Annotated in this window: 54 protein-coding genes (2 of these 54 running past the window's edge); 28 read left to right on the top strand and 26 right to left on the bottom strand. The window is 43.6% G+C overall.

All coding sequences use genetic code 11. From position 1 onward, the window contains the following. Nucleotides 1-278, bottom strand: the 5' end (the start) of a protein-coding gene (locus tag PYW33_RS06035; protein WP_004278767.1) for an ABC1 kinase family protein. Its footprint begins 1021 nt before the window's first position; only the first 278 of its 1299 coding nucleotides appear in the window; its start codon is at nucleotides 276-278; its stop codon lies off the left edge, out of view. A gap of 58 nt (nucleotides 279-336) precedes the next feature. Beyond that, entirely contained in the window at nucleotides 337-1107 is a 771-nt protein-coding gene (locus PYW33_RS06030; RefSeq protein WP_016807149.1) for a HesA/MoeB/ThiF family protein, read from the bottom strand. Between the two features lie 483 nt (nucleotides 1108-1590). Here PYW33_RS06030 and PYW33_RS06025 point away from each other — a divergent pair, with 483 nt between their 5' ends. Then, nucleotides 1591-2121: a pyridoxamine 5'-phosphate oxidase family protein gene (locus tag PYW33_RS06025; RefSeq protein WP_004645391.1), complete on the top strand. Its 531-nt coding sequence runs from the start codon at nucleotides 1591-1593 to the stop codon at nucleotides 2119-2121. 254 nt (nucleotides 2122-2375) lie between these two features. Here PYW33_RS06025 and PYW33_RS06020 read toward each other — a convergent pair whose 3' ends face one another. The 3 genes from PYW33_RS06020 to PYW33_RS06010 all read right to left on the bottom strand — a co-directional run bounded on the left by PYW33_RS06020 (nucleotide 2376) and on the right by PYW33_RS06010 (nucleotide 6362). Then, nucleotides 2376-4022 (bottom strand): AMP-binding protein, encoded by a 1647-nt coding sequence (locus PYW33_RS06020; RefSeq protein WP_004645392.1) that lies wholly within the window; start codon nucleotides 4020-4022, stop codon nucleotides 2376-2378. A 268-nt stretch (nucleotides 4023-4290) separates the two neighbouring features. Beyond that, complete coding sequence (locus PYW33_RS06015; RefSeq protein ID WP_004645393.1) at nucleotides 4291-5427, bottom strand: acyl-CoA dehydrogenase family protein; 1137 nt, start codon at nucleotides 5425-5427, stop codon at nucleotides 4291-4293. 164 nt (nucleotides 5428-5591) lie between these two features. Next, the gene (locus PYW33_RS06010) at nucleotides 5592-6362 is read right to left on the bottom strand and encodes an SDR family NAD(P)-dependent oxidoreductase (RefSeq protein WP_004645394.1); all 771 of its coding nucleotides are present in this window, start codon (nucleotides 6360-6362) and stop codon (nucleotides 5592-5594) included. Between the two features lie 138 nt (nucleotides 6363-6500). Between PYW33_RS06010 and PYW33_RS06005 the strand changes: the two genes are divergently transcribed. Then, the gene (locus PYW33_RS06005) at nucleotides 6501-7523 is read left to right on the top strand and encodes an AraC family transcriptional regulator (RefSeq protein WP_176580849.1); all 1023 of its coding nucleotides are present in this window, start codon (nucleotides 6501-6503) and stop codon (nucleotides 7521-7523) included. A 228-nt stretch (nucleotides 7524-7751) separates the two neighbouring features. Then, nucleotides 7752-8105 (top strand): hypothetical protein, encoded by a 354-nt coding sequence (locus tag PYW33_RS06000; protein WP_004645396.1) that lies wholly within the window; start codon nucleotides 7752-7754, stop codon nucleotides 8103-8105. 183 nt (nucleotides 8106-8288) lie between these two features. Here the strand turns inward: PYW33_RS06000 and prmC are convergent, their stop codons facing one another. Next, complete coding sequence (gene prmC, locus PYW33_RS05995) at nucleotides 8289-9107, bottom strand: peptide chain release factor N(5)-glutamine methyltransferase (protein WP_004645398.1); 819 nt, start codon at nucleotides 9105-9107, stop codon at nucleotides 8289-8291. Continuing rightward, nucleotides 9107-10195, bottom strand: a complete 1089-nt coding sequence (prfA, locus tag PYW33_RS05990) for a peptide chain release factor 1 (RefSeq protein WP_004645400.1) — start codon at nucleotides 10193-10195, stop codon at nucleotides 9107-9109. Before prfA ends, prmC begins: the two co-directional genes overlap by 1 nt. Nucleotides 10196-10540: 345 nt before the next feature. Here prfA and PYW33_RS05985 point away from each other — a divergent pair, with 345 nt between their 5' ends. The 4 genes from PYW33_RS05985 to PYW33_RS05970 all read left to right on the top strand — a co-directional run bounded on the left by PYW33_RS05985 (nucleotide 10541) and on the right by PYW33_RS05970 (nucleotide 13745). Further along, nucleotides 10541-10957 (top strand): glycine zipper domain-containing protein, encoded by a 417-nt coding sequence (locus PYW33_RS05985; protein ID WP_004645401.1) that lies wholly within the window; start codon nucleotides 10541-10543, stop codon nucleotides 10955-10957. Nucleotides 10958-11203: 246 nt separating this feature from the next. Next, nucleotides 11204-11659, top strand: a complete 456-nt coding sequence (locus tag PYW33_RS05980) for a hypothetical protein (RefSeq protein ID WP_004645402.1) — start codon at nucleotides 11204-11206, stop codon at nucleotides 11657-11659. A 169-nt stretch (nucleotides 11660-11828) separates the two neighbouring features. Then, the gene (locus PYW33_RS05975) at nucleotides 11829-12833 is read left to right on the top strand and encodes an LLM class flavin-dependent oxidoreductase (RefSeq protein WP_004645403.1); all 1005 of its coding nucleotides are present in this window, start codon (nucleotides 11829-11831) and stop codon (nucleotides 12831-12833) included. Between the two features lie 348 nt (nucleotides 12834-13181). Then, a complete protein-coding gene (locus PYW33_RS05970; protein WP_004645405.1) occupies nucleotides 13182-13745 on the top strand; it encodes an NAD(P)/FAD-dependent oxidoreductase in 564 nt (187 codons plus the stop codon). Nucleotides 13746-13991: 246 nt separating this feature from the next. Here the strand turns inward: PYW33_RS05970 and ppsR are convergent, their stop codons facing one another. Further along, nucleotides 13992-14828, bottom strand: a complete 837-nt coding sequence (ppsR, locus tag PYW33_RS05965; RefSeq protein WP_004278781.1) for a posphoenolpyruvate synthetase regulatory kinase/phosphorylase PpsR — start codon at nucleotides 14826-14828, stop codon at nucleotides 13992-13994. Between the two features lie 154 nt (nucleotides 14829-14982). Between ppsR and ppsA the strand changes: the two genes are divergently transcribed. The 12 genes from ppsA to alr all read left to right on the top strand — a co-directional run bounded on the left by ppsA (nucleotide 14983) and on the right by alr (nucleotide 28103). Beyond that, nucleotides 14983-17361, top strand: coding sequence for a phosphoenolpyruvate synthase (ppsA, locus tag PYW33_RS05960; RefSeq protein WP_004278782.1), 2379 nt, complete (start codon nucleotides 14983-14985; stop codon nucleotides 17359-17361). Between the two features lie 419 nt (nucleotides 17362-17780). Then, nucleotides 17781-18578 (top strand): RDD family protein, encoded by a 798-nt coding sequence (locus tag PYW33_RS05955; RefSeq protein ID WP_004645407.1) that lies wholly within the window; start codon nucleotides 17781-17783, stop codon nucleotides 18576-18578. A 298-nt stretch (nucleotides 18579-18876) separates the two neighbouring features. Beyond that, complete coding sequence (gene cyoA / locus PYW33_RS05950; RefSeq protein WP_004645408.1) at nucleotides 18877-19971, top strand: ubiquinol oxidase subunit II; 1095 nt, start codon at nucleotides 18877-18879, stop codon at nucleotides 19969-19971. A gap of 3 nt (nucleotides 19972-19974) precedes the next feature. Then, nucleotides 19975-21963 (top strand): cytochrome o ubiquinol oxidase subunit I, encoded by a 1989-nt coding sequence (gene cyoB, locus PYW33_RS05945; protein WP_004645409.1) that lies wholly within the window; start codon nucleotides 19975-19977, stop codon nucleotides 21961-21963. Between the two features lie 4 nt (nucleotides 21964-21967). Next, on the top strand, nucleotides 21968-22588 hold the full coding sequence (cyoC, locus tag PYW33_RS05940) for a cytochrome o ubiquinol oxidase subunit III (protein WP_004278786.1): 621 nt from the start codon (nucleotides 21968-21970) through the stop codon (nucleotides 22586-22588). Beyond that, nucleotides 22588-22914, top strand: coding sequence for a cytochrome o ubiquinol oxidase subunit IV (locus tag PYW33_RS05935; RefSeq protein ID WP_004645410.1), 327 nt, complete (start codon nucleotides 22588-22590; stop codon nucleotides 22912-22914). Before cyoC ends, PYW33_RS05935 begins: the two co-directional genes overlap by 1 nt. Nucleotides 22915-22924: 10 nt before the next feature. Beyond that, the gene (gene cyoE / locus PYW33_RS05930) at nucleotides 22925-23803 is read left to right on the top strand and encodes a heme o synthase (RefSeq protein ID WP_004645412.1); all 879 of its coding nucleotides are present in this window, start codon (nucleotides 22925-22927) and stop codon (nucleotides 23801-23803) included. Nucleotides 23804-24241: 438 nt separating this feature from the next. Beyond that, nucleotides 24242-24628, top strand: a complete 387-nt coding sequence (rpsF, locus tag PYW33_RS05925) for a 30S ribosomal protein S6 (protein ID WP_004278789.1) — start codon at nucleotides 24242-24244, stop codon at nucleotides 24626-24628. 12 nt (nucleotides 24629-24640) lie between these two features. After that, a complete protein-coding gene (rpsR, locus tag PYW33_RS05920) occupies nucleotides 24641-24868 on the top strand; it encodes a 30S ribosomal protein S18 (RefSeq protein WP_004278792.1) in 228 nt (75 codons plus the stop codon). A 9-nt stretch (nucleotides 24869-24877) separates the two neighbouring features. Continuing rightward, nucleotides 24878-25324 (top strand): 50S ribosomal protein L9, encoded by a 447-nt coding sequence (gene rplI, locus PYW33_RS05915; RefSeq protein WP_004645413.1) that lies wholly within the window; start codon nucleotides 24878-24880, stop codon nucleotides 25322-25324. Nucleotides 25325-25540: 216 nt separating this feature from the next. Beyond that, on the top strand, nucleotides 25541-26983 hold the full coding sequence (dnaB, locus tag PYW33_RS05910) for a replicative DNA helicase (protein ID WP_004645414.1): 1443 nt from the start codon (nucleotides 25541-25543) through the stop codon (nucleotides 26981-26983). Between the two features lie 49 nt (nucleotides 26984-27032). Beyond that, on the top strand, nucleotides 27033-28103 hold the full coding sequence (gene alr / locus PYW33_RS05905; protein ID WP_004645415.1) for an alanine racemase: 1071 nt from the start codon (nucleotides 27033-27035) through the stop codon (nucleotides 28101-28103). A 45-nt stretch (nucleotides 28104-28148) separates the two neighbouring features. Here alr and PYW33_RS05900 read toward each other — a convergent pair whose 3' ends face one another. The 5 genes from PYW33_RS05900 to PYW33_RS05880 form a co-directional block, all read right to left on the bottom strand. After that, nucleotides 28149-28580, bottom strand: coding sequence for a BLUF domain-containing protein (locus PYW33_RS05900; protein WP_004645416.1), 432 nt, complete (start codon nucleotides 28578-28580; stop codon nucleotides 28149-28151). An 80-nt stretch (nucleotides 28581-28660) separates the two neighbouring features. Next, complete coding sequence (locus PYW33_RS05895) at nucleotides 28661-29395, bottom strand: proteasome-type protease (protein ID WP_004645417.1); 735 nt, start codon at nucleotides 29393-29395, stop codon at nucleotides 28661-28663. 13 nt (nucleotides 29396-29408) lie between these two features. Beyond that, nucleotides 29409-30188, bottom strand: a complete 780-nt coding sequence (locus PYW33_RS05890) for a transglutaminase family protein (protein ID WP_004645418.1) — start codon at nucleotides 30186-30188, stop codon at nucleotides 29409-29411. After that, nucleotides 30185-30787 (bottom strand): alpha-E domain-containing protein, encoded by a 603-nt coding sequence (locus tag PYW33_RS05885; protein ID WP_004645419.1) that lies wholly within the window; start codon nucleotides 30785-30787, stop codon nucleotides 30185-30187. The genes PYW33_RS05890 and PYW33_RS05885 overlap by 4 nt, the downstream gene beginning before the upstream one ends. Before the next feature lie 23 nt (nucleotides 30788-30810). Beyond that, on the bottom strand, nucleotides 30811-32370 hold the full coding sequence (locus PYW33_RS05880; protein WP_004645420.1) for a circularly permuted type 2 ATP-grasp protein: 1560 nt from the start codon (nucleotides 32368-32370) through the stop codon (nucleotides 30811-30813). Nucleotides 32371-32610: 240 nt separating this feature from the next. Here PYW33_RS05880 and PYW33_RS05875 point away from each other — a divergent pair, with 240 nt between their 5' ends. Next, a complete protein-coding gene (locus PYW33_RS05875) occupies nucleotides 32611-33618 on the top strand; it encodes a helix-turn-helix transcriptional regulator (protein WP_004645421.1) in 1008 nt (335 codons plus the stop codon). 501 nt (nucleotides 33619-34119) lie between these two features. Then, a complete protein-coding gene (locus tag PYW33_RS05870; protein ID WP_004645422.1) occupies nucleotides 34120-35790 on the top strand; it encodes an FMN-binding glutamate synthase family protein in 1671 nt (556 codons plus the stop codon). A 61-nt stretch (nucleotides 35791-35851) separates the two neighbouring features. Here the strand turns inward: PYW33_RS05870 and PYW33_RS05865 are convergent, their stop codons facing one another. Genes PYW33_RS05865 through PYW33_RS05850 form a run of 4 tightly spaced genes read right to left on the bottom strand, consistent with a single transcriptional unit; the run spans nucleotide 35852 to nucleotide 39586 of the window. Beyond that, nucleotides 35852-36895 carry an alpha/beta hydrolase gene (locus tag PYW33_RS05865; protein WP_004278806.1) on the bottom strand — a complete coding sequence of 348 codons (1044 nt, stop codon included), beginning with the start codon at nucleotides 36893-36895 and terminating at the stop codon, nucleotides 35852-35854. Next, nucleotides 36895-38034 (bottom strand): YdcF family protein, encoded by a 1140-nt coding sequence (locus PYW33_RS05860; protein WP_004645424.1) that lies wholly within the window; start codon nucleotides 38032-38034, stop codon nucleotides 36895-36897. The genes PYW33_RS05865 and PYW33_RS05860 overlap by 1 nt, the downstream gene beginning before the upstream one ends. A 1-nt stretch (nucleotide 38035) precedes the next feature. After that, entirely contained in the window at nucleotides 38036-39076 is a 1041-nt protein-coding gene (gene murB, locus PYW33_RS05855) for a UDP-N-acetylmuramate dehydrogenase (RefSeq protein ID WP_004645425.1), read from the bottom strand. A gap of 3 nt (nucleotides 39077-39079) precedes the next feature. Then, the gene (locus PYW33_RS05850) at nucleotides 39080-39586 is read right to left on the bottom strand and encodes a low molecular weight protein-tyrosine-phosphatase (RefSeq protein WP_004645426.1); all 507 of its coding nucleotides are present in this window, start codon (nucleotides 39584-39586) and stop codon (nucleotides 39080-39082) included. Between the two features lie 120 nt (nucleotides 39587-39706). Here PYW33_RS05850 and PYW33_RS05845 point away from each other — a divergent pair, with 120 nt between their 5' ends. Together PYW33_RS05845 and PYW33_RS05840 are read left to right on the top strand one after the other, a co-directional pair. Beyond that, the gene (locus PYW33_RS05845; protein ID WP_004645427.1) at nucleotides 39707-40867 is read left to right on the top strand and encodes an iron-containing alcohol dehydrogenase; all 1161 of its coding nucleotides are present in this window, start codon (nucleotides 39707-39709) and stop codon (nucleotides 40865-40867) included. A gap of 44 nt (nucleotides 40868-40911) precedes the next feature. Next, a complete protein-coding gene (locus PYW33_RS05840) occupies nucleotides 40912-41346 on the top strand; it encodes an acyl-CoA thioesterase (RefSeq protein ID WP_004645428.1) in 435 nt (144 codons plus the stop codon). An 8-nt stretch (nucleotides 41347-41354) separates the two neighbouring features. Here PYW33_RS05840 and dnaX read toward each other — a convergent pair whose 3' ends face one another. From dnaX to PYW33_RS05815, 5 genes are all read right to left on the bottom strand, one after another. Then, complete coding sequence (gene dnaX / locus PYW33_RS05835; protein WP_004645429.1) at nucleotides 41355-43487, bottom strand: DNA polymerase III subunit gamma/tau; 2133 nt, start codon at nucleotides 43485-43487, stop codon at nucleotides 41355-41357. Between the two features lie 133 nt (nucleotides 43488-43620). Continuing rightward, complete coding sequence (locus PYW33_RS05830; protein ID WP_004278816.1) at nucleotides 43621-44064, bottom strand: copper resistance protein NlpE N-terminal domain-containing protein; 444 nt, start codon at nucleotides 44062-44064, stop codon at nucleotides 43621-43623. A gap of 78 nt (nucleotides 44065-44142) precedes the next feature. Continuing rightward, on the bottom strand, nucleotides 44143-45408 hold the full coding sequence (locus tag PYW33_RS05825) for a serine hydrolase domain-containing protein (RefSeq protein ID WP_004645430.1): 1266 nt from the start codon (nucleotides 45406-45408) through the stop codon (nucleotides 44143-44145). 59 nt (nucleotides 45409-45467) lie between these two features. Then, nucleotides 45468-46322 (bottom strand): MaoC family dehydratase, encoded by an 855-nt coding sequence (locus tag PYW33_RS05820; RefSeq protein ID WP_004645431.1) that lies wholly within the window; start codon nucleotides 46320-46322, stop codon nucleotides 45468-45470. A 157-nt stretch (nucleotides 46323-46479) separates the two neighbouring features. After that, nucleotides 46480-47871 (bottom strand): 3-oxoacyl-ACP reductase, encoded by a 1392-nt coding sequence (locus PYW33_RS05815; RefSeq protein ID WP_004645432.1) that lies wholly within the window; start codon nucleotides 47869-47871, stop codon nucleotides 46480-46482. 240 nt (nucleotides 47872-48111) lie between these two features. Between PYW33_RS05815 and PYW33_RS05810 the strand changes: the two genes are divergently transcribed. Then, complete coding sequence (locus tag PYW33_RS05810; protein WP_004645433.1) at nucleotides 48112-49629, top strand: acetyl-CoA C-acetyltransferase; 1518 nt, start codon at nucleotides 48112-48114, stop codon at nucleotides 49627-49629. Nucleotides 49630-49682: 53 nt separating this feature from the next. On the opposite strand, the gene PYW33_RS05805 is transcribed toward PYW33_RS05810, so the two are convergent. Both PYW33_RS05805 and aceI read right to left on the bottom strand, forming a co-directional pair. Beyond that, the gene (locus PYW33_RS05805; RefSeq protein ID WP_004645434.1) at nucleotides 49683-51812 is read right to left on the bottom strand and encodes a beta-propeller fold lactonase family protein; all 2130 of its coding nucleotides are present in this window, start codon (nucleotides 51810-51812) and stop codon (nucleotides 49683-49685) included. A gap of 230 nt (nucleotides 51813-52042) precedes the next feature. Then, complete coding sequence (gene aceI, locus PYW33_RS05800; RefSeq protein WP_004645435.1) at nucleotides 52043-52480, bottom strand: chlorhexidine efflux PACE transporter AceI; 438 nt, start codon at nucleotides 52478-52480, stop codon at nucleotides 52043-52045. A gap of 98 nt (nucleotides 52481-52578) precedes the next feature. Here aceI and aceR point away from each other — a divergent pair, with 98 nt between their 5' ends. The 4 genes from aceR to PYW33_RS05780 all read left to right on the top strand — a co-directional run bounded on the left by aceR (nucleotide 52579) and on the right by PYW33_RS05780 (nucleotide 56556). Continuing rightward, nucleotides 52579-53469 (top strand): HTH-type transcriptional regulator AceR, encoded by an 891-nt coding sequence (gene aceR, locus PYW33_RS05795; protein ID WP_034605838.1) that lies wholly within the window; start codon nucleotides 52579-52581, stop codon nucleotides 53467-53469. 89 nt (nucleotides 53470-53558) lie between these two features. After that, nucleotides 53559-54536, top strand: a complete 978-nt coding sequence (gene tal / locus PYW33_RS05790) for a transaldolase (protein ID WP_004645437.1) — start codon at nucleotides 53559-53561, stop codon at nucleotides 54534-54536. Between the two features lie 75 nt (nucleotides 54537-54611). Further along, nucleotides 54612-55271: a leucine efflux protein LeuE gene (gene leuE / locus PYW33_RS05785; RefSeq protein WP_004278829.1), complete on the top strand. Its 660-nt coding sequence runs from the start codon at nucleotides 54612-54614 to the stop codon at nucleotides 55269-55271. A gap of 109 nt (nucleotides 55272-55380) precedes the next feature. Then, nucleotides 55381-56556 (top strand): benzoate/H(+) symporter BenE family transporter, encoded by a 1176-nt coding sequence (locus PYW33_RS05780; RefSeq protein WP_004645438.1) that lies wholly within the window; start codon nucleotides 55381-55383, stop codon nucleotides 56554-56556. Between the two features lie 39 nt (nucleotides 56557-56595). Here the strand turns inward: PYW33_RS05780 and PYW33_RS05775 are convergent, their stop codons facing one another. Both PYW33_RS05775 and PYW33_RS05770 read right to left on the bottom strand, forming a co-directional pair. Next, a complete protein-coding gene (locus PYW33_RS05775; protein WP_004645439.1) occupies nucleotides 56596-56940 on the bottom strand; it encodes an SMR family transporter in 345 nt (114 codons plus the stop codon). A 90-nt stretch (nucleotides 56941-57030) separates the two neighbouring features. Beyond that, nucleotides 57031-57671: the 3' portion of an alpha/beta hydrolase gene (locus PYW33_RS05770; RefSeq protein WP_004645440.1), read on the bottom strand. It continues 346 nt past the right edge of the window; the window shows 641 of its 987 coding nt (coding positions 347-987); the start codon falls outside the window, past its right edge; it ends in the stop codon at nucleotides 57031-57033.

Raw genomic sequence — 57671 nt, 5'->3', positions numbered from 1 at the left:
AAAACCTGCTGGATATAGCTAAACGGCAAGCGTGGTGTCTGATCCAGACAGCCCTGAAATTCTTCAACATATTCACGTGGAAATAGTGACGGCGTACTGGCAATAAACTGACCGAGCTTGATATAAGTTGAACCTAAGGATTCAAAAGTTTCACGCATCAGTTTGGCATTGCTCGGCTTTTCAGTGGCATATTTAAAGCCCGCCTTTGCCGCAACGACTGCTGTTTCTCCCATACGGGCAACTGAACGTATTCCATCTAACCAGATATTGTTTTTCATAATGTCTTAGGAAAAATTAATTAAACGCAGTGTAGCAAAAAAAAATCACTTTGCAGGCTTATCTTACCTGACAGATTGGGCAATCTGTATCTTTTTCGAAAGCGAGAATCCGCTGCTTAAAACTCAGTCCATCCCACAACAACAGCTTTTGTCGAAGTGGCATCTGGCCCAATCCCAGATATAACAAGGCATGATGTGCCTGCAAGCTGGCCATCACATTCGGGGTGGTCGCCAGTACACCGGAGTCTGCACAGCGCAGACTTTCATCGGCCTGATTTTCTGGCGGAAACAGGCAGGCATAACAGGCGGAATCCCCTTCGACCATAAACAGCTGGCCTTGCAAGCCAATCGCAGAAGCACTCAATAAAGGCACATTCAGCTCAACACACATCTGATTGACCAGATAGCGTGTGGCAAACTGATCACAACCATCCAGTACCAGATCCTGATGCTCGATCACACTTACTGCATTGTCAGCCGTTAAGGCCTGATTGATATATTCAACCTGTACGTTCGGATTAACCTGACTCAGTCTTTTGGCGAGAGTTTCTGCCTTATAAAATCCAATATCCTGCGGTATAAATGCCAGTTGTCGCTGCAAATTACTCATCTCGATGGTATCTGGATCGATCAGGGTAATTTTCCCCACACCTGCGCGTGCCAGAAGTTCTGCCAGTGCACAGCCAATCCCGCCACAACCAATAATGCAGATATTCGAAAATTTTAAGCGTTCTTGAGCGTCAATATCCCAGCCATCCAGAAGAATCTGACGGCTATACAGATGCAGTTCAGCATCGGTGAGTTCGAATTCTGGGGATATGGCATCCATGTTAAATGTAGACAACGTCTTTCCTTGTTTCGAAAATTTTTAACAATGATCGCAAAAATTAGCTTTACTGAAGTTTTTAAGGACTGATAAATCTCTGGAATATCAATCTCACAGTCAATTCACAGCACATCAATAAATTATTCGGCAATCGTTGAGCCAAATAGCATATCAGCTAAACGCTCGGTATCAAGTTGCAGCCGCTATGGCTTGGCAAGATTTTTTGAATCACCTCAATTCAACGGTTCCGGCAAACAGCTCTTTCTCATTTATAAAAGGTGTCAGACCTGAAGTTTTTAAAATCTTTGCTATTGAATTACCCTGTAAATAGAGCAGCCCTGTTTAGCAATTCTGTAGTCTCTGCCTGTATTTGAGTATGAAAATGTATGAGTTCAGTGAGACCTAAGGCATCTGTCTCTAAATATGATTAATCTGAAAATACCAAGCAATCTTTTCAGCTTTCATAAAATCGTATGGAGAACATACATGACCGAGCATAACAATACTCAACATGATAATCGTGAAAAATTATGGGAATTGATCAAGGATGTCCGTTACACCATGATCAGCCATTTAAATGATACACATGAAATACACTCCCAGCCGATGACCATGCTGAACTCCGAACAGATGAACGAACGTCAAAACTTATATTTCATCCTGCGTAATACCAATGATCTGGTCAAAGCAGCAGAAACTGGCCGTGGTCAAATTGGCCTGTCTTTTGCAAAACCATCAGATGGTATCTATGTGTCGATCAGTGCTCATGCCCAGATCAGTACTGACCGCATTCTGATTGAACAGTTGTGGAATCCGTGGGCAGAAAACTGGTTTGAAGGCAAGGATGATCCGACCGTACGGGTATTGATTGCTAAAGCAGTCAGCGCAGAATACTGGAATGTCACAGATAACAAAGTTACCCAGCTTTTTAAAGCCTTAAAAGGCGGTGTTACCGGCGAAGCGGGCGAACCGCATGCAGAACATCAAAAAGTGAATCTACAAAGTAATATCTGGTAATGAATGAGGTTTAGCCTCTTGAAATTAAGAGGCTAAATTTTTGATATATTTCATTTTAAATATTAATGTAATTTTACTGTAATGACATAAAAATTATAATTTTAGCTTGCCTCAATCTGCTCTCTTGAAGATATAAGTTTGGGGAAATCAGCTCAATATCTGACTAAAATTTAAGTAGAAGATTTATTTCCTAAAAAAACCAAAGGCTGCCATGGCAGCCTTTGAACATTCAATCAAACAATTAATTTGAAAAATTAACTGACTCGCTTCATCTCTTGAAGTTTGGCAACTTCCTGCTGTTTGAGTAAATTGCGCTGAATCTTGCCACTCGATGTTTTAGGCAAAGACGTCACAAACTCAATCTCTTTCGGATAGGCATGTTTGGATAAGCGTGAACGTACATAACTTTGCAGTTTCAACATCAAATCTTCAGTGGCTGGATATGCTGATTTAAGTACTACAAAGGCTTTCACAATTTCAGTACGTTCTGGATCTGGCTTGCCGACGACTGCAGATTCAAGCACTTCTTCACATTCAAGCAAAGTACTTTCTACATCAAAAGGTCCAACCCGATATCCTGAGGTTGTAATGACATCATCTGCACGTCCAATAAAATCAATACCGCCATATTCATTCAGCTTCACGGTATCACCAGTGAGATAATACTGCCCGACAAATGACTTGCGGTTATGCCCTGCATAGCCTTCAAACCACATCAAAGGTGAAGCTGAACAGTCAATTGCCAAGGTTCCAATCCCGCCTTTTTCTACCTCCTGATGTTCTTTGTTCAATACAGCAAAACGATGCCCAGGAATCGCAAAACCGGCTGAACCAACTTTTTTATAATGCTCTAGGCCATGATGATTAGCGATCACCATCCCCAGTTCAGTCTGTCCATATTGATCGTAAATATTCACATTTAAATCATGATTAAACCACTGAATCACTTCAGGCGTGAGCGGCTCACCCGCACTACTTACCACGCGTAAATGCGAACTGATGCCTGCATCAAATTTTTCTTTAAAGCCAAAGAACATGCGAAATGCGGTTGGCGAACCAGTCAGGTTATTCACCTGATATTTTTGAATGATTTGTACGGCATTATCGACACTAAAGCCACGTTCATCCATGATGATGCTGTGCCCTAAACTCAACGGCCCTGCAATACCATAATACAGTCCATACGCCCAGCCCGGATCTGCCAGATTCCAGAAGGAATCTTCATCTCGCAGATCTACGGCGTGCAGCATATAGCCTTTAAAGGCCAACAACGCTTTTAAAGGTACAGGAACCGATTTTGCCAAGCCTGTCGTACCTGAAGTAAACATCATCAGGAAGACATCATTAAACTGGCAATTTACCGGTTCAAACTCCTCTGGTTGTTGCTGTAAGGCTGTCCAGAAATCCGCATCTTGATAATTATTTGTCGCTGTTTGATGCACAGTCAGAATATTAGGAACATTGAAATCATGGAGTTTCAGTCGTTGTTCTTCATCAGTAACGATCAACTGGGTATTGGCGGTACTGATACGATGTTCAATGGCTTTGCTTTCAAAGGCAGTAAATAAAGGTTGATAAATGGCACCAATCCGCCAAGTGGCTAATATAGTAATTAAGAGTGCTGGCGTTCTTGGCAGCAACCCTGCAATACAGTCACCAGCCTTTAAACCCAGAGAATGCATATAATTGGCCAGCTGTCCTGAAGCCACGGCCAGTTGTTCAAAGGTCCACTGCTCTGCGTCTCCGTTTTTGCCTTCCCAAATCAGTGCAGTTCGGTTTTGACCCAAGTAGCGACCACAGCATTCGGTATACGCATTGATGTTCTCTGCGTTTCCAACCAGATGTTCTTGAACCATATTTTCAAAATTAAAATCAGCATATGCCTGTTCTAGTGTCTTCATGACGACAACCTCTTTCCTGTTGTAGTTTTCAGGCGACCTTGCCTGAGTTTGTCCATTTGTATTTGTTGTTCCTGCTGATTCCATCAGCATACTTTCTCAAATCTGCATTCATGCCCTATGGCTAGAACATGAATAAAGCTTATTTTTCGATTATTCGCACTGTATGTCTTTAGATCATCATGTTCAGTTGAATCCTGCAATTTCCATATCCATCCATGTAAGTGCAGAATTTGAACATTAATCAAAGTCTGTTTTTTTAATTTAACAATCAGCGTTGACACACTTCACGTGCAATCACCAGTCGTTGAATATCTGATGCACCTTCATAAATCTGGCTCACTCGCACATCACGATAGATACGCTCAACCGGAAAATCAGAGACATAACCGTAGCCACCATGAATCTGGATCGCATCTGAACAGACTCGCTCTGCAATGGTCGATGCAAACAGCTTTGCCATCGATGCTTCTTTTAAACACGCCAAGCCTGCATCTTTTAACGTTGCAGCATGCAAGACAAGCTGACGTGCGGCTTCAATTTGGGTCGCCATATCTGCAAGCCTGAACGCCACAGCCTGATGCTGCACAATTTCCACACCAAAGGCTTTGCGTTCATTGGCATATTCCACTGCAGCATCTAGTGCAGCCCGCGCCATACCGACTGATTGTGCTGCAATCCCGATGCGACCCGATTCAAGATTCGACAAGGCAATTTTATAGCCTTCACCTTCCTGGCCCAGCAGGTTGGCAGCCGGAATCCGGCAGTTATCCAGAACGATGGTCGCGGTATCCGAACAATGCTGACCCATTTTCTCTTCTAGGCGTGACACGATATAACCCGGTGCATCGGTCGGCACCAGAAAGCATGAAATACCCTTTTTCCCTGCAGATTTATCAGTCACAGCAAAGACTAGTGCAATCTGTGCGTGTTTACCTGTCGTGATAAACTGCTTGGTACCATTTAGCACCCATTCATCGCCATCGCGTTCGGCTTTACACTCCAGCGAACTGGCATCCGAACCGGCCTGAGGTTCCGTCAAGCAGAAACAGCCTAGCCATTCACCTGTTGCCAGTTTAGTCAAATACTGCTGTTTTTGTGCCTCTGTGCCATAACGCTGGGTGATACCACAAGGCAAAGAATTCTGCACACTGACAATCGTCGAGATTGCACCATCACCTGCAGCGATCTCCTCTAGTGCCAAGACTAGTGAAACATAATCCAGACCTGCACCGCCCCATTCTTCAGCCACTGTCATACCCAATGCGCCAAGCTCACCGAGTTCTTTAAGTTCTTGTGCTGGGAATTGTGCCGTTTTGTCGCGTAAGGCCGCTGTCGGTTTCAGTTTCTGCTGCGAATAGTTACGCATCATGTCCTGAATCATTTTTTGTTCATCATTTAAAATCACGGGTATTTCCCTTCTTTATTTTTTTCTATCCAGCATTAGCAAGGACTTTTTAACTGCCAGAAATGTGATGCTTTCTGGATATATTCGGCAAATTCAGCATGCAACTTTCCCTGATACGTCATTGCCATTTTGATGAATCAGAGAAAATGTGTTTATTTAAAAAATTATTTTGGCGCCATACGGATTGCACCATCTAGACGAATCACTTCACCATTCAAATAACCATTTTCAAAGATATGTCCCACCAGCTGGGCAAATTCCTGTGGTTTGGCCAGACGCGATGGAAATGGCACCATTTGCCCCAAAGCATCCTGGACATTTTGCGGCATGCCTTTCAGCATCGGAGTTTCCATAATGCCCGGCGCGATGGTCATGACACGGATCGCTTCACGAGCCAGTTCACGTGCCAAAGGTAAAGTCATTGCGACGACTGCACCTTTGGATGCCGCATAGGCAGTCTGACCAATTTGACCGTCATAAGCGGCAACTGAAGCAGTATTCACAATCACGCCACGTTCTTCTTCACCAGCTTGCAGCTCATATTTTGCAATTAAAGCCGCCGCATGACGCAACATATTAAAAGTACCGTTTACATTAATATTCAGCACTTTTTGGAACATTGCCAATTCATGGATGCCGTTACGACCCAATACTTTGGCGGATGGCGCAATCCCGGCACAGTTGATCAAACCATTCAGTTGACCATACGTACTTTCAACATGAGCGAAGAAAGCTTCAACTGTCTGTTCATCGGTCACATCGAGCTGTACAAACTCAGACTGTGAACCCAGTTGCTGCTGTAATGCCTGACCCTGCTCCTGATTCATATCGACCAGAATCACTTTAGCACCGTGTTCAACCAAATGAGTCGCTGTAGCTGCACCCAAACCTGAGGCACCACCAGTGATCACAATAACTTTTCCCTGAATGTTCATGTTTATTTCCTAGCGATTTTTCTATTTCAGATACGACTTAATATGCAGAGTAAACAGAGTTTTTATTCTGTACAATTTCCAAATATTGCATCTTGCATGATGTATTTGGACAATGAAAACAAGGATGTCAGACTGAATATGCATAAGCCTGCACTGGAATATAGCAAAGGCACCATCTCGATTGACCTGGTGAACGAAGCATTGCTGGATGCCAAACGGCTGCAATTTGATATCCCTGCCATTTTGAAAAAAGCCAATATCCCAGCAGAAGTATTAAATGCTCCCAAGGCACGCGTGTCGGTCAGCCAATTTGCCCAATTATGGACTGTGCTTGCAGACAGCATGAATGACGAATTTTTTGGCATGGACAGCCATGCCATGCGTCGTGGCAGTTTTAAATTGCTTTCGAAAATGGTTATGCAGGCAGATACACTGGAAAAAGCGCTGCAACACATTCTGCAATTTCTCAACCTGGTTTTGGACGATCTGCAAAGTACGCTCATGGTTGAGGAACACTATGCCTATATCGTGATTTATGATTTAAAAGCAACCAAACGCATGTTTAGTTATGCGACTTATCTGATGCTGATTCATACCCTGATCTGCTGGTTAAGTGGACAACGGATTTTACTTAATCAGATTCAACTCAAATGTGCAGCTCCCCTGGATGATTTCGACTATAAAGTTCGGTTCTGTGAACAGATTGAATATCAGGCCAGCGAAAATTACGTGCAATTTGATGCAAGCTATCTGCAATTGCCGATTAAACAGGATGCTCAGTCCTGGTATCAGTTTATTCAGCAAACCCCACAAAATTTATTGGTGCGTTTTAAAAACCCCTATGCCTTGAGCACCCAGATTCGCCGTCAATTACTGCAAGTTTCACCGGCAGAATGGCTGGAACTGAATGAACTGGCCTTAAAAATGAATATGTCTGAAGCGACCATGCAACGGCGTTTAAAAAGTGAAGGTGTCAGCTATCAACAGTTAAAAAATGAGATACGCCGGGATACCGCCATTGAATTGCTGACCCGTACTGAACAAAGTTTACAAGAGATCAGCGATCAGCTTAATTTTCAGGAATCCAGTGCATTTCATCGTGCATTCAAAAAGTGGACTGGCGTCAGTCCAGGCGCGTATCGACAAAATAATATTAGATAATTTATATAAATTTAGACTTTAAAAATATTACCGAAAAACACTTGGATTCTAAGCATTTATTTTTATTATGATTATATATTTCAAGCCCTAAAACATATATTAGCAGGACTACACAGTCACCCGGAAAGCTTTGCAATTTACCCGAGAATAGATTATTTTTCATTCAATTTATAGCACTTTTGCTATTGGCTGTACTCTCCATTTTCCTTTCTAGTTGAAGGTATCTCCATGTTAAAGATGACTGATGTGCTTGGGCAAAATCTTGTCCAAAACTTCTCTAAAGCTTTATTTTCTTCGACTGATCTCATTACAGAACAGTTGAATCAAGGGATTTTAAATGCATCGGATGCAGAACTGAAAGATGCAATTCTGCACTTCTTTAACCAGGTAGATGCTGTGGAAGCGGCTCAGGCCCTTGAAATTCCGGCAGAACGTATCAATGAATTACAACAAGGTATTGCCTTGAAAGATGAAAGATCTCTGGCAGACACTTTGAAAGTTGTGGCACTTTGTCTGGCAATGGAAACAGGTAGCCTAGATCAGGTAGAAGTCTATGACTGTCTACAAGACTATCCAATGTAATTCTTTTTTAAGTATTCCTCGAAAGCGGTGCTCTGGCATCGCTTTTTTGTTTTTAGTTATACTGCGTTGGCGTGATGTCATTAAGAATACTTAAAGTTTCAGAGGCAGCTGGGAATTTATAAAAACTTGAATTAAAAAGCGACCATACCGGGCGCTTTTTAATAAAGAAAGATAGATTACAGATTAATGTGGCCACTGCGCCAAAGTCACACGATCATTACCGCCATAATCTTTAACCGTGCGGACTTGCTTATAACCCGCTTGTTTAAATAGATGTTGTACGGCGTCTGCCTGATCATAACCATGCTCAAGCACCACCCAACCATTGACAGTCAAATGCTTCTTGGCTTGCAGAATAATCATTTCAATATCGGCCAGACCCTTTTTATCTGCCACCAGCGCACGTTCCGGCTCAGTCGCCAGATTCTGCATATGCGCATCATTAGCGTCGATATAAGGTGGATTCGATACAATGGCGTCAAAGAATTGACGACCAAATGGTTTCAACCATGAGCCCAGAACGAATTCTACATTCTCAATATCATGTTGTTCCGCATTATACTTCGCAACCTCAAGCGTAGGCTCGTAGATATCGGAAGCCATTACTGTCCAGTTGGAACGCTCAGATGCCAGCGATAAGGCGATCGCACCAGTACCTGTACCCAAGTCCACCACACAGGCATCTTCAGGCAGGTCCAATTTCAACACGGTCTCAACCAGCACTTCAGTATCCGGACGTGGCACCAAGGTATCTTTAGTCACTTTGAGGTCCAAAGTCCAGAATGGCTGTGAACCAGTGACATAAGCCAAAGGCTCGCCAGCAGCAATACGCGCCAACCCGTCTTTATACGCCTGTTCCTGTTCCAGCGTTAACTCCTGATCCTTTTTCATTAGTAGATCAAATGAATCAATCTTGGTGATGTGTTCCAGTAACCAGGCATTTTCCTGACGTTCATAACTTTCAGCTTCACCGCGTAAAGCCAGGGCTTGTAAAATATTCATTATCCACCATTCTGCTGTGCAAGCATGGCCAACTGATCCGCCTGATATTCGCGGTGCAGGCTGTCCAGCAATTCGGTCAAATCACCTTCCATCACGGCATCCAGCTTGTATAAAGTCAGGTTAATGCGGTGATCGGTCATACGACCTTGCGGATAGTTATAAGTACGGATACGTTCCGAACGATCACCCGATCCCACCAGGTCACGACGCATTTCCGAGGTTGCTGCATCTGCTGCTGCACGTTTGGCATTTTCCAAACGTGATACCAGCAGTGCCATCGCTTTGGCCTTGTTCTTATGCTGTGAACGCTCTTCCTGACATTCCACCACTGTGCCAGTTGGAATGTGGGTAATACGTACTGCAGAATCGGTTTTGTTAACGTGCTGACCGCCTGCACCTGAAGCACGATACGTATCAATCCGCAAATCGGATGAATTGATTTCGACCGAGGTATCAACATCAATTTCAGGAAGAATCGCAACGGTACAAGCAGAAGTATGCACTCGGCCTTGTGATTCGGTCGCCGGTACACGCTGTACACGATGCGCACCACTTTCAAATTTTAGACGACCGTAAACACCGTCACCATTAATCAGGCAGATGACTTCTTTATAGCCGCCATGTTCGCCTTCATTTTCAGAAAGGATTTCAATACGCCAGCCTTGGTTTTCCGCATATTTACTATACATACGGAATAAATCGCCAGAGAAAATCGCTGCTTCATCACCACCGGTTCCGGCACGAATCTCCAGATAAGCCGAGTTAGCATCATTCGGATCTTTCGGAATCATCAAGATGTTCAGGTCTGCTTCAAGCGATTCAATTAAAGCTTTATTCTCTTTAATTTCTTCCTGCGCCATTTCCTTAAAGTCCGGATCTGACAGCATGGCCTGAGCTGTTTCAATGTCTTCTTCAGCCTGTCTGTACTTGGTCCAGACATTGGTGATTTCTGTTAAGTCATTATGCTCACGTGACAATTGACGGAAGCGCTTATTATCAGAAATGACTTCTACATCAGCCAGTAATGCGGTCAATTCTTCATGGCGGTCAGAGAGTTGGTCTAATCGTAAACGTAACGATTCTTTCATTTTCTAAAAAATCTCAAACATAGGCTGGGACTAAAAACCGATTTAGCACAGCGAAATCAAAAAATTGCGCCTAGTTTAACGACTCTGGCTTCTAATGAACATCATTATTGAGTAAGTCCGCGTTGCTATCATTCGTGCTCTACAGCATTTGTTAACAAATATGATTAAAAACAGTGGAATTGCTTTTTTTATAGTCGATCTTATTCTTATTTCTTGCCGATTTTACAATTCGCCAAATAAAGCAGGGAATTATGAAGAAACATCTTCATATTGTTTTGGGCATGATTTGTTACATTTTCCGCATCGAAATAACTACAGTCCTGTGGATGGACACGGAGTGATGACATGAAACTCAACGCACTTTTAATGAGTACAGTTTTAGCTGCTGGTTCAATGATGACCGTAAACGCACATGCCGACAGTACAGCGCGTGTTGCAGCAGCAAGTGCTTTAGGTAGTGTTGCAGGTACAGCATTAGGTAAAAACATGGGCGGTAACACCGGCGCAACCATTGGTGCTGCTTTAGGTGGTGCTGGCGGTGCAGCAGTTGCAAGCAGCAAAAAAAACCGGACTGAATCTGCCATTGGTGGTGCCCTAGGTGGCGGTGCAGGTTATACCGTAGGTAAAAATATGGGCGGTACTAACGGCGGTTATATCGGTTCAGCTTTAGGTGCTGCCGGTGGTGCTGCACTAGGTAACAAGATTGCCAAAGATAAAGCAGCTGAAAAACGCTCTAAACACTGGAAAAAACGTTACCGTTAATTTGTGCTCAGGCTGTTTAGACCAGACGCTACATTTAACATGAAAAGCACCTTTTGGTGCTTTTTTTTATTACTGTTTCATAAGATGAAATTTCAAGTAATACATGGAATTATCCTGTCCACATCATGAATCAATTAAGGAGATAAAAATCACAATTCGCCAACATTGCCTCCATGCTGTTTGGCGCTTGCTAGATTAAATTTATCTCATCAACAAAATATAGCTAGATATATAAAAGGTGTCCTCATGAACTATAAATCTCTAATGATCGCTGTCGTAGCAACCTCAGCCATGGGTATGACAGCTGCCAATGCAGGCAATACAACCAATACAGCCTTAGCTTCTGCACTAGGTGGTGTTGTTGGTGCTGCAGTAGGTAATAAAATGGGTGGTACCACTGGCGCAACAATCGGTTCAGCGATTGGTGGCGGTGCAGGTGCCGCAGTAGCTGCAAATAAACGTGACCGTAATGGTGCGATTATCGGTGGTGCTTTAGGTGGCGGTGCAGGTTATGCAGTTGGCCGAAATATGGCAGGCACCAACGGTGGTTACATCGGTGCGGCACTGGGTTCAGCAGGTGGTTCAGCTTTAGGTAAGAAAGTCAGCGAAGACCGTCGTTATGATGACCGCAACGAACGTCGCTATAATTCTTCTCGTAACTACCGCTATAACGATTATCGTTATAACAACCGTCGTCGTTAAGATTCTCTCCCCTTATTCTTTCCTCCTTTATAAGCATCTTCGGATGCTTATTTTTTTGCCTTTATTTTTTATCTTTATCTTTTGGTTTACACTTATATCGATTTTTTTCGATATACAAATACATTCTAAAGTCGTATGCTTTTAGAGATGTTTATTTAAGAGTAATACTATGCGTACGCTTAACGATACCCAGTTCTCTATACTCGAACTGGTTCCTGTTCGTGACGACAAGAGCATTCAATTCGCGCTGAACCATGCGCTGGAACTTGCCCAAACAGCAGAAAAATTGGGTTATCGCCGGATGTGGCTGGCAGAACATCATAATATGGATGGTATTGCCAGTTCAGCAACTGCAGTTCTCTTAGGCTATTTACTGGCGAATACCAAAACCTTAACTTTAGGCTCTGGCGGAATTATGTTGCCCAACCATGCACCGCTGGTCGTGGCTGAACAGTTCGGCACATTGGCGACGCTCTATCCGGACCGGATTGAACTGGGTCTGGGCCGTGCTCCAGGTACCGATCAAATGACCATGCGTGCCCTGCGTCGTGGCCGTCAGGAAACCGAAGATCAGTTTCCACAAGATGTTCTGGAAATTCTGCAATATTTTAAAGATCCAGAACCACATCAGCGTATCGTAGCGACGCCAGGTCAAAGTACGCACGTACCCGTATGGCTTTTAGGTTCCAGCCTGTTTAGTGCACAATTAGCGGCGAAACTTGGTCTACCTTATTCCTTCGCTTCGCATTTTGCCCCGCGTATGCTGGGTCAGGCCATTCAGCTTTATCGTGAAAACTTTGAACCTTCTGAATACCTGGATCGTCCTTATGTGTCGATGGGTGTACCGACCTGTGTCGCAGATACTGATGAAGAAGCAGAATATCTAGCGACTAGTGCCTATCAGCGGGTTTTATCACTGATTCGTGGACAAAGCCTGAAACTTAAAGCACCAATTGACTCCATGAAAGGTCTGTGGTCGCCGCCGGAAAAAATGTCAGTCGATAATTTCTTTGCCATGGCTCAGGTCGGCTCCAAAGAAACCGTTAAAGCTGGGCTAGAATCGCTTTTGGCTAAATATGATGTGGATGAGTTTATCTTTACTTGTGACATCTATGACACTGACAAGCGCCTGCACAACTTTGAGCTATTAATGCAAATTAAAAATGGTCAGTAAATGAGAGTTGCATCTACCTATTCTCAGCAATGGGTAGATGTTTTTCATCTTTAAAGATAAATGACCAAAAGAAATATATCAGTAAAAGCATTTCTATCGACCTCCTCCATTAAAAAACTTCTTCCCTAAACGAACACTTCACTTCTTTTCCTTCATCCATCTCAGCAAGTTAAAAGTCATTCCTTTTGGATCGCATGTAAATCTATTCAGTCTTCAATAAAATCAGATTTTATATTTTGCTCAAATAGATGACTGTCTAAGTTAAATTTTTCACTTTACCCTGGCTTGAGTTTTTGTTTATATCTCATACAAAGAAAATTAATTATTAAATAAATTCAAGGAATTCTAATGTCTACCAAGCAGGATCCACACGCTGGTATTTTTGAAAATCGCCCCGAACATTTTCAGCAGTTTAATGGAATTAAAGTGCCCTCTTCCGAACTGTTAGAATTAGATTATACAGATAAAGATATTGCGATTATTGGCACGGATCAGTTTACCGTGAGCCAGCTGGATAAAATCAGTCAACATGCCCGTTCGGTAAAAGTTTTCCAGATTAATCCTGCTTTTGTACTGCCCGGTTCCGATCGAATTCTGCAACGGATTATTAATCATCCACTGATTGGTAAAAATCGTCGCTTATTTAATAACCGGATTAAAAGCTTGCTTTCTCTGCGGTTTTTAGAAAATCAGGTGCAGAATTTGTGGCTAAGACGCCAGTTAATGCCAAATCTTGCATCTTCCCGTAAAATTTATCTGAAATCAGATCATTATTATGCTGCCCTACAGCGTGAAAATTGCCAGCTGATTACTTGGCCAATTTTAAAAATTTCGGAAAATACGATTCATTGCATCAATGGTGAACAGCATCCGGTCGATATCATTATTCATACTTATTTAGCAGAAAAATAACTTATACTGACAAGTAAAGATAAGAAATTAATGAGCTGATAATGAGAGTCTGATTTAAGTTCCGAGAACCAACATGATGATTTATTCAACAAAATGTTCAAAGAATACTCTAAGGTATTTTTAAACATGATATTTAGTATTTTTTTAGAATTATAAAAATCATACATTATTTCGATTAATCAATGCTTACTTGTAATTTTTAGCTATAAATCAGAGCCAAACCGCAATTTGGCTCTGGCTGGTTTCTTAACCGATTCGACGTTTTAAACCGGTCATTTGCAACACACGTGTTGAGATTTCTTCAATCGACATTTCAGACACATTCAGGTACTTGATGCCTTCCGAAATATAAATCCCTTCAATCGCACGCAACTCCATCTGACACTGACTAAAGCTGGCATAACGGCTATTGGCCTTACGCTCAGAACGAATGGCCACAAGGCGTTCCGCATCAATCATCAAGCCAAACAGCTTGTTTTTATGCGGTCGCAGCACGGCTGGCAGGCGGTTATCGTCCAAATCTTCTTCAGTTAGCGGATAGTTTGCTACGCGAATACCGAACTGCAAAGACAGATAAATAGAGGTCGGAGTTTTACCTGAACGCGATACACCAATCAGGATCAGGTCAGCTTTATCATAATGACGGGTACGTGCGCCGTCGTCATTGTCTAAAGCAAAATGAACAGCATCAATACGAGCTTTGTAGGACTCAGAGTCGGTCACCGCGTGGGTCTGCCCGACTAAAGTTGTAGGAATCGTGCCTAATTCATCAGCCAACTTACTAATAAGTCCTTCAAATACATCAAGATTTACTGCATTTGCGGTATTAATAATGTCGCGCACATAGGGATCAACCAGGGTATCAAATACCAGCGGTTTTTCACCGTCGATTTGAGCTCTTGCATTGATCTCTGCAACCACGTTTGTGGCCGCTTCTTCGGAACTAATATAAGGGATAATATGAATGTCAAATTTCACATGCGGAAACTGCGCTAACAGCGAGTGTCCAAGGGTTTCAGCGGTGATGGCGGTACCATCTGAAATAAAGAAAACACTACGCTGAATTTGTTTACCTTCCGACATTAAAATTCTCCTCCAACATTTGTCTTAGTGCTATATAATCTTTATAGTAAACCGATCTTACATGACTGTCGCTTAGTAAAATCAAAAACCTAGATGATTTGCTATACTCTCATGCCGAGATAGTGATTAATACTGCAAAAGTGGAGTAACAACTTTGGAAGCGCGCGTAATTGGTCTGGAAAAATTAGGGAAGCACGACGTTGAGCTGGTCGGTGGGAAAAACTCATCACTAGGCGAAATGATCAGCCACTTATCAAATGCTGGTGTATCTGTGCCAGGTGGTTTCGCAACGACTGCCGATGCCTACCGTGAATTTCTCGAGCAAAGTGGCCTAAACGCTAAAATCAATGCAGAGCTTGCTGCACTCAATGTTGATGATGTAAATGCACTTGCTGAAACTGGCGCAAAAATTCGTCAATGGATTGTGGATACTCCACTTACGCCTGCATTAGAACAAGAAGTTCGTACAGCATTTGCAGAACTTTCTAACGGCAACCCTGACATCGCGGTTGCCGTTCGTTCTTCTGCAACTGCAGAAGATTTGCCGGATGCTTCTTTTGCCGGCCAGCAAGAAACTTTCCTGAACATTCGTGGTATCGATAACGTTCTGATCGCGATCAAAGAAGTATTTGCATCTTTGTACAACGACCGCGCAATCTCTTACCGTGTACACCAAAACTTTGCCCATGATGTAGTTGCCCTGTCCGCTGGTGTACAACGCATGGTTCGTTCAGAAACTGGTGCTGCCGGTGTAATGTTTACGCTAGATACTGAATCAGGCTTCCGTGATGCAGTATTCATTACCGCATCTTATGGTTTGGGTGAAATGGTTGTTCAAGGTGCAGTTAACCCGGACGAATTCTATATTTCTAAACCGCTTTTAAATGCAGGCCGACACGCGATCCTTCGTCGCAACCTGGGTTCTAAGCACCAGAAAATGATTTATGGTGAAGAAGCATCTGCAGGTAAATCTGTCGTTGTCGTGGATGTTGAAAAAGCTGAACGCCAACAGTTCGCTTTAAACGACCAGGAATTACAAGAACTTGCTAAACAAGCGCTGATCATTGAAAACCACTACGGTGCACCAATGGACATCGAGTGGGCAAAAGATGGCGATGATGGCAAGATTTACATCGTTCAGGCGCGTCCTGAAACTGTAAAAAGCCGTGAAAATGTCGGCACCATGGAACGCTATCTGTTGAAACAACGCGGTACTGTGATCTGTGAAGGCCGTTCAATCGGTCAACGCATTGGTTCTGGTAAAGTCCGCATTGTGACGTCGATTAAAGAAATGGACAAAGTACAAGACGGTGATGTTCTTGTATCTGATATGACTGACCCGGATTGGGAACCAGTCATGAAACGTGCAGCTGCGATTGTAACAAACCGTGGTGGTCGTACTTGTCACGCAGCAATTATTGCACGTGAGCTTGGTGTTCCTGCAATCGTGGGTTGTGGTAATGCAACTGAAGTTCTTGTAGACGGTCAGGAAGTGACTGTGTCTTGTGCTGAAGGTGATACTGGCTTTATCTATGAAGGCGCACTAGATTTTGAAATTCAAAAGAATTCAATTGAGTCTATGCCTGCTCTTCCATTTAAAGTCATGATGAACGTGGGTAACCCGGATCGTGCATTTGACTTTGCTCAAATTCCAAACGCAGGTATTGGTCTGGCGCGTCTTGAATTCATTATTAACCGTATGATTGGTGTTCACCCGAAAGCATTAATCAATATTGACAGCCTTCCACGTGAAACACGTGCAGCAGTCATGGCGCGTACTGCAGGTTATGCATCTCCAATTGAATTCTATGTAGAGAAACTGGTTGAAGGTATCTCGACACTTGCTGCTGCATTTGCAGACAAGCCAGTCATTGTTCGTATGTCAGACTTCAAGTCTAACGAATATGCAAACTTGATCGGTGGTAAATTATACGAGCCAGAAGAAGAAAACCCGATGCTAGGTTTCCGTGGTGCAAGTCGCTACGTTTCTGATAACTTTCGTGATTGCTTCGAACTTGAATGTCGTGCATTGAAAAAGGCACGTGATGAAATGGGTTTAACCAATATCCAGATCATGATTCCATTTGTTCGTACTGTTGCTGAAGCGAAACGTGTAATTGAACTTCTTGCATTAAATGGTCTTAAGCGCGGTGAAAACGGCCTTAAAGTGATCATGATGTGTGAACTTCCAACCAATGCTTTATTGGCAGATCAGTTCCTTGAACATTTCGATGGTTTCTCTATTGGTTCAAACGACTTGACACAATTAACGCTTGGTCTTGACCGTGACTCTGGTATTGTCTCTCACCTATTTGATGAGCGCGATCCTGCGGTTAAAGCGTTGCTTTCTCTTGCAATTCAAGCATGCCGTAAAGCTGGCAAATATGTCGGTATTTGTGGTCAAGGTCCTTCTGATCACCCAGATCTTGCACAATGGTTAATGGAACAAGGTATCGACTCTGTGTCTTTAAACCCAGACTCGGTACTTGAAACCTGGTTCTTCCTGGCTGAGGAAAAAGTGCAAAAAGCATAAGCAATTGTGAATAAAAAAGACCCTTTTATAGGGTCTTTTTTATGAGATAGATATTATGATTTACTGTTTGAAAATTAATAATTAAAGGCCTAATCGCAAGATAAACGATTGAATTTATAAATATAATTAAATCAAAGCTTATCAACACATGAAAACTGTAATGACAAACAAATACCAACAGTAAAGTCATATCAAAATGGCAATAATAATGAATAACCATTGGATGTTCGGGAAGATATTTTTAAGAGTGGTGATCCTTGCAATTTTGTATGGGCGCATTTTTAATGAGAAATATGATTGAAAATCCTCAATTAATCTATATCTTACGATAAGAGGATGTTTGTTTTCAAAACAGAATTCAATACAATCTTGATCAAAGCTATTATCAGTTCACATTTATATATTGAGATTCAGTCTATATGCAGATTTACTTGGCACGAAACAATCAACAAGCTGGTCCATATACGCTCGAGCAATTGAATCAGATGCTGGCGAATCAACAAGTCATGCTGACTGACCTGGCATGGCATCAAGGCATGACAGAGTGGAAAGCCTTAGGTGAACTTACCCAAGGAAAATCGGTATATCAACCTGAAGGTTATGTCGTTCCCGCAGTCACACCTGAAACGCCGGTATTCCAGAACAATCAGTCAACGACTTTGGCCTATTCACAGCCTCATACTCAAACAGCGACTCAAAAGAATGAACTCGCCAGTATTCCAAGCCGTATACTGGCCAAAATTGTAGATGTGTTACTGTGGTTACCAGCAACCTTCATTTTGACTGCATTTTTTACACCTGAACAGGAAACCCGATTTGCACAACTGAATGAAGAATTCATGAATGTCGTGCTGAGTAGCAATGCAGATCCTGCTCTGGCCCAACAATTACAGACTCAAATGTTTGAGATGTTTTCTCAGCAGGCGTGGCTTGCCACAGCGGTCTATTTGATTATCATGCTGGCCATTCAAGCCTTTCTGATTGCCAAATCAGGCCAAAGTATTGGTAAAAAGCTGACGAAAATCAAAATTGTAGATGCCGAATCAGGTGAAAAGACCAGCCTGTTACGCGCCTTCACTATTCGTAGTGTATTTTTCATATTTTTAAATATTGTATTTATGCCACTGAGTTTAATTATTGACTGGGCCTTCGGATTGGGCAAAAAACGTCAAACCTTGCACGATAAACTCGCAAAAACGCAAGTTGTGAAACAATAGTGCAGGAATACACAAAATGGGATGAATATCATCCCATTTTGATTACAGAACTTTGAAATTGAAATAAAATTCCCATAAATCCCCCCCAATTCAGACCAGCAAAATCGGTTTTTATTACAGGCATTTAAAGCGCCCTAGATATAGCTTAGTTCGTGAATCTCAGGCATAATGCCCTACAACGTAGCGGTGTATTGTGATTAATAGGATGTTTTGTAAAATTCAGCCTTTTTTGTCATGTGCACTTTAATCGCTATCCCATATTAAATTAGGGAATGGGACTCTTCACCGAGGTTGTAAAATGAGACAAACGATTTTAGCTGTATTGTCTTTATCTGCGATGACTGCACTCTTGACTGGGTGTGGTGGTGATATGGTACTTCTGAACTCTAAAGGTCCAGTTGCAGCAGGTCAAAGTAACCTGATGATGACTGCGATTTACTTAATGCTTTTGGTGGTTATTCCATCAATCATCATGGCATTATGGTTCGGTTGGAAATATCGTGCATCGAATAAAGACGCAGACTATAAACCTACATGGGTACACTCTACTGCGATTGAAATTGTAGTATGGGGTATCCCTGTCATTATTATTGGTATTTTAGCTTGGTTAACTTGGTGGGGTTCCCACAAGTATGACCCATACCGTCCAATTGAAGCAGATAAAGCGCCATTAACTGTTCAGGTTATTGCTGAGCAATTTAAATGGATCTTCATCTATCCTGAGCAAGGCATTGCAACTGTTAACGAATTACGTTTCCCAGAGCAAACTCCGGTAAGCCTTCGTTTAACCTCTAACTTCACGATGAACTCGTTCTTCATCCCGGCGTTAAGTGGTCAGATTTATGCAATGGCAGGTATGCAAACTCACCTTAACTTCTTAGCTGATGAAACTAGTCCAGCTGAAGGTTATCGTGGTTTCTCTTCAAACTATTCAGGCTATGGCTTCTCACAAATGCGCTTCCGTGCACATTCTGTGACTGATGCCCAGTTTGCCGAATGGGTTTCTGCTATTCAGGCAGGAAACGGTACTTCAGTTAACCCTAATGCAGTACAAAAAACTGTTCTAGACCAAGCTGAATTTGCAAGCTTACGTGACGGTAACCGCGGTGTTCACCAGATCGAAGCGATTATTGCAAGAGCTAAGACTCCTGAAGAGAAGGCTGCTGCTGAAGCAATGAAGCCTTACCCTACTAAGCCACATCCTGTGACTTACTACTCTTCTGTAGAGCAAGGTTTGTTTGAATCTGTGATTCACAAGTATATGAGTAACTACCACGGTGCTGACCATTCAGCTCCTGTAGAAGCTGCAGCGACTGATGCTGTTGCTCATGAAGCGTCTGCTTCTGAAGCTCATGTAGCTGGTGAACATGCGACTGCTTCTCAAGGAGAATAAGACATGAGCTTCTTAGGTAAGTTAGGTCCGGATGCAATTCCTTACGATCCAATCGTATTGGCAACTGTTGCAATGATGATCTTGGGTGGTATCGCAGTTGTTGCCGGTATTACCTACTTCAAAAAATGGGGCTACCTGTGGAACGAATGGTTCACATCTGTAGACCATAAAAAAATTGGTATCATGTACCTGTTCGTATCGATCATCATGCTGGTGCGTGGTTTCGCCGATGCGATCATGATGCGTCTTCAGCAGTTCCTTGCAAAAGGTGGCGGCGAAGGTTATTTACACCCTGAGCATTACGATCAGATCTTTACCGCGCATGGCGTGATCATGATCTTCTTCGTAGCAATGGGTCTTGTAGTTGGTTTAATGAACATCTCTGTACCGCTTCAAATCGGTGCACGTGACGTTGCATTTCCATTATTAAACTCACTCAGCTTCTGGTTATTCGCCGGTGCTGCGGGTCTAATGATGGTGTCACTCGCGTTAGGTGAGTTCGCTGCAACAGGCTGGATGGCATACCCTCCACTGTCTGGCATTGAATACTCTCCAGGCGTAGGTATGGACTACTATATCTGGGCACTGCAAATTTCAGGTCTGGGTACGCTATTAACGGGTGTTAACTTCTTCGTTACCATCATCAAAATGCGTGCGCCTGGCATGAAACTTATGGAAATGCCAATCTTTACCTGGACATCTTTATGTACAGCAGTATTGATTATTGCGGCTTTCCCAGTGTTGACTGCAACAATTGCAATGTTAACGCTTGACCGTTACTTCGGTTTCCACTTCTTTACTAACGACTTGGGTGGTAGCCCGATGTTGTACGTGAACTTGATTTGGACTTGGGGTCACCCGGAAGTATATATCTTGGTATTACCAGCATTTGGTATTTACTCTGAAGTTGTTGCGACTTTCTCGCGCAAAGCATTGTTCGGTTACAAATCAATGGTGTATGCAACAGTAGCAATCACAGTATTGTCATTCGTTGTATGGGTTCACCACTTCTTTACCATGGGTGCAGGTGCCAACGTTAACGCGTTCTTCGGTATCATGACCATGATTATTGCGATTCCTACAGGTGTGAAAATCTTCTCTTGGTTATTCACCATGTACAAGGGTCGTATTGTTTACACTACTCCAATGCTATGGACACTAGGCTTCCTGGTAACTTTCGGTATCGGTGGTTTAACAGGTGTATTGATGGCGGTTCCACCAGCGGACTTCCTGGTACATAACTCTTTATTCCTGATTGCTCACTTCCATAACGTAATTATTGGTGGTGTAGTATTTGCGATGTTCGCAGGTATCATCTTCTACTGGCCGAAAATGTTCGGTTGGAGACTGAATGAGACTTGGGGTAAAGCAGCGTTCTGGTTCTGGTTCTTCGGTTTCTACTTTGCGTTCATGCCACTTTATATCCTTGGTTTCATGGGTATGACACGTCGTTTGAATACATTTGACAACCCAGAATGGGACCCGTATGTAAATATCGCGATGTTCGGTGCAGTTCTGATTGCGCTTGGTATCGTATGTTTCATTCTGCAAATCGTGGTTGGTTTCTTACAACGTGACCAACGTCTGGATTTGACTGGCGATCCATGGGATGGTCGTACCCTTGAATGGGCGACATCTTCTCCTGCTCCGTTCTATAACTTTGCTCATCTTCCAAAGATCAATGGTATTGATACTTTCTGGATCGAGAAAGAAAATGGTGTTGCGTATGCAAAACCAACGAAGTACGAAGATGTTCATATGCCAACTAACCGTGCTGCCGGTTTCGTTATCGCGATGTTCATCACTATTATGGGCTTCGGTTTAATCTGGCACATCTGGTGGTTAGTAGTTGTTACGTTCCTTGCTTCTATCATTAGCTTCATCGTGTCTTCTTTCACCAAGAAAGTGGATTACTATGTTCCAGCTGCTGAAGTTGAGCGTATTGAAAACGAACGCTATGCGATTCTTGAAAAACACTTGAAGAAGGACTAAGACAATGGCTGAAGTACTTCATCACGATAACCACGGACACGATGAGCATCATCATCACGATGATACTGACATCACCGTCTTTGGTTTCTGGACTTACTTGATGAGTGACCTTGTCCTGTTCGGTACACTCTTCATTGCGTTCGCTGTTTTGAGTAGCCACATTCCTGTGGGTACTCCAAGTGCGAGAGACCTGTTTGGCGACTCTTTAGGTTTCGTTCTTACTGAAACCTTCGCCCTCTTGATCTCTTCTGTAACCTTTGGTTTTGCAGTTCTTGCTGCATACAAAAAAGACGTTGCAAAAGTACTGACTTGGTTAGCGATTACTTGGGTATTCGGTGCTATCTTCATCGGCATGGAACTATATGAGTTCAATCATTTAGTTCATGCGGGTCACGGTCCAAGCACAAGTGCGTTCTTATCTGCGTTCTTTACTTTGGTAGGTACGCACGGTATTCACGTAACTTCTGGTCTGGTCTGGATGATCGTGCTTATGGTTCAAATCAAGAAATATGGTTTGACTCTTGCAAACACGCGTCGTCTAGCTTGCCTAAGCTTGTTCTGGCACTTCCTTGACATCGTTTGGATCTGTGTATTCAGCGTAGTTTACTTGATGGGAGTTCTGTAATGAGTCACGATCATAACGCTGCTGGCGAATCACACGGTAACGTTAAGCAATATACCGTCGGCTTCATCCTTTCTGTCATCCTTACCGTAATTCCATTCGGTATGGTGATGGCAGGCGGTTTTGGCCGTGGTATTTTGATTACTGTCATCGCGATTACTGCGGTTGCTCAGATTCTTGTGCAGTTAATTTACTTCCTGCATATGAACTCTTCTTCAGAGCAACGCTGGAACGTGATTGCATTCGTGTATACCATCTTAACTATCGCTATTCTTTTAGTGGGTTCTGTATGGATCATGAATTACCTACACTACAACATGATGATCTAAACTGGTCGTCATGCTGAAAAAGTATTTATTCCTGACTAAGCCAGGAATTCTCTTCGGTAACTTTGTTACCACTTTGGGTGGCTACTTCGTAGCCACTCAAGGTTCTGTAGATTTCCTTCTCCTGCTTATTACCCTTCTCGGTACTACGCTTGTCGTAGCATCAGGATGTGTGGTCAATAACGTGATTGACCAGGACATCGACCAAAAAATGCAGCGCACCCAAAACCGTGCTCTGGTCACCAAAACCATTTCCGAACCTGTTGCCCTGGCCTTTGCCCTGGTATTAGGCATCGCTGGTTTTAGTCTTTTATGGTTCTGGGTAAATGCGTACGCTTTCTTATTCGCGGTGATTGGTTTTGTCGTATATGTTGGTTTCTACAGCCTATGGACAAAACGAACCACAATTCATCAAACTGTTGTAGGCAGTATTTCTGGTGCAGCTCCGCCTGTCATTGGTTATACCGCAGTGGCCAATCAATTTGACCTCGGTGCGTTACTGATCTTTTTAGGTTATGCGCTATGGCAAATGCCTCACTCATGGGCGATTGCGATTTACCGCTTTGATGATTACAAAAATGCAGGCATTCCGATCTTGCCTGTGGCACGTTCGATTCATCGTACCAAGATTGAATCACTGGTTTATGTGGTGTTATTCACGCTGACCATGAATGCGTTATTTGTCTTTGGTTATGCCAACTGGTTCTATGCAGTGATTTTAAACTTACTGTGCATTTACTGGTTGTATATCGGTGTCATTGGATTTAAAGCTGAAAATGATCAACTTTGGGCAAAGAAATATTTCTTGTTCTCGGTGATCCTGATTACTGTCATTAGTATTATCTTTAGCTTTACCTCAACTGCGCCATCTACACAGATTGTATTTTTTTAAAAAGATAGAGTTAGTCTCTATCTTTTTTTATTTTGATTTCTCTTAATCCCCTACTTCCAATAGTTGTAGAGCAGAATCAAAAATTCGGCTTTATAAAGCTAAACCTCGATCTTCCTGATCGCTTAGAAAATTCAATCTTTCTGGTTCCAGACTCCGATCCTTCAGTTTTCTAGATTTTCTGGCCTGATAAGTAAAGCTTGATCTTCGCAACAATACATGTGCTGAATTTAACCAGTCCAAATTTGCTTAAAGCCAAAGTCAGGTTCTGATGATCGATCTGGTTATAGAGATAATTTCGCAAAAATCTCTTATTTGGTTGAAATTATCCTTAAAGATCACTACAATTCCCCCTTCGCAAACACTGCGACACAACTTTGGTTGTGACTCCTTGCTTCAATTTACTTAAATTGGGGCTGTCCAAACCGTAAGGAGCTGACAATGCGTCATTACGAAATCGTACTTTTAGTACACCCTGATCAAAGCGATCAAGTAGTTGGTATGGTAGAACGCTACCTAACTCACATCAAAGAAGCTGAAGGTCAAATCCACCGTCTTGAAGACTGGGGCCGTCGTCAATTGGCTTACCCAATCAACAAGATCCACAAAGCTCACTACATTCTTATGAATGTTGAGTGTGGTCAAACTACTCTTGATGAGCTTGAAGAATTATTCCGTTATAACGACGCAATCATTCGTAGCCTTATCATCCGTCGTGAAAACGCTATCACTGAAGAGTCACTATTGGCTAAAAGTGCTGAAGAAAAACGTGCGCGTAAAGCTCAACGTGAAGAAGCACAACACGCTCAAGACTCTGCTGAAGCTTAAGGAGAACATAACATGGCACGTTTTTACCGTCGTCGCAAGTTCTGCCGCTTTACAGCTGAGAACGTTACGTACATCGACTACAAAGATATAGACACTTTAAAACAGTACATCACTGAAAACGGCAAGATTGTTCCTAGCCGTATTACAGGTACTAAAGCTCGTTACCAACGTCAATTAGCGCTAGCTATCAAACAAGCTCGCTACTTGTCTTTGATCCCTTACACTGACAATCATAAGTGAGGTTGAGCTGTGGATATTATCTTATTACAACGCATTAAAAACCTAGGTAAACTAGGCGATAAAGTTTCAGTTAAAGCTGGTTACGGCCGTAACTTCCTTATCCCACAAGGTATGGCAGTTGCTGCAACAGAATCAAATACTGCTGCTTTTGAAGCTCGTCGTGCTGAACTTGAGAAAGCTGAAGCTGATGTTTTAGCTGCTGCTCAAGCACGTGCTGACCAATTGAACGAAGTGAACATCGTTATCACTGCGAAAGCTGGTGATGAAGGTAAACTATTCGGTTCTATCGGTACTCGTGACATCGCTGACGCGTTGACAAATGCTGGTCTAGAAGTAGACCGTGCTGAAGTACGTCTTCCAAATGGCGCGCTTCGTCACACTGGCGAATTTAACATCGCAATCCAATTGCACCATGATGTTACTGCAGAAGTTCTAGTTACTATCGTAGCTGAGTAATTTCTCGCCTCAAAAAGAGCATGCGAAAGCATGCTCTTTTTTTATCTCTAAAAAATATAATCTAGCCAACACTGTCAAATTCATTTTATTATTCGTGTTTACAAAAAATTGCACTTCGCATTTTTGATCAGAGCGCGTATCATTTCATCTCGTAGTGAATAAACGCTATTCATCTCCGACGATATTTAACCATTGTATTTAAAATCAGGGATTTATATGTCACAGGCGAATGCCAGCAAAAAGGTAGCTCCTGCTAAACCGGAAATTGTTACTGAAAATAGCAATCTCAAGGAGTTCCGTACTCCGCCACACAATTTAGCAATTGAACAGGCTGTACTTGCTGCCCTTATGACTGTGGCTGAATCTTTTGAGCAGGTCGGTGATGTGCTGACCGAAAATGATTTTTATGCTACCCGACATAAATATATTTTCCGTGCCATTGAACAACTCTCTAAAGAAAACTCACCTTATGATGCGGTTCTGGTACATGACTGGCTCATCAAACAAAACTTGCTCGATGCCATTGGTGGCGAAGAGTATTTGATGCAACTGATGGCAGATTCACCCTCGAGTTTCTATAACCTGGAAACTTATGCTGGGAAAATTAAAGAGTTTGCTACCCTGCGCAGCATGATTAAAGTCAGCTCTGAAATTTTACAAAATGCCTATGACACCAAAGGCCGCACAGTAAGTGAAATTCTGGATCTGGCTGAGACCAATATTTTCTCGATTGCCGAACAGCATAATAACAATGCCAAAGCACAAGGCCCTAAGCCGATCAACTCGGTGGTTGCAGACGTATTTGATAAATTAAATGAACTGTCACAAATGGAAGGCAGCATTACCGGTTTAACTACTGGTTTTGTAGAACTGGATAACAAAACTTCCGGTATGCAATCTGGCGATTTAATTATTGTCGCGGCGCGTCCATCCATGGGTAAAACCACCTTTGCCATGAATCTGGTCGAAAGTGTTTTATTCAATAACAACCTGCCTGCTCTGGTCTATTCAATGGAGATGCCAGCCGACTCGATCGCCATGCGTTTGATTTCTTCATTTGGTCGCGTGCATCAGGGACATTTACGTTCCGGTAAAATGGACAGTGATGAATGGTCAAAAGTCACCAGTACCATTGTGCATTTACAAGAAAAAAATCTGTATATCGATGATTCTTCTGCGCTTCCACCGACAGAATTACGTGCCCGTGCGCGTCGTATTGCCAAAATGCATGGCGGAAAACTAGGCTGTATCATGGTCGATTACCTGCAGCTGATGAAAGTCCCTGGCATGGGTGATAACCGTGTTGGCGAAATCTCGGAAATTTCCCGAAGCTTAAAAGCCTTGGCGAAGGAAATGCAGTGTCCGGTAATTGCCTTGTCGCAGCTCAACCGATCGCTGGAGAACCGTCCAAACAAACGCCCGGTGATGTCCGACTTGCGTGAATCCGGTGCGATCGAGCAGGATGCCGACTTGATCATGTTTATTTACCGTGATGAGGTTTATAACAAAGAATCCAAGGAAGCTGGCACCGCTGAAATCATTATCGGCAAACAGCGTAACGGCCCGATTGGTACCGTGCGTCTGGCATTCGAAGGTCAATATACCCGCTTTAGTAATCTCTCGCCTGAGTTCTATGCTCAGTATGATGATGAAGAGTAATCAGGCTCTCGTCATCACATTTCCATCGTCCCTCTAGGAGTAATTTAGGGTGCGTCAAGCTACAGTTTATATTGACAGTGCTGCGCTGCAATATAATTTAAACCGTGTCAAACAACTTGCCCCAACCGCGAAAATCGTCAGCATGGTGAAAGCCAATGCTTATGGACACGGAGTTAAAGACTGCTTAGCAGCCTTAAGCGAAACCGATGCCTTTGGTGTCGCCTGCCTGCAAGAAGCCTTGGAAATTCGTGAATTGGGCTATTTACAGCCGATCACGCTCATCGAAGGTATTTTTTCAGCCGATGAAATGCAGCTTGTAATCGATCAGAATATTGAAGTTGTGGTACATCATCAGGCCCAACTCGACTGGTTACTGGCTCATAAAGAGACCTATATCGCCAAAGGCCTAAAAGTCTGGGTCAAACTGAACAGCGGCATGAACCGTCTAGGCTTTAAAATTGATGTGATTAAAACCGTGATCAATCAGTTGAAAGCTGAAGGCTTTACTTGTGTACTTGCCATGCACTTTGCCAATGCAGATGCCGATCATCCATTGAATGAACAGCAAATCCAGCAGTTCCTTGAAGTGAAAAATGACTGTGCACCACTCATGGGTTCATGCTGTAACTCGGCTGCAATCTATAAATATCCAGAATTGCATTTTGACTATGTCCGTCCCGGGATTATGCTCTATGGTGCGACGCCCTTTGCAGACCGTGATGTACATGACCTGGATTTAAAACCGGTTATGACCTTTACAGCTGAAATTATTGCCTTGAATGATATTCAAGCGGGTGAGCATGTCGGTTATGGTTCGACGTTCACCGCAGATCAGGACATGACTTTGGCCATTGTTTCAATTGGCTATGGTGATGGCTATCCTCGTGCTTTCCCCAAACAGAACTATGTCGCAATCAATCGTCAGCAAACTCGCGTGATTGGCCGCGTAGCGATGGATATGATCGCTATTGATGTCACAGGATTAGAAGTGCAATTAGGTACAGAAGTCGAACTTTGGGGGAAAACCCGTCTGGTGGATGATGTGGCGACAGCCAATGGTACGATTGGTTATGAACTATTATGCCGACTCAGCAATCGGGCACGACGTAAAGTAATCTGATTTAATCTAAAGATCCAAAAAAGCCCAACCAGTGTTGGGCTTTATTTAGGCTGACTTTTGTTCTTCACCTTGCTCTACACATAATTGCAGCAATAGAGCATCAACATGACTTTGCTGAAATGCAAAAGGGTTAAAGTCATTAAATCCCATGTCCTGACAGAATTGCTGGATTTGACTGCGTTTAGAAATATATTTCATCGACCAGTCCGGGAAACTCGGATATTCAATTTCCTTGGTTTCAAATAGTTTAATGTCCTGATGGCGAGGATCTTTATTCAGCCTCTCGACCAGCAGACTTTTTAAAGTAAGACATTCACCTTCCAGACATTGAAAAAAATAACCATCAGCAAAATACAGTACACCTGTAACTTGATGCTGGTAATTAAAATCACGAGCCTCTTTCAAAATATTCGCTAAATCTTCAAGCAAATCAGTTTTGGGAGAAGTGCTTTTACTGGCGTAACAAAATTGGTACATGTGCTAACTTCTCTTTTTTTATTATGCCTGACGCATAGAAGTTAACACTGTACGTGAAAAACCGGACCTACGATAGGTTTTTACAAGAAATACTCATTAGATGGAACCGGAAGTTCTGCCAGTCCTTTTTTCAAGGTTTCTGACCATTGCCGGCTGATTGCCGTGAAATACTCGTCATCTTCAGCAATACGCTTACCTCTCGGCATCATCAGACTGTCCTTTTTATAGACCAGTACATCGAGTGGCATACCAACTGAAACATTAGAGCGCAAGGTAGATGCAAATGAAATCAGGGAACAGCGCAAGGCTTCATCCAGCGGCATATCATAAGTCAGCGCGCGATCCAGGATTGGCTTGCCATATTTGCTTTCGCCAATCTGGAAATATGGTGTATCTCGTGTCGCACAGATAAAATTTCCCTGCGGATAAACATGATAAAGCTGCATATCCTGGTCTTTGAGTTGTCCACCCACCAGCAGATTACAATAATAATTGCTCTGTTCTGAAATATCGCTCGTGACGTTGGCAATTACTTTTTTCAGCATGCTTCCCACCAGTTCCGCGACATCAAACATGGTATGCAGGCTCAATATATTAGGTTCCTGCTTCAGTTCAAGCTGATTTTTGATATGTCCGATCACGGCTTGGGTGGTTGCCAGATTGCCGGATGCCTGTATCACGATCATACGTTCCCCAGGAACTCCGAAGGTGTATAGCTTTCGAAATACAGAGATGTGATCTACTCCGGCATTGGTCCGGGTATCACTGATAAATAGCATACCTTGCTCTAAACGCAATGCACAACAATACGTCATTAGTTCGTCCTTATTAACATCCTAGCACCTGAACGCTGGAAAGCATGGATTCCACACCGCCCATCTCTCTTACACCGCGTACCGGTGCCACATCCCAATAATCCCGTCCAATTGCCACATAAACATGCGAACTTGGAGTGAACAGCAAATTACTGACATCAAAACAATACCATGTCTGGTCTACAAACACCTCGGCCCAAGCGTGACTGGCCAGATGCGAGGCATTTTGTGCATATAAATAACCAGACACATAACGGGCAGGTAAACCCAGATATTTACACATGGCAATAAAAATATGGCTATGATCCTGACAAACCCCCTGTCTGGACTCAAAGGCATCTATTGCTGTGCCTTGTACAGAAGTGCTGTTGGAAATATAAGGTACATGCTCCAGCAATGCCTGTGCCAACCCAATCAGATGCTGACGGCTTAATACAGGGACATGACGTTGTGCAAAATCCTTCATTGCTACATTACACTGGGTCGATTCGGTCGGCTGTAAAAAAAGATTGGGATTGATTGAATCATTCAACCCACTCTGATGTGCAGGATTCAGCTCGACAATCCCCTGTGCCATAATGGTTAAGGAATAGTACGGCTCGCGCTGGTTACAGGTCATCCACAAATTTTGGAATGCATCTTTTCTTATCTGTTTATAACCAGGTACACTGATATCCCACGAATGCACCCGCTGATGCGCATTGTTCGAAGGCATCATTTTGATGTACTGAATACTGTTCCTCACCTCGGCCGTGTACATATAATGGGTTTGGTGATTCACCATCAATTTCATACATCTGCCTCAAACAGTTGATGAATATGGTCGCTAAACTGATAGAATTCAATCCGGTTTGGCTCTGCACGCAACTGTTCCCAGTACTGTTCCAGATCGCCCCAGCCCATTTCCACCAAAATTTTGACGATATAATCAATTTTACCCAGTGTAGTACCAGTTTCCTCACCCAGACGCAAATGATGATCAAGCTGTTCTACACACTGGCCTAAACTAAAAAACAGAAAGATATCGGAAGACTCCGCTTCCAGAATCTCTTCACATTCATTCACTACTTCACAAATATAACCGGCATTTTTGTCTGCAGTTTTGATCAGCTTCATCATCTCCGCATAGCCTGATGCCGACAATACTCCGCGCAACTCCTGAATATTATCTTTGGCAATTCCTAACTGCTGGCTAAAAGATGCCAGTTGAGTAGGATCGAGTAGCAGCTCGTTTAAGGAGCTGGCATCGAAAGCAGGTAAACAAAAGGCGTGTGCATAGGTTAAAGCCGCTTCATCTTCTAAAAATGGAAAGCGGGCACATAAAAAATGTGTGCGGGCTAAATAGCGCCCTAACCAAAAAATATGTTTTGCATTGCTATTTAGCAAAACCATGACATTTTTCCTTCTTTGGAATTTTATGAATGTAAATTGTCGACTACCCAGGTATCTTTAATACCGCCACCCTGGGATGAATTCACCACCAGTGAACCAGGTTGCATCGCTACACGTGTCAAGCCACCCTGTACGATTTCAGTACGATAAGGCGAACTTAATACAAATGGGCGTAAGTCGATATGACGTTCAGCAATACCAAAATTGGTCAAAGTCGGACTAACCGATAAGTCCAAAGTTGGCTGCGCAATATATAAATGCGGCGCAGCTAAAATTTTCTCCCTGAAAGTTTCAATTTGCTGTTTAGACGCTTGTGGTCCAATGAGCATGCCATAACCGCCCGAACCCTGCGCTTCTTTCACCACCAGTTGATCCAGATGAGCCACGACATAGTCTAATTCTTCAGAATTACGACATTGATAAGTCGGAACATTTTTTAGAATTGGCTGCTCGCCCAAATAAAAATGAATCATTTTGTCGACATATGGATAAACCGATTTGTCATCTGCCACACCGGTTCCCGGTGCATTGGCAATCACAACATTATTTTGCAAATAAGCTGACATCAAGCCAGCCACACCCAAAGTGCTATCCGGTTTAAAGCATAAGGGATCAAGAAACGCATCATCGACCCGTCTATAAATAACATCGACTCGTTGGCGACCACGTATGGTTTTTACATAAACCTTCGAGTCATCAACAAAAAGGTCACGTGATGTTACTAATGGCACATCCATCTCTCTTGCAAGGAAAGAATGTTCATAGTAAGCACTATTAAAACGTCCTGGGGTCAGTACCACCACAAATGGCTTGTCGACATAAGCATTTTCGATCAGGATTTCTTTTAATAATTGTGGATATTGCTCGATTCCGGCAATCTTGGACTGCTCGAATACTTTCGGCATCAGTTTTTCACTGATCTTGCGGCATTCCAGCATATAAGACACGCCAGATGGCGTTCTGAGATTATCTTCTAAGACATAAAACTCGCCCTTGGAATCACGGATCACATCGATCCCGCTAATCTGGCTATAAATCCCGCCTTTCAAGCTATGTTGATACATATGCGGCTGATAGGCTTCATGAGTTAAAATCTGCAACTCAGGAATGATATTGGCTTTTAAAATGTCCTGTTGATGATAAATATCATGTAAGAATAAATTTAGCGCCCGTACCCGTTGTGCCGAGCCTAAAGCCACCATATTCCACTGTTTCCGGTCTATGACTCGCGGAATGATATCGTAGGGAATAGTGCGTTCTACGCCTTCTTCATCGCCATAAACGGTAAAGGTAATACCGTGATTTAAAAAATGTTCTTTTGCTACCTGATTCAGTGCATTGAGTTCATCCAGCGTATGTTGAGATAACCATTCTTCCAGTCTTTGACCTGCCTGACTGGACAGCACATGTTCATCCTGCATTTCATTAAAGAACTTTGAAGATAACTGCTGCAGTAAAAGTTGTGGGTTTGTTGTAGTAGATACCGCTGTAGTTTTAGTGTCTATAAAATTTTTTCCAATATTCTGGGAACTAAATTTATCAATTGTTTCAATCACATTTGTATCCTGATTTCCTTTAAGCATACAAACCCTCGTATTATCATCTATTATAATTAAATCAAAGCAATATCCATGCCATGACATCTGCATTTCAATTACCATTAATCTAATAAATGCCCAATGAACTCAATGCTATTTTCGACCAAGTTGTTTTAGAATTGTAGGACAAATGTTGCACAGAGGGACTTGCGAAAAAATGAGAGTTTTTTTATTGTGTTAAGCTAAGCCTAAATCCCCTATTCTTTATTGCCAGCAAAATAAATTATGTCAGCACAAGAAAAAGAAACTTCAAACAGTCTATATCGCCAATGGCAAATCTTGTCGCGTCTTTCTACCGGCAAATGGATGGGAACACGTGAATTACAGGAAATCCTGAATCGCGAAGGCATTGATATCAGTCTGCGCACCATTCAGCGTGACCTGAATCAGATTGCGCAACGCTTTCCGATTGAAAGCAGTAAAACCACGCCGCAAGGCTGGCGTTGGCGTTCAGATGCGCCGCTGCAAAGTTTGCCGCATATGACCAGCTCGCAAGCGGTCACTTTCATGATGGTCGAAGAACACTTAAAACATCTGTTGCCACCGAGCCTGATCGAGGAAATGAATCCGTGGTTTGATCTGGCACGACGCAGTCTTTCTTCCCAGAACAATGTCCGGCAATGGATTAACCGCGTACGCATTGTTCCGGCCACCCAACCGCTGATTCCACCTGTGGTAGATAAGGCCGCGCAGCAAGCGGTGTATGAAGGCCTGTTACAGGACAAACAACTGGAATGTGTGTATCAGGGCCGTGGTCATAACAGCGAAGAAAAAACCTATATTCTCAATCCTCTGGCATTGGTACAAAAAGGGTCAATCATTTATCTGGTGTGTACCCGTCATGACAAGTCCGATATCCAGACCTTTGCCCTGCACCGCTTTAAATCGGCCGTCGTGCTGAATTCACGTGCCTTGCATCCGGTCAATTTCGATATTGATGAGTATATTGATTCTGGTGCGCTGGGCTTCCGGGTGGACTTCAACCACCCTACTGAAAATGTCACGCTAAAACTCAGGATGTCGGAATCGGATGCACATTATTTTGAGGAAAGCCAGCTCAGCAAAGACCAGAAGATTGAAAAAATGGACAATGGTATGTCGCTGATCATTTCTACCGTGCCATTTACTTCACAACTGGTCTGGTGGTTACGCAGCTTTGGTAAAAAGATTAAACATATTGAACCGAGTATTGTAGCCAATGCAGTCGATCAACTGGATGAGGAAAACCCTTAACCACACAGGCTTCATCCAGATTCTTTTATGTATTCCGGAATAAAAAAATCCCCAAATTGGGGACTGGAGAATTATGCTTATATTTTTGTTCTTGTTGTGGTGATCTGCCGCTGTGCCAGGCTGCTTTTCTTTAACACCCCGAAATGCAGCTTGGATGAAACATCAATATTTAAAAATGACTGAGACATGAGCAAGCCAGTTCAGCATTATTAAAGCGAATGGATTTTTTGGTCATGGTTTAAGACTCCTATGTAGTGAATAAACCGACTATAAAGTCATCCGCCTTACTTGTGAAATAAATAGAATGCATGTCTTTTGCAGATTTTTTCTATAGAACTTTTTCCGTAAAATTTATCTGTAATCGCTGCCGATTCATTGTCTGGCTTAATAGCATTTTCGGCAAGTTTATAAAATCGAATAACAATTCTCTGCTTGTATAAGATACCTCGCTCTGCACATCATAAAGCCCTATAGAAGTAGAAATAGGGACTTAATTTTACAATGGCTAACCCTGCTCAATTAGTACGTCACAAGCTGCTCAATACTTTCTTTTCCCGCCATTCGGTCTGGTTTGCCTGCATTCTGATTGCAGTGATTTTTACTACATTTCATATCGGTTATTCACCGCGTTATATCTATTATTTTATGCCGCAAACGTTAGTGAATACCCTATGGATCCTGAGCATTCTGCTGAGTTTGCTGGGTTTGTATGATGTACTACAAAATAAGCATTCCATTCTGAAAAATTATCCCATTATGGGACATTTCCGCTTTATCTTTGAGGAATTCCGTCCCGAGATTCGTCAGTATTTTATTGAAGCCGACCGGGACGCACTGCCTTTTTCCCGTATGCAACGCAGTCTGGTGTATCAGCGGGCAAAAAATGAAAATTCAGATAAACCTTTCGGCTCGATTCTGAATGTCTATGAAGATAATTACCGCTTTGTTAGTCATTCCATCACGCCCTGCAAAGTTGCTGATCCGCAGACTTTTCGTATCCTGATTGGAAATGAGCAATGTACCCAGCCCTTTTCAGCTTCTATTTTAAATATTTCAGCCATGAGTTTTGGCAGCATGAGTGCTAATGCGATACGGGCACTTAACCTCGGTGCTCAAAAAGGTGATTTTTTCCATGATACAGGTGAAGGCAGTATCAGTCCCTACCATCTGGAATATGGCGGCGATCTGGTCTGGGAAATTGGCAGTGGTTATTTTGGCTGCCGTACTTTAGATGGGCAGTTTGATCCGGAACGTTTTGCTGCACAAGCGAAATTACCCCAAGTGAAGATGATTGAAATCAAGCTTTCGCAAGGCGCAAAACCTGGCCACGGCGGTATTTTACCTAAAAGTAAAATTTCGGAAGAAATTGCCCAAATTCGAGGCATCAGCCGTGATCATGATTGTGTTTCACCTTCGAGTCATCCGGCATTTAGCACGCCGATTGAAATGATGCATTTCATACAAAAATTACGTGAACTTTCCAACGGAAAACCGGTCGGATTTAAGCTGTGTCTGGGTCAGCCGTGGCAGTTTATGAGCATGGTCAAAGCCATGTTACATACCCAGATCTACCCAGATTTTATTGTGGTTGATGGCTCTGAAGGTGGAACGGGAGCTGCACCCATTGAATTAATTGACTATGTTGGCGCCCCTTTAAGAGAAGGTTTGCTGTTTGTACACAATACCCTTGTTGGTGCAGGATTGAGAGATAAGATCAAAATTGGTGCAAGTGGTAAAATAATTAGTGCATTCGATATTGCCAGTACGCTTGCCATTGGTGCAGACTGGGTCAACTCGGCCCGGGGCTTTATGTTTGCAGTGGGCTGTATTCAGGCTCAAAGCTGTCATACCAATCAATGTCCGGTTGGGGTCACGACCCAGGATAAAGATCGCCAGAAAGCCTTACATGTGCCGACCAAGGCCGAACGGGTATTTCATTTTCATAAAAACACCTTACATGCTCTGTCTGAACTGATTGCTTCCGCAGGTCTGAAACACCCTTCAGCCATTAAGGCGCATCATCTGGCACAACGTGTGAATAATCACGAAATAAAGAACTTTGCGCAGATTCATTTCTGGCTGAAAGAAGGCGAACTATTGTCCTGTGAAAATAAGGATGAGGAGAACTTCTACTTCCGGATGTGGAATTTGGCCCAATTAGAAAAATTTTAAATCGATAACATTAAAACTAAAAAAGGCGTTTTCATAAACGCCTTTTTAAATATTCAATCTATCAATAATAAGTTTTGCTGCCATGTGCATGCAGAAAGGCAGGAATCAAACCCGTCAATGCAGCGCGAATATCAGCACGTTCATTGATTAACTGATGCGAACCTTCTTCCAGCATCAGCAAAGTCTGGAGCCGGAATTTACGTCGGATAAATTCGATATTATAACGCCAGTCTACGGTCTGATCCTGTGCACCTTGGGCGAGCCAGACTGGAATACGACAAGCCGGACGCGCTTCCATTTCCAGCATCCAGCGTGACATCGCTAAAATCCAGTCCATGCCCATCATTCGCGGTTGTAATGGATCTTTAAGCCGGATAAAACGCAGAAACTCCGGATTATGGTTATTGCGTCTGAAATGTCGGGGAACTTCACGTTTGATTCGGCTAATAATGCCAAGCCCAACCGAATTATGCCACCAGGCAGTTTTAGCTGGACGAATCAATGGTGATAATAGCAAGACCCGTTCAACAAAAGGATTTTCACGACGTTCCGCAAACTCCAGTAAATGGTGCATCCAGATCGCACCGCCAGTACTCTGCCCGATGCCAACCCAGGGTTTAGGTAATTGTGAAGCGTGCTGCACATAACGATGTACAGCATGTAAAACCTGCTGATAATGATCAAAATTCTGAATGCTGGCAGGTGAACCATCACTCAGGCCGTGTCCAGGCAGATCATAGGTCAACACACTAAAACCCTGTTCTAAAAGCTCTTTGACAATCGGCTGATAAATGCCACTATGTTCCAGATAACCATGCAACAGAAAAGCAGTTCCCTGAATCTTGTCAAAGCGGGTATTTTCCAGATTCGGTTCAAACACCTGTACATGCAACTTGAATAATGGCATCTGTACATAGCCCTGCCAGTGTTTGCAGTCCAGTAAATCAAAACCATAAAGCTTTCGATAGGACTGCAGATCAATCGGCGGTTCATCACTACGATTCAGGTTTAAAGGTGGCAAGAGTTGAGGCGTAACATCCCGACTCGGAATGGGTAAATCCAGCTGTTTCAGAATGGTGGGATTTAAAAATGGGATATCAGACATTATGGCACCTCCCGACAGTCACTGGATCCAAACCACATATCGCGCATGGTCGCCAACATTTCATAATTGGCACGACGACTGTGATCATAATTTTGTGCACTTGGACGCCATCGTGTCAATGGCGTTGGCATCGGCGCTTCTACCGGAATGGTTTGTATACCATTTAACGCAAATAAACGGCGGGTACGCGGCATATGATAACGATCCGTAATCAGAATCACTGTAGGCGCTCCGCCTTTCTTTTGTAATAGTAATGAACTGAAACGGGTATTTTCACAAGTGTTCATGCTGCGATCTTCCAGTAATTTGGCATCGACACCATGATTTTTTAACCAGCGCTGCATATACGGTGCTTCGACCCCACTCAGAACAATCGGCAACTGATAATGTTTCTCTACTGCCAGCGTAGTTTCCAGACGTAGTCGCGTATAGTTATTGACGACAATTTCTTTACCCTGCTCATCTAGAGTTAAGCCACCACCCAATACCACAATAGCATAAGGCTGAGAGCTATTCGCCGGTTTAGCCTGCTGTTGCTCTTGTAGTAAAGCCAAGTCCTGCTGGATTTCCTCTCCATCGGTTTCCTGTACCGAACTGGCTTCGCCTTGTTCCAGCGGATGCGTCGTCAGAAACTCCATATATTGCTCAATGCGTTCCTTGTTTTCATTACTGTCCCACTCCAGCAATTCCCGGACATTGGCTGTCGGATCGGCTGGTTCTGCATCTTCCTGTGAGGACAATAACGGCACCTGAGCGGGCGGACTTTGCTCTGCTTTTTGATCCTGCTGCTCGCGTTGATATTCTTCAATTACTTGCTGCAGCGCTTTATAACGTGCCTGAATCAGCATCAGGTTAGCTGAGTTATTTTGCTGGATATCCTGTTCCATGACCTTTAAATAAGCCTGACGGGCAATCCACAAATCAGAGCCAGGTTCCAGATTTTCATGTTCACTGAGCGCTGCCATTTTCTGGCTTTGGGCCGCGACTTCATTTAACTCTAGGGAGACAAACTGGTTTAAGCCCTTGACGATCATTTTTGAGTAAAAAGGCGTATAAACCAACACCAGTAGACAGCCGCATAGCACAAACAGTCCAGTGACAATTTGTAGCAAACGTACCATCCAATGGGTGTTTTTCATGTTATTCCTCTTCCTGATGAGAACGGATCAAGCCATTTTTATTGAACAATACAGGTTCAGGTTCAAGCATCAGACTAAATTTCTCCCAAACCGATTGCTGTACTGCACGATACGTTTTACGGACATCGGTGAGAGAGGCTTGACCATAATTCACCAAGACCAATGCCTGTTTGTGGAACATGCCGACAGGCCCCAACTGTTTACCCTTCCAGCCCGCCTGATCAATCAGCCAGCCCGCTGCCAGTTTAACTTGAGAATTGGCTTGCTGGTAATGGGGTAAATTCGGGAAAGATACAGCAATTTGGTCAAAGTCCGCCTGATCAACCACCGGATTTTTAAAGAAACTGCCCACGTTGGGAAATTCTTGCGGATCAGGTAATTTGTTCTGACGAATCTGGATGACCTGTTGCTGCAAGTTTTCTGCTGTGAGCTGATCACCGACCGCAGTCTTCAGATCACCATAATTCAGTTTCAAATCTGGCTGTTTAAGTAATCTAAAAGTCACATGGGTAATCACATAACGATTGGGATCATCTTTAAAAATACTATGCCGGTAGGCAAACTGACAATCTGCTGCCTGAATCGAAGCAAACTGTTTCAATTGTCGGTCATAGACCTCAACAGAATCGATGAATTCTCCGACTTCAACGCCATAAGCGCCAATATTCTGTACTGGAGAAGCTCCAACACGCCCAGGAATCAGGGCCAGATTTTGTAAACCATACAGACCTTGTGCTGTAGTCCAGAGCACGAAGTCATGCCAGCCTTGTCCACCACCCACACGTAAGCGCTGCGACTGATCATCAGCATCCAGCATTTCTATGCCCTGAATATCCATATGCAGAACCAGTGCATCAATCTGCTCCGGCAACAACATATTGCTACCACCTGACAGGATCAACACATGGAGTTGCTGCTGTTCCGCAAAATCCAGTGCAGCCAACAGGTCAGCAGTTGATTGAATCTGGGCATAGTATGAAGCAACTGCTTCTAAATTTAAGGTATTAAAAGGTTTAAGTTGAACCTGGGTTTGAATCTGCATCGCTTAAACCTTGTGTAAATTCTGTTTAAAAATCTCAATCCAAGCCTGGCTGCTGGACTCACACTGATCAAGCACCCGTTCAAAGCCATCCGCTTCGCCATAATAGGGATCGGGTAAGGCCTGTTTCGGATAGGTCTGATCATGTTCACTCATCAATGCCACGCGTGCACGTACATGACCAAACTGAGTTTCTGCCAGACGCTGTATGTTCTGGATATTGGATAAATTCTCCAGATCCATCGCCAGAATCAGATCATAATCAATAAAATCATGCGGAATAAGTTGACGTGCGCGAAGTGCTGAAAGGTCATAGCCACGTTTTAGTGCATGCTTCTGGCTACGCAAGTCCGGTGCCTTGCCCGGATGATAATTACTGGTTCCAGCAGAGTCGACTACAATGTTCAGTTGCTGTTCATCACAATAATGTCTGAGTACAACTTCTGCCGTGGGAGAGCGGCAAATATTTCCCAAACAAACACATAACACCTTGTATGGCGTTCTGGATGACATAAACAACCTCAGAGCTACTTTATTTTAAGGATTCTTATGTTAAGTTATTTATATACTGATTCCTATCTTACAACCATAGAATAATCTCGTATTTGCAATAAAAAAATCAAGGATATCGCCATGAATCGTTTTCAGTTTCAAACCGTCCCCAATATCATTGCCGGACTAGGCACGATTCAGGAATTATTTAAAATTCTAAAAAATGGCCGTTATCAACGTCTTCTGCTAGTGACTGACCCGGGGATGCTGAAGCAGCAATTACATCTGCCGCTTCTTGATATTATTGAATCTGCCGGGCTGGAGTACGTGATTTACTCGGATGTTCAGGCCGATCCGCCCGATACAGTGGTGCTTGAAGCGGCGGCTTTTGCAAAACAGGAAAATATTGATGTGGTGCTGGGCTTTGGTGGTGGCAGCTCGATGGATGTGGCCAAACTCATTGCAATTTTGGCGCATCCCGAGCAGCATCAGACACTGTCCGATCTGTATGGCGTTGATAATGCTACCGGACCGCGTTTAGCTTTAATTCTGGTACCGACCACCGCTGGAACAGGTTCGGAAGTGACGCCGATTTCGATTGTCACCACAGGTGAAACGACCAAAACTGGCATTGTCGCGCCCATTCTCTATGCAGATATTGCCATTCTGGATGCAACCTTTACCCAAAATCTTCCGGCACAGATCACTGCCGCCACCGGCATTGATGCCATGGTACATGCCATTGAAGCCTATACCTCAAAACACAAGAAAAATCCTTATTCGGATATGCTGGCCAAACAGGCTTTAAGATTACTGAATGCCAATCTGCAGCGCGTGCTGCAAGACGGCAATGATTTAGATGCGCGTCAAAATATGCTGATTGGTTCCATGCTGGCTGGACAAGCCTTTGCCAATGCACCGGTCGCTGCTGTACATGCGCTGGCTTATCCGCTTGGTGGACATTTTCACCTGTCACACGGGCATAGCAATGCACTGGTTCTAACTGAAGTATTAAAGTTTAATGCGCCAGTGGCTAAACAGCTCTATGCGGAATTAATGACCTGGCTGGATCCCCGCAGTAAAGGTTGTCATGATGGCCTGACCGATCTATTTATTGATCATTTTAATAATCATCTGATGCAAAGCGGTTTGACTCTAAAACTAAATCAGTTGAATGTTCCGGAAGATATGCTGCAGGTCATGGCAGAAGATGCGATGCAACAAAGCCGGCTGTTGCAGAATAATCCACGTGAACTCAAGGTGGAGGATGCTTATCAGATTTATCAGGCGATCTATTCCTAGATCAATTTCCACCTAAGCCTTATCTAGCTGAGGACTGAATAGTGATGAAAGCCACCATCAAACAGCGTGAACACTATACTTTTTTCCTGCCCATTCAAACCCGTTGGGCAGACAATGATCTGTACGGCCATGTCAACAATGTGACTTATTACAGTTATTTTGATACCGCCGCCAATGCCCTGCTGATTCAGGAAGCTGCTTTTGACCCAAAATATTCACCCATGATTGGACTGGTCGTCAGCTCCAACTGTCAGTTTAATCAGGAACTGTCTTATCCGGAAATTATTGAAGTGGGCGTAGCCATTGAAAGCATGGGAAATTCATCGCTCAGCTATGATCTGGCTATTTTTAAACGCAACTCGGATACAGCCGCTGCACAAGGCAATTTTGTCCATGTATTTGTCGATCGTGAGACACGAAAAAGCACCCCGATTCCAGTTGAAATGCGGGATGCTTTATCTCGATTTGTTGTGACTTAACATCCAGCCTATTTCAGCTGAATATTTTGCAGTTCACCGTCAAACTGCTGTAGCAGATCACGTACAGCCGGTTCAGCATGTAACAATTCTTCGACACGTTTAAAGGCACGTGCCTTACGCTGATGCTGCATGGTATATGGCGTTAACTGGTCCACATTTTCAAATTTCACCTGGAAATTGGTTTGCGGCCATTGCTGTTGCAAAGCAGCTTCCAGATGATGTTGCAACTGGGTCAACAACTGCTGGTACTGTTCAGGAATATGGAAAATGGATTCGCCATTCATCTGGCCAGTCATGACGCCATACTGCGCCAGTTCCTGTACCGCTGGAGAAAGCTGGCTGTTACGGAACCAGTATTCCCATTTTTCTACGCTCCACTCACCTTCCAAGGCTTGTTCAGGTATTTTCAGAATATCCTGTGGCATCAGATTCTGCGTATTTACATCTTGAGAAATATCTTCCAACAAAGCTGTCTGTGCGACTGGCTGAACCGGCGCTGTATTCTCAAGAGCAGGCTGAGCAATCGATTCCTGTGAAAGTTCTAATTCCGGTGCAGCAAGACTAAATTCCTCATCAGCAGACATGAGGTCTTGTACTGGCTCACTAGGGATGACAGCATCTGCAGGAATAAACTCTTCAAGCAGGAAATCATCTGAACTGTTGCTGGTAGCCGGTGCTTCTGGAATACTCTCGATTTCATCAAAACCAAATAGGCCTTTGTCGTCATTTGGATCAAACACAATCTGATTTTTAGACTGGACTTCCTCAACAGCTGTCTGAGCAATTACCGCCTGAACAGGCTCAGGTGCATGGATGCTGGTTGGCTCATCTTCATCCAAAAAATCATCCGAAGAGGGTTCAGACGCTGATGCGGCATCAATCTCCTCATCCGTCTCATCGTCCAGAGAAAAATCATCAAATACCGGTTCTGCTTCAAATGCTTGTGTTTCTACTGATTCAGATTGCAATTGTGTCTGAACGGGCTGCTGTAGGCGTGTGGTATGGGGCGCTGCGTGTTGCGGTGCAGTCTCCTGCATCACCGGAATTTCGCTGGGCTGTAAGGGACGGAATGCCAGTAAGCGTAGCACCGTCATCTCAAAGCCTTGCTCTTGGGTGACGGCGAGTTGCAAGTCAGCACGTCCTTTACAGGCGATTTGATAATAAAGTTGTAGATCCTGAGCAGAAATCAGGCCGGATAACTGCATGATCTTTTGATTGATCTCAGCACTATATTTCAGGCTTAAATCCGGCAGATATTGCAATAAGGCCAATTCATGCAGTGTCGAAATCAACTGATCTAAAACCAGCGAAACATCCAGAGCCTGCTGACGGAACTGCAGCAATAACTGACTCACCTGCGCTTTCTGGTTCTGGTGAATCGCCAGAATCAGATCATAAATAATAGTACGGTCAATCAGCCCCAGCATGTCTTTAACATCCTGATGCTGAATCGCACCCTGACCATAGGCAATCGCCTGATCGGTCAGAGACAAGGCATCACGTAATGAACCTTGCGCAGATTCAGCAATCTGCCAGATGGCATCCTGATCAGACTGAATGCTTTCTTTGCTGAGAATATGGCCCAGATGTTCGGTAATTTCATCGACTGCCAATGGACGCAAAGTAAATTGCAGACAGCGAGAAATTACGGTAATCGGCAGTTTTTGCGGATCAGTGGTCGCAAACAAGAATTTGACGTGTTCCGGTGGTTCTTCCAGCGTCTTTAACAGCGCATTAAAAGAATGCGTGGAGAGCATGTGCACTTCATCGATCAGGTAGACCTTGAAACGGCCTTGAGTGGGTGCATAAGGAACATTGTCGAGCAGCTCGCGGGTATCTTCGACCTTGGTACGGGATGCCGCATCGATTTCGATTAAATCAATAAAGCGGCCTTCATTGACTGCGGTACACGTCGGACACACCTCACAAGGGGTCGAAGTAATACCGGTTTCGCAGTTCAAGCACTTCGCCAAAATACGTGCAATCGTGGTTTTTCCGACACCACGTGTTCCTGTAAACAAATAGGCATGATGCAAACGACCACGTTCGAGCGCGCTGGTTAAAGCACGTGATACATGGTTTTGCCCCACCAATTCATTAAAATTACGAGGACGGTATTTTCGCGCAAGTACTTGATACATGTATGCTCCTTTTTACAGGTCTAAGCATACTGTTTTTTTATGAAATAGTGAAATGAATGCCGGTTTATAAAGAATAAAAATCCCTTGATCAAAATCATTGAAAAAGGGATATAAAACAGATGCTTTTTTAAAATTAGACGGATTCAAACAGGATAAAGTCACTTTGCATCTGGTAGCGTTTGCCTGTTTGATCTTCACGAATTTCCAGAACATGCTTTTTCAGATCGACATAGAGCAGATTTCGGGTATCGACATTCAGTAGTTCAATCTTTTGTTGTGATTCATCCTGAAACCGAATCTGCCCGCTCATCGTTTCAATTTCATTATGTCCACTTAAACTTTCACGCTGTAAAGTAAAGGTCTGATCTTCATTCAAGGTCAAGGCCACTGCCATGCCTGGACAATCTTCACAACTTGAAAAACATCCCATACATGGCGTCGTGCCCTGATAACTCCCGACCCAGGCAGGAATCTGAGCTTTGGCTTCCATCACCGTTTTTGCAGCCGGCTGATTCGGATCCTGACATCCGAACAACGCACTGCTTGCGACCAAAGGAATCACCAGCACTTTTTTCATTACTTCACACCATAGCCATGGACTGCGCGACAAAATAGCATATTTGTCTGACGGGCTAAACTCCCAAATCAGGGATATTTAGCGCCAGCCTTTGCGGCCGGTCAGTACCGCATCCGCACAGCGCAAGGTTTCCTGCGTCAGGCCCCAAAGACGGTAATCTCCGGTTAATGAACCTGTCGGGAAATTATGCGTATAGGCAAAACTTAAATTCCGTTCAGGGTCACACCAGGCACCAGAGCCATTAAAGCCCATATGACCAAAACCTTTAGAGGCTTTTCCTAAAGTGAGAACACGGTGGTAACCCAAGCGCCAGTGCATCGGTAAAGGCATGACCCGATCTCTTGTTTTGTATTGCACCTGACTCAGACGTTGGAACATCTCAGGCGAAATCAGTTGCTGTCCTTGCCATTCACCACGACTGGCCAGCATGGCATAGATTTTTGCCAGACTCTCTGCGGTAAATACTCCATTGGCAGACGGAATAATCGCTTTTAGACCTGCCTCACTAAAGAAACTGAATTTCTTCATGCCTTTGGGAATCATGCCATCCTGAAAATCCTGAGGATCCTGCCCGCTAAAGACCAAGGCTCGCTCCATCAGGTTCGGCTTTCTTGGTGTGGTTTTTTTCGAAGTCTGTGTTTGAGACTTGGTTACCTTAGGCTTTAAAATAGGTAAGGCCACCCGAGCCAACTCATTCGTCGGCACGCTGAAATAGGCGCCATTTAATTGTAATGGCTGAACCAGATATTCCTTCATCAGTACACCCAGTTTTTTACCTGTTGCTTTTTCCAGTACACCACCCACCTGCCAGCCAAAGGTCAGCGGTTGATAAGCGGCATCTGTAGCAACCTGAAAACGTGGTTCTGCTGTCGCAATCCGGTCCAGCATATGCGACCAGTCGGCCATTTCAGTGGCATCATCAATCATATTACGGATATCAAACAGGCCACTTTGATGACTGAGCATATGTGCCAGAGTAATATTTTCTTTACCCTTTTGTGCAAATTCAGACCAGTATTCTGCAACCGGTCGATCATAATCCAGATAACCTTGACTGACCAGAATATGCGCCAAAGTCGCCAGCACACCTTTACCTGTGGAATAACACAGCGACATGGTATCCGGTTGCCAGTTTTCAGTGACAGACTTTTTACCGGTATAAATATCGACGACCTTTTGCCCCTCAAAATATACCACCAGTGCGGCACCACCCTGTTCGGTACGTGCATCCTGCAAACGGCTAAACTGACGGGCAAGGTCACTGAAACGCTCATCGACATTGCCCTGATAATTATGCTGATCAGCAAACAGATAATCTTTAATTGGCTGCATCATTCTATCCATAGAATATTGATCCCTTAAAATGAAAAAGCCTAAATCGGGTTTAGGCTTTTGATTCAGATTTAAATTGCTTTGATATGGCCGGTGACGTGTGGTTTTTGATTTTTACTGCTTCGTATCAGAAAATCTGTATCATTGGCTGCCTGTGCCGTCAGGAACTCAACTTTAGATGGCAAGTACATCGGCAACTTGAACCAGACATCAGCTTCATAAGCATCTGGCAATGACAGATTCGCCAGTGCTTTGGCCTTGCTCCACATACCATGTGCAATCGCCTGTTTAAAACCAAAAGCTTTCGCTGTGACTGCATGAATATGGATCAAGTTAAAGTCGCCTGAGGTCATGGCATAACGACGACCAGTATTCTCCGAGATGTTCCATTCATTATTGAGTATATATTCTGGCGCTTGGCTTTCTGCAGGTTTTGCAGCAGCTTTAGCATTGGTCTTTTGACGTGACAGATAAGTCGTCAATGCTTCAACTACGACCTCGCCTCCCACTTTGACTGTAGTAATGAAATCAAACTGCACGCCTTTATCGTGCGGCTGCAATTCGCCAAATTTGCATGATAGGGTCAAGGTTTCATTGACGCCAATTTTACGGTATTGCTTCACTTGGTTACGGATATGTACCAAGCCCAAGATCGGAAATGGAAATGCTTCTGAAGTCATCATGTGCATTTGCAGACTTTGTGAAAGCACCGTCAGATAGATTGCTGGAATATAACCATTATTTTTAAAACCGCAGACTTCATTATAAGCTTTCAAATGTTTTTGATCGACCTTGAATGAATCCACCACATATTCAACTTGCGGTAGAACTTTTTCAGCTTTCGGCTTTTTAAAAATCAAGCCCTGAATCACTTTTGGATAGGCTAAATAAGGTTTTGGAAGTTGACTAAAATGGCGCGTATTCATACTGAACCTTTAAAATATTCTTTTCATTTATATATGAGTGGAGTTCTCTCTCCCTTTGGGAGAGAGTTAGAGAGAGGGCTAAAAAAAGCCCCTAATCTCCCTCTCCTAAATCCTCCCCCTGAGCTTCAATAAAAGCGCAAGAGAGAATTTGAATGCTTTAAGCCCCTAAAAGACTTTGACCACATACACGTATCACGTTGCCATTTAAACCTGTTGATGCAGTAGCAGCAAACATTGCAATCGTTTCTGCAACATCGACAGGTAGACCGCCTTGACTCATCGAATTCATACGGCGGCCCGCTTCACGGATCGCAAATGGAATCGCAGCCGTCATTTGTGTTTCGATAAAGCCCGGTGCAACGGCATTAATGGTTATACCATTTTTTAAAGTTGGTGCTGTGAATTTCACCACACCAATCACACCCGCTTTAGACGCTGCATAGTTGGTTTGACCCAGGTTACCTGCAATGCCTGAAATTGAGGATACACAGATAATACGACCATTGGCATTTAGACCATCGTTGGAGATTAAATAGTCATTTACACGTTCAATCGCAGACAGGTTGATGTTAATCACCAGATCCCATAGCTCAGGCTTCATATTGGCCAAAGTCTTGTCACGGGTAATACCGGCATTGTGCACAATAATGTCCAGACCACCCTGCTCAGCTGCTGCCGCTTTGATTTTCTCACCTGCATCTGCAGCAGTAATATCAATAGCTAAAGTTGAACCGCCAATTTCACCGGCTACACGATCAAGGTCCGCTTGCTGCTGCGGAACATCCAGACAGATGACATGTGCACCATCACGTGCCAATACATGAGCAATCGCTTCACCAATACCACGGCTCGCACCGGTTACTACAGCAGTTTTGCCTGCTAATGGTTTAGTCCAGTCCACATCCACTTTTTCAGCAGGTGAAACACGGATCACCTGACCAGAAACATAGGCAGACCGTGGAGAAACTGCAAAACGTAAAGCAGACTCAAGATTTGCTTTAGCACCAGCATCTACATAGATCAGGTTCGCTGAAATTCCCTTTTTAAACTCTTTACCCACAGATTTTACAAAACCTTCCAGTGCGCGTTGAGCAATGGACTGGCTGACTGATTTAGCAGTTTCAGGCGTAGTTCCTACAATCACGACACGGCCAGAACTTTGGATTTGACGTGCAATCGGGTTGAAGAAATCATAAAGTGATTTTAACTGTTCTGAGTTTTCGATTCCTGAAGCATCAAAAATGACAACTTTGAATTTTGATTCTTTATCGCCTGGATTAAATGCACCCAGATTCAGTCCAGCTGATGCAGCAGCCTGTTGTAATTCAGCATTGTTACCTGCATAGCTATTGGCATGAATATTTGCCAGAACCTGAGCAATAGCACCAGTCAAGGTACTTGCCGGTGCTGCTCCAAACAATACTGCACCTTTGACTACAGGTGTAGCAGACTCAAAACGCTCTAAAGAAGTTGGGGATGGCAGACCCAAATTTTTAATGACAAATTTACCAATAGGAGATTTTGCAAAAGTTTGGTACTGATCAGTCATGTTTATTATCTCTCATACAAATTAATTTTTGGTTGATCTAAAGTTACCCTTAAACTTCAATATGATGCCAGACACATATATTTCAATAGATCCGCCAGATTCCGCCCAATCATACTTGAGATAATAGGCAGATGACTTGACCTGAGCGCAGTCTGTAATGTCATTGTAGTCAATACAGCCTATCCTCTTCTATGCTAATGTAAACACCAAGAAGACGATCTATTTGCCTGGTAAAGCCTTATGAGCAAAACAACTCAAGAAAATCCAGCAGTCGAGAACTCTGCGACAGAAACTGTGTCAAAACCATCAACGCGCACCAAGCGTAGCACTAAAAATACTGACACAGCCACTGGGACAGAAAAAAGTCCGACTAAAACCTCGCGTACACGGAGCACACCTGCCCGTGCCAAAAATACGACTTCATCTGAAAAAGATTTAATCTCTACAACACAGACTTCTGTTCTACAGGAACCAAACATGAGCCAAAATACAGTTCGCCGCGTTGCGATTATCGGTGGTAACCGCATTCCATTTGCACGTTCTAATGGTGCTTACTTTACGGCATCCAATACTGACATGTTTACAGCAACCCTGAACGGCCTAGTTGAACGCTTTAATCTGCAAGGTCAACGCTTAGGTGAAGTGGTTGCGGGTGCAGTACTGAAACACAGCCGTGACTTCAATATGACCCGTGAATGTGTACTAAATACTGCCCTTGCACCTGAAACGCCTGCTTATGACATCCAGCAGGCATGTGGTACCGGTTTGCAAGCGGCATTTCTTGTTGCCAACAAGATTGCTTTAGGTCAAATCGAAGTGGGCATTGCAGGTGGTGTAGATACAACTTCCGATGCGCCGATTGCTTTTGGTGATGGTTTACGTAAAGCACTGCTTGAGCTAAACATTGCGAAAACTGCAAAAGACCGTCTGAAAGCACTGACCAAAATCAATGTGAAAGACCTGATGGATGCACCAAAAAATGGTGAACCGCGTACAGGTCTGTCTATGGGTGATCATCAGGCAATTACCACACTGGAATGGGGTATTTCCCGTGAAGCGCAAGATGAGCTAGCTGCATCTTCACACCAGAAAATGGCTGCAGCATACGAAGAAGGTTTCTTTGATGACCTGATCACGCCATTCCTGGGTCTTAAGCGTGATAACAACCTGCGCCCAGACTCTTCAGTTGAGAAGCTGGCAAAACTTAAACCTGCTTTTGGTAAAGGTGATGCACGTACCATGACAGCAGGTAACTCTACGCCGCTAACAGATGGTGCTTCTTGCGTGCTCTTGGCTTCTGAAGAATGGGCGAAGGCAAATGGTCATGAAGTATTGGCTTACCTGACTTTCCAGGAAACTGCCGCAGTTGATTTTGTCGAGAAAAAAGAAGGCCTGTTGATGGCGCCTGCTTATGCCGTGCCGCGTATGCTGGAACGTGCAGGTCTGAAACTGCAAGACTTCGACTATTATGAAATTCATGAAGCTTTTGCATCTCAAGTATTGTCTACGCTGAAAGCTTGGGAAGATCCGAAATTCTGTAAAGAGCGTTTAGGTCTGGATGCACCATTAGGTTCAATTGACCGTGCAAAATTGAACGTAAAAGGCTCTTCACTTGCTGCCGGTCACCCGTTTGCAGCAACTGGCGGTCGTATCATTGCGACAGCAGCAAAACTGATTAACCAGAAAGGTTCAGGTCGCGTACTGGTATCGATCTGTGCAGCCGGTGGTCAAGGTGTAACGGCGATTATTGAAAAATAATCTGTTGACCGATCCAATTAAAAAGCCCCTCAAATGAGGGGATTTTTTATGTTTTAGGGATTTGGCATCGGGTTATTTTTAAAATATTCATCCACTTTGTTCCACGGTGCAGTCGATGCCACACCTTTCACCATATTCTGGTTCACACCCTGACAAAGCGCGCTGTCGGGTGTTAGGTGGAAAGCATTCGCATTTGGGTCCATATAAGGAATTGAGCCTGGACGGCGCTGGAAATAGAAGTTTAACCAATCGACCATAGCTTCAAAGCCATAATTCGACATGGCCCAGGCACTATTATGCCCGCCCCAATGATGACCAAATTCATGTGCAATAATTCGATAACCAGATAATCTGTAATGGCCATAGAATAACCAAGTATCTACTCCTAATACTGCTCCACCACCTAAACCACCACCCATATTGGTAATGCCAAGATTAATTTCATTGCGGTTAAGAATTTCCCGATAGATCCGGACATAATCTTCTGGCTGAAAGAAACCATTCGGCCCTTCTACCTGACCATCATTGCCAAAAAAATCGTGTCCCATGACCGCTTTATGGTTAAACCATAAGGTTTCAAATTCTGGAGTACTGAGCATATAGGCCAGATTGGTCATCATCATGACCCATTCCCGGGCATAGACCGGCGTAATACGGCACCATTTATTTCGCTCATCATAAGTACCGAAATAAATTTTCCATTTGGCTTTAATCTGGTTCAGCTTTTTGACATGCTCATCAGTCTCAGAGCTAATTTTCAGATCAAAAATATTACTTGGATTTTGCGTGGTCTGACTCAGACCTGCCAGCTGGACCGAACCTGTGCCATCTAGCAAAGGGAAACGGGATTGATCGGTCAACTTGAGATCAAAATTTGCCTTTGAAAATGGCGTCAATTGATCCAGCTTAGCCAGAATCACCCAGTCTTCTGAGTTTTTAATCTTGGCACGAATCTGCAAATCACGTACAGGCACAGCACTGTAACTTTGCACATGCAGGTGGTTGCCATTCAGTGTTGCCGATAAAATCTGGTTCATATAAACATGACGCTGGCTGCTATTGGTCAAGGTTTCCCATGATTCACCATCCTGTAAGACACGGCTTCTCTCGCGTGCCTTAGATTCGGTTAATATCACAGGTGGACTGAGTTGAGTCGATTTATTCTGTTGCAGGGTCAGCATTGGCAGAATATGAATTTTCTGATTGGCCATATGCAGCAGATTCTGACCATAAATATAAAGATCACTTGCCTTGGCTAACCGGCTGTTCTGGGTTTGCCCTTTTAAAATATAATCTCGGAAAGTATCTACACTTTTACTGGATAAGATAGACTCCAAGTTAAAGGATTTTTCCCGGTAGCTTTCTACAGTGCCATCATTTCGTGACACATAGACCAAGCCATCGTTATGACGATGCATGACTGCCGACAAATTCGTTTCTGTTAAAATGGGCGCAATATTATTTCCATTTTCCTGAATCTGATTGATATCGTGAACATAGGTTGTGCCATTCGGCAAGCTGGTATACAGATAATTCCCCATGACTTGCATACGGGCATTACAGTTACGTGCACAGCCCGGTAAGCTGAGCCGTGCAAACTTCCTGGCTTTTAAATGGTTCTGCGCCGTCACATCACTTTGACGCCAGACATTAATGCGGCCTTCAATATCAGGCACATACACATAACGGTCGTCAGCAGTCACCGCATTGCTATGTACCAGCGCATAATTAAGCGCATCGCCCCACCACACACCTGTACCGAGTGCCATAATGAAGTTCGGTTGCTCGCTACTAATATCTAAAACATCAATTCGGTTCGAGCCATAATTGGCCACATACAAACGCCCTGCATGAATTTCCAGATCATTCAGACTGTCCCATTTTTTGGCCAGACCCGAAATTTTCATAGGATCAATCGCACTGAGTGCACGTTTTTGTTTTAAGTCATAACGTAAAATATTCGATTCGGCCTGACTATTGGCAATATAAAGGACATCGCCATTTACCACCATGGCGGTGGGATTCCAGGTTTTCAGACCGAAATTCCCTGCTGTTAATTCCGAACCTACATCCAGAACCTTAAACTCTGCAATTTTGCTCAGCTGCTCTCCCGTACCTGGTGAAATTACGGGATCGGGAAGCGTCGGCTGTGAGGTACTGCTCTCACCTCCTCCACCCCCCACAACCAGACATCAGCAACACGATGGACACTGACAAGGTCACTCGTCTAAATAACATTGAATTCCCCAATAAATTTAAAAATTAAAATAAAAAATCAAAGTCTTATAGCTTAATTTTCAGTTGGGTTCGAGCATAAAAAATGAGGACTTGATCAAGTCCTCATCGCTGAATATTTCACCTTTCGCATTCTGAAAAGGGAGTCTGAACTGTGTGGTATTTTTTATGCTGTATTTTATGATGAGATTTTCCGATAATCTGGCTGTAGCCCCAGTCTGGCTTCTAGATGATCATAAATCCACTGAAAAATAAAGGTATATACGAGAATACAAAGGGTTAGAGCTAAGTCCAGCAAAAAGGCCTGAGCCAGACTCATGTGTAAGGCATAAGCCACCATCGGAATGGTCGCCAGCATCAAACCGCCTTCAAAGCCAATTGCATGAGCAATTCGCACTTTAATGGTTCTTTTTAAACGATGTTTCGCTTCAAATTTTTCAAAATAATGATTAAACAGCATATTCCAGAGTACTGAAGTCAGAGCCATGGCAATCCCGAGTGCACCGGTGACCTCAAGCGGCATATGCATCAATGTACTTAGCAGGACAGCGATCACGACCAGCAGAATGCCTTCATATAAGGCAGCATGAATCAATCTTCTTTTAGAAATTAACATATCAAATCAGCTCAATTCATTACATGATGCAAGAATTTTATTTCTTTAAATCTGACTATTCGAGTTAGAATCTATCAATAAAAATGAAAGATAAAATTATGAATGTTAATCAAGAACAGCTACTGATGTTTAAAACTGTGATGGAAACCGGTTCTTTCTCTGCGGCTGCCCGTCAACTAGGTAAAGTACCTTCCGCAGTCAGTATGGCCATTGCCAATCTGGAAATAGACCTGAATCTAGAACTGTTTCAGCGTATAGGTCGTGAACCGAAACCGACCGCACAGGCGCAGGTATTGTATGAAAAAACCCAGCAACTTCTGGTCGAAATGAATCAGTGGAAACAGCATGCTCAAGCCCTAAGTTCAGGCCTGGAATCTGAACTGAATATTGTGGTGGTTTCAGAATTGCTGCATACGCGCTGGACCGATTATATCGTGTTACTGGAACAGGAATTTCCTGCACTGCAAGTCAATGTATTCAGTGCACCTCAGGAAGATGCACATCGTATGCTGTTTGAAGGTTCAGCGCAGCTGGCCTTGATGTTTGAACGCGAACAACTGGAAACACGGGAACAGTTTGTGGAATTGAAACGTGAGGTACTGGTGGCTATAGTCGCCAAACAGCATCCCCTAAGTCAGTTCGATCAAGTCAGTTATGAACAGATTTTGCAAAACAGGCAGATTGTGGTGGCCAGTCGGGATCGCACCATCAAGCCGGAACTACTCTTTTCACGAAATTACTGGCGCACCGACAACCACCACTCTGCTTGCAGCATGATTCAGCAAGGACTGGGCTGGGGGGTTCTGCCACTCGAAATGCTGAATGAGCAGCCACATTTGCAAGATCAGTTACAGGTTCTCAACCTGCTCGATTTCACCCCAAAGTTTGAATATTTTGTTGATCTGGTCTGGAGCAGAGAAACCCGATTAGGCACAGCTGCTCATTTTTTGATTAATCACTTGCGCAAACAACGTAAAACCGGGCATTAATCACAGAAATTCAACGACAGTCTACTTGGTAAACCGGCCATTTATGATATATAAGAAAGCATAAGCAATAACCATAGAACTAGATCGTAATGACATTAACTGCATTAAACCAATTAAAAAACTTGACGACCATTGTGGCAGACAGCAGTGATTTGAGTGCCATTGAAAAATTTCGTCCGCTTGATGCAACCACCAATCCATCGCTGATTACTGCAGCAGCAAAACAACCTGAAAATCAGGCCTTGATTGAAGCTGCTTTTCAGCAAGCCCAGCAAGAAGGCTATGCAGATGACGCTCTGATTGAACGGACTATTGATATTTTAACGGTCAAATTTGGTGTAGAAATCTTAAAACTGATTGAAGGTCGTGTTTCAACGGAAGTCGATGCTTCGCTGTCCTTTAATACTGAAGCTACCATTGCCAAAGCCAAAGAGTTACTGGCACTTTATGCGCAATATGGAATTGACTCAGACCGCATTCTGATCAAGATCGCGTCTACCTGGGAAGGCATTCAGGCAGCGAAAGCACTGGAAGAACAAGGCATTCATACCAATCTGACTTTATTGTTTGGTCAGCATCAGGCCCATGCCTGTGCTGATGCCAAAGTAACATTAATCTCGCCTTTTGTCGGCCGTATTCTGGACTGGTACAAAAAAGCTGAAGGCGTTGAGTCTTACCCGATTGAAAAAGATCCGGGTGTACTTTCGGTTAAGCGTATTTATGAATTTTATAAAGCGCATGGTATTCAGACTGAAATCATGGGTGCCAGCTTCCGCAGTATTGATCAGGTTCTAGGCTTGAGCGGCTGTGACCTGCTCACGGTAGCACCAAACCTGCTGGCCGAACTGGAAAATGATCAGCGTGAAGTGCAGGCCCAACTCTCAGCCAAAGATATTAAAGTTCAAGGTGAACTCAGCCCAATCAGCCCTGCCGATTTTGAAGCACAACTGAAACAGGATCCGATGGCCAGTGAATTATTGCAAGGCGGCATTGACGGTTTCATTAAAGCCCGTGAGCAACTGGCTGCTTTATTACGTGAAACTTTCCTGAGTACCACTGAGATTTAAAGAAAATTTAGCAAATTTCTCCAAGCCGATGTTGCTATAATGCCGCATCGGCTTTTTTGTTCATGCGAGTTTTTCGTGTTTGGTATCACAGATCTAACGACCTTTATCATTGGAACCACGTTGATTGTGCTACTGCCCGGGCCGAATTCCCTGTATGTCATGTCGATTGCTTCGCGCTTTGGGATTAAGACGGGATATATGGGTGCCTTGGGGGTTTATACGGGCGATCTGATCCTGATTATATGTACAGCATTGGGAGCAGCTTCTTTACTGCATGCCTTTCCGGTACTGTTTATTGCACTGAAAGTTATTGGAGCGATCTATCTCAGTTACTTGGGTATCAAGCTAATCATTGCGGCCTACCAGACTTTCTTTCCGGAAAAGTCATCACAACGCGTCCAGATTAAAAAGACGACTCCAGATACGGTAGAATCTGTTCAGCCCTTTCGTACAGCGCTCACAATCAGTATTTTAAATCCCAAAGCGATTCTGTTTTATCTGTCTTTTTTTGTGCAGTTTGTCGATCCTGCCTATCCTTATCCAGCCCTGACATTCACGCTTCTGGCTGTAATCTTGCAATTGATCAGTATGACCTATCTGTCGATCCTGATTTTTTCTGGTGTAAAACTGGCCTCCTATTTCAATCAGAACTATAAAGTGACTGCCAGCTGTGTCGCGGCGGTTGGGATCCTGTTTTGCGGTTTTGGCCTTAAACTGGCGACTTCAACTTTCTAGCAATGACCGGCTTCAAGCCAGCAGACCTCTGGATAAAATTGTTAAAAACATTGTGTTGATACGTGAAAAGCGTATGATTTAAACGCATTTAAAAATAGTGTCATGGATGATGCCAAAACTTTTACAAGATCTCTCCTTTCCCGCCATCATGGCCGGTTTTATTACCTGCATGATTGGTATCAGTGTTTCTGCCGTACTGGTTATTGAAGCTGCGCAAAGCCTGGGTGCCAATCAGGCACAGATCAGTTCCTGGTTGTGGGCACTGGGTATCGGCATTGGAGTTTCCGGGTTTCTGCTTTCCTGGAAATATCGCTATCCGATTTCAACCGCCTGGTCGACTGCCGGTCTGGCGCTGGTCATTGCTTCTGCCGGTCACTATAGTCTGGGGGAAGCAATTGGCGCTTTTCTGATTTCTGGTGTCCTGATTGCCTGTCTGGGATTCTTTGGAATTTTCGAGCGAATTTTTCAGTTTATTCCACAAAGTTTGACCAGTGCCATGCTAGCAGGTGTGTTATTAAAATTTGGCATCTCAGTGTTTGGTAGTTTGCAACAGTCATGGGAATTTGTGGTTTGTGTACTGGCGATTTATCTGGTTTCCAAAAAACTGAGTACGCGCTATAGCATCGTGATTACCGTGTTGATGGCTATTGCCCTTTGTCCGTTCTTTATTAATTTTACTATTCCACAGCTGAACTGGAGTATTGCCCAGCCGGTCTGGACTACGCCTGAATTTAGCCTACAGGCTATTTTAGGACTGGCTTTACCCTTAATGGTGATTAACCTGGCATCGCAATACCTGCCCGGCTTGGCTGTGATTAAAAGTTATGGTTATCCCCCGAAAGTAAATTCTATTCTAGGCTGGACGGGTATTACACAGACGATGTTGGCACCATTTGGCTGTTTTAGTGTCAATCTTGCCGCAATCAGTGCGGCGGTCAGCCTGGATGTCCAAGCGCATCCTGATCCGGCCAAACGTTATATTGCCGGTATGAGCTGCGGCCTGTTTTATATCCTGATGGGTTTTTTTGCTGCGACCTTGACCAGTGTACTAATGGCTTTTCCGGGGATTCTGATTACAGTATTGGCAGGCATTGCCCTGTTTGGCACCATTGGCCACAATATCGCGCTGGCTTTTCAGGACAGTCATGACCGTGAAGCAGCACTGATGACATTCCTGTTTAGCGCCTCTAATATCCAGTTTTTTGGTATTGGCTCCGCTTTTTGGGGACTGCTACTTGGTCTGATAGTTTATTTAATGTTTAAGCTTAAACCGCAAGTGGCATAAGCTTATTGTAGAAATGAGGCAGCTACCTTGTCTGCCTTTTTAATGCCCTGCAGTCTGGGAAAACAGGTTAATCACCACCACACCGGAAATGATCAGTGCAATCCCGATAAAAGCGGGCAAATCTAACGCCTGTTTAAAGATTACATAGCCTACGATTGCCGTAAGAACGATGCCTACTCCCGCCCAGATCGCATAGGCAATGCCTAAAGGAATCACTTTAATCACCTGAGACAATAAATAAAATGCAATACAGAATAAAATGACTACTGCCAGAGATGGCCATAATCGGGTAAAGCCTTCTGACTTCACCAGAAATGTTGATCCAGTCACTTCGGCAATAATAGCCAACGCCAACAACAAATATGCCCATGAGACAGGATTCATTTTTTAAACTCCAAACAATTTTTCAATGATTGCTGTCGGGACGATCTGACATGATCAATCTTGAGAGATTCATTTTGCACAGTTTTCTCTTCAAGGGGAAAGCTGATGTAAAAAATCCAGTGTTTTGACAAAGGTTTGCTGACTTTCCTTTTTGCCCATAAAAAACTGATATTCATGAATAAGCCAAGCCTTAGACTCCGGATAAAATATTTCAGTCACAGGAATCTGCTGTTCCTTCAAAGCTTTTACAAATGGTAGCGACTGAGTATCGGTCAGAAAATCCTTGTTCCCGCCACTGATGAACACTGGCGGATAAGACGGCGTAATATACTGGATTGGAGAAATCTGCTTTAAAAACGCGGCATCATGTTTACGCTCGCCGGTATAAGCCTGAATCAGGTTAAAGACACCCCATTCAATAATTTTCATTTCTTCAGGTGCTGTGCTGGCAAATGCTTCCAAGTCATAAATTCCACAATGCAAGATTAAACCTTTAAGCTGCGCAGGTTGCAGATGAGGCTGAATACCGGATTGGTTGGAAAATACAGGATTAGTCAAAAGAGCGGCGTAATGGCTGGCCATATTCGCCCCGGCAGAATCTCCGGCCAGATATAGGTTCTGGGCATCGATTTGATAGGTTTCTGCATAGGTATCGAGAAATTCAAGTGCCTGATTGATCTGGTGTAACTGGCTTGGATAGGTCGCTTGTGGCGCAAACTGATATTGCACGG

Origin of the sequence: Acinetobacter lwoffii, from assembly GCF_029024105.1 — a bacterium.
In the GTDB taxonomy this organism is placed as follows: Bacteria; Pseudomonadota; Gammaproteobacteria; order Pseudomonadales; family Moraxellaceae; genus Acinetobacter; species Acinetobacter lwoffii.
This window is presented reverse-complemented; position numbering and strand designations above follow the sequence as displayed.

Excerpts from the sequence above, each read along its gene's own strand:
- PYW33_RS06000 (WP_004645396.1), top strand. The coding sequence starts at position 7,752 with ATGTTAAAGATGACTGATGTGCTTGGGCAAAATCTTGTCCAAAACTTC.
- PYW33_RS05900 (WP_004645416.1), bottom strand. The coding sequence starts at position 28,580 with ATGTACCAATTTTGTTACGCCAGTAAAAGCACTTCTCCCAAAACTGAT.
- PYW33_RS05825 (WP_004645430.1), bottom strand. The coding sequence starts at position 45,408 with ATGGATAGAATGATGCAGCCAATTAAAGATTATCTGTTTGCTGATCAG.
- PYW33_RS05875 (WP_004645421.1), top strand. The coding sequence starts at position 32,611 with ATGTCAGCACAAGAAAAAGAAACTTCAAACAGTCTATATCGCCAATGG.
- PYW33_RS05890 (WP_004645418.1), bottom strand. The coding sequence starts at position 30,188 with ATGAAATTGATGGTGAATCACCAAACCCATTATATGTACACGGCCGAG.
- PYW33_RS05980 (WP_004645402.1), top strand. The coding sequence starts at position 11,204 with ATGAACTATAAATCTCTAATGATCGCTGTCGTAGCAACCTCAGCCATG.
- PYW33_RS05880 (WP_004645420.1), bottom strand. The coding sequence starts at position 32,370 with ATGCTTAAAGGAAATCAGGATACAAATGTGATTGAAACAATTGATAAA.
- cyoE (WP_004645412.1), top strand. The coding sequence starts at position 22,925 with ATGCTGAAAAAGTATTTATTCCTGACTAAGCCAGGAATTCTCTTCGGT.
- ppsR (WP_004278781.1), bottom strand. The coding sequence starts at position 14,828 with ATGTCGGAAGGTAAACAAATTCAGCGTAGTGTTTTCTTTATTTCAGAT.
- dnaX (WP_004645429.1), bottom strand. The coding sequence starts at position 43,487 with ATGTATCAAGTACTTGCGCGAAAATACCGTCCTCGTAATTTTAATGAA.
- cyoA (WP_004645408.1), top strand. The coding sequence starts at position 18,877 with ATGAGACAAACGATTTTAGCTGTATTGTCTTTATCTGCGATGACTGCA.
- rpsF (WP_004278789.1), top strand. The coding sequence starts at position 24,242 with ATGCGTCATTACGAAATCGTACTTTTAGTACACCCTGATCAAAGCGAT.
- aceI (WP_004645435.1), bottom strand. The coding sequence starts at position 52,480 with ATGTTAATTTCTAAAAGAAGATTGATTCATGCTGCCTTATATGAAGGC.
- PYW33_RS06025 (WP_004645391.1), top strand. The coding sequence starts at position 1,591 with ATGACCGAGCATAACAATACTCAACATGATAATCGTGAAAAATTATGG.
- cyoC (WP_004278786.1), top strand. The coding sequence starts at position 21,968 with ATGGCTGAAGTACTTCATCACGATAACCACGGACACGATGAGCATCAT.
- PYW33_RS06005 (WP_176580849.1), top strand. The coding sequence starts at position 6,501 with ATGCATAAGCCTGCACTGGAATATAGCAAAGGCACCATCTCGATTGAC.
- PYW33_RS05865 (WP_004278806.1), bottom strand. The coding sequence starts at position 36,895 with ATGTCTGATATCCCATTTTTAAATCCCACCATTCTGAAACAGCTGGAT.
- PYW33_RS05970 (WP_004645405.1), top strand. The coding sequence starts at position 13,182 with ATGTCTACCAAGCAGGATCCACACGCTGGTATTTTTGAAAATCGCCCC.
- cyoB (WP_004645409.1), top strand. The coding sequence starts at position 19,975 with ATGAGCTTCTTAGGTAAGTTAGGTCCGGATGCAATTCCTTACGATCCA.
- prmC (WP_004645398.1), bottom strand. The coding sequence starts at position 9,107 with ATGAATATTTTACAAGCCCTGGCTTTACGCGGTGAAGCTGAAAGTTAT.
- PYW33_RS05975 (WP_004645403.1), top strand. The coding sequence starts at position 11,829 with ATGCGTACGCTTAACGATACCCAGTTCTCTATACTCGAACTGGTTCCT.
- tal (WP_004645437.1), top strand. The coding sequence starts at position 53,559 with ATGACATTAACTGCATTAAACCAATTAAAAAACTTGACGACCATTGTG.
- PYW33_RS05810 (WP_004645433.1), top strand. The coding sequence starts at position 48,112 with ATGAGCAAAACAACTCAAGAAAATCCAGCAGTCGAGAACTCTGCGACA.
- murB (WP_004645425.1), bottom strand. The coding sequence starts at position 39,076 with ATGCAGATTCAAACCCAGGTTCAACTTAAACCTTTTAATACCTTAAAT.
- PYW33_RS05885 (WP_004645419.1), bottom strand. The coding sequence starts at position 30,787 with ATGGTTTTGCTAAATAGCAATGCAAAACATATTTTTTGGTTAGGGCGC.
- PYW33_RS05820 (WP_004645431.1), bottom strand. The coding sequence starts at position 46,322 with ATGAATACGCGCCATTTTAGTCAACTTCCAAAACCTTATTTAGCCTAT.
- prfA (WP_004645400.1), bottom strand. The coding sequence starts at position 10,195 with ATGAAAGAATCGTTACGTTTACGATTAGACCAACTCTCTGACCGCCAT.
- PYW33_RS06020 (WP_004645392.1), bottom strand. The coding sequence starts at position 4,022 with ATGAAGACACTAGAACAGGCATATGCTGATTTTAATTTTGAAAATATG.
- PYW33_RS05935 (WP_004645410.1), top strand. The coding sequence starts at position 22,588 with ATGAGTCACGATCATAACGCTGCTGGCGAATCACACGGTAACGTTAAG.
- aceR (WP_034605838.1), top strand. The coding sequence starts at position 52,579 with ATGAATGTTAATCAAGAACAGCTACTGATGTTTAAAACTGTGATGGAA.
- PYW33_RS05845 (WP_004645427.1), top strand. The coding sequence starts at position 39,707 with ATGAATCGTTTTCAGTTTCAAACCGTCCCCAATATCATTGCCGGACTA.
- PYW33_RS06030 (WP_016807149.1), bottom strand. The coding sequence starts at position 1,107 with ATGGATGCCATATCCCCAGAATTCGAACTCACCGATGCTGAACTGCAT.
- PYW33_RS06010 (WP_004645394.1), bottom strand. The coding sequence starts at position 6,362 with ATGAACATTCAGGGAAAAGTTATTGTGATCACTGGTGGTGCCTCAGGT.
- PYW33_RS05895 (WP_004645417.1), bottom strand. The coding sequence starts at position 29,395 with ATGACGTATTGTTGTGCATTGCGTTTAGAGCAAGGTATGCTATTTATC.
- PYW33_RS05840 (WP_004645428.1), top strand. The coding sequence starts at position 40,912 with ATGAAAGCCACCATCAAACAGCGTGAACACTATACTTTTTTCCTGCCC.
- PYW33_RS05780 (WP_004645438.1), top strand. The coding sequence starts at position 55,381 with ATGCCAAAACTTTTACAAGATCTCTCCTTTCCCGCCATCATGGCCGGT.
- dnaB (WP_004645414.1), top strand. The coding sequence starts at position 25,541 with ATGTCACAGGCGAATGCCAGCAAAAAGGTAGCTCCTGCTAAACCGGAA.
- PYW33_RS05850 (WP_004645426.1), bottom strand. The coding sequence starts at position 39,586 with ATGTCATCCAGAACGCCATACAAGGTGTTATGTGTTTGTTTGGGAAAT.
- rpsR (WP_004278792.1), top strand. The coding sequence starts at position 24,641 with ATGGCACGTTTTTACCGTCGTCGCAAGTTCTGCCGCTTTACAGCTGAG.
- PYW33_RS05775 (WP_004645439.1), bottom strand. The coding sequence starts at position 56,940 with ATGAATCCTGTCTCATGGGCATATTTGTTGTTGGCGTTGGCTATTATT.
- PYW33_RS05955 (WP_004645407.1), top strand. The coding sequence starts at position 17,781 with ATGCAGATTTACTTGGCACGAAACAATCAACAAGCTGGTCCATATACG.
- PYW33_RS05985 (WP_004645401.1), top strand. The coding sequence starts at position 10,541 with ATGAAACTCAACGCACTTTTAATGAGTACAGTTTTAGCTGCTGGTTCA.
- PYW33_RS05860 (WP_004645424.1), bottom strand. The coding sequence starts at position 38,034 with ATGAAAAACACCCATTGGATGGTACGTTTGCTACAAATTGTCACTGGA.
- PYW33_RS05815 (WP_004645432.1), bottom strand. The coding sequence starts at position 47,871 with ATGACTGATCAGTACCAAACTTTTGCAAAATCTCCTATTGGTAAATTT.
- PYW33_RS05870 (WP_004645422.1), top strand. The coding sequence starts at position 34,120 with ATGGCTAACCCTGCTCAATTAGTACGTCACAAGCTGCTCAATACTTTC.
- PYW33_RS05830 (WP_004278816.1), bottom strand. The coding sequence starts at position 44,064 with ATGAAAAAAGTGCTGGTGATTCCTTTGGTCGCAAGCAGTGCGTTGTTC.